General features: G+C 65.5%; 53 protein-coding genes, 1 tRNA gene and 1 other RNA gene (2 of these 55 cut by a window edge). 20 read left to right on the top strand and 35 right to left on the bottom strand.

All coding sequences use genetic code 11. From position 1 onward, the window contains the following. The 11 genes from AB0P23_RS15160 to prfB all read right to left on the bottom strand — a co-directional run. Window positions 1–1,120 carry the 5' portion of an FAD-dependent oxidoreductase gene (locus AB0P23_RS15160; protein ID WP_204857511.1) on the bottom strand. It extends 167 nt beyond the left edge of the window, so the window shows 1,120 of its 1,287 coding nt (coding positions 1–1,120); its start codon is at window positions 1,118–1,120; its stop codon lies beyond the left edge, outside the window. Continuing rightward, a complete protein-coding gene (locus AB0P23_RS15155) occupies window positions 1,099–1,791 on the bottom strand; it encodes an alpha/beta fold hydrolase (protein ID WP_206497949.1) in 693 nt (230 codons plus the stop codon). The genes AB0P23_RS15160 and AB0P23_RS15155 overlap by 22 nt, the downstream gene beginning before the upstream one ends. A 116-nt stretch (window positions 1,792–1,907) precedes the next feature. Beyond that, window positions 1,908–2,278, bottom strand: a transfer-messenger RNA (tmRNA) gene (ssrA, locus tag AB0P23_RS15150). Between the two features lie 65 nt (window positions 2,279–2,343). Next, window positions 2,344–3,804 carry an SDR family NAD(P)-dependent oxidoreductase gene (locus tag AB0P23_RS15145; RefSeq protein ID WP_241257830.1) on the bottom strand — a complete coding sequence of 487 codons (1,461 nt, stop codon included), beginning with the start codon at window positions 3,802–3,804 and terminating at the stop codon, window positions 2,344–2,346. Window positions 3,805–3,835: 31 nt separating this feature from the next. Continuing rightward, window positions 3,836–4,690, bottom strand: a complete 855-nt coding sequence (locus AB0P23_RS15140; RefSeq protein ID WP_072692108.1) for a DMT family transporter — start codon at window positions 4,688–4,690, stop codon at window positions 3,836–3,838. An 8-nt stretch (window positions 4,691–4,698) separates the two neighbouring features. Then, on the bottom strand, window positions 4,699–5,172 hold the full coding sequence (gene smpB / locus AB0P23_RS15135) for an SsrA-binding protein SmpB (protein WP_027496576.1): 474 nt from the start codon (window positions 5,170–5,172) through the stop codon (window positions 4,699–4,701). Between the two features lie 83 nt (window positions 5,173–5,255). Continuing rightward, window positions 5,256–6,161, bottom strand: coding sequence for a permease-like cell division protein FtsX (ftsX, locus tag AB0P23_RS15130; protein ID WP_032366335.1), 906 nt, complete (start codon window positions 6,159–6,161; stop codon window positions 5,256–5,258). Between the two features lie 66 nt (window positions 6,162–6,227). Then, complete coding sequence (ftsE, locus tag AB0P23_RS15125) at window positions 6,228–6,917, bottom strand: cell division ATP-binding protein FtsE (RefSeq protein WP_027496574.1); 690 nt, start codon at window positions 6,915–6,917, stop codon at window positions 6,228–6,230. An 86-nt stretch (window positions 6,918–7,003) separates the two neighbouring features. Continuing rightward, a complete protein-coding gene (locus AB0P23_RS15120) occupies window positions 7,004–7,453 on the bottom strand; it encodes a hypothetical protein (RefSeq protein ID WP_027496573.1) in 450 nt (149 codons plus the stop codon). Beyond that, a complete protein-coding gene (locus tag AB0P23_RS15115; RefSeq protein ID WP_363798028.1) occupies window positions 7,450–8,349 on the bottom strand; it encodes a mechanosensitive ion channel family protein in 900 nt (299 codons plus the stop codon). Before AB0P23_RS15115 ends, AB0P23_RS15120 begins: the two co-directional genes overlap by 4 nt. A 3-nt stretch (window positions 8,350–8,352) precedes the next feature. Continuing rightward, window positions 8,353–9,465: a peptide chain release factor 2 gene (gene prfB / locus AB0P23_RS15110; protein WP_027496571.1), complete on the bottom strand. Its 1,113-nt coding sequence runs from the start codon at window positions 9,463–9,465 to the stop codon at window positions 8,353–8,355. Window positions 9,466–9,667: 202 nt separating this feature from the next. Between prfB and AB0P23_RS15105 the strand changes: the two genes are divergently transcribed. Together AB0P23_RS15105 and hisN are read left to right on the top strand one after the other, a co-directional pair. After that, complete coding sequence (locus AB0P23_RS15105; protein WP_027496570.1) at window positions 9,668–10,159, top strand: carbonic anhydrase; 492 nt, start codon at window positions 9,668–9,670, stop codon at window positions 10,157–10,159. A gap of 59 nt (window positions 10,160–10,218) precedes the next feature. Further along, the gene (hisN, locus tag AB0P23_RS15100; protein WP_363798024.1) at window positions 10,219–11,010 is read left to right on the top strand and encodes a histidinol-phosphatase; all 792 of its coding nucleotides are present in this window, start codon (window positions 10,219–10,221) and stop codon (window positions 11,008–11,010) included. A gap of 45 nt (window positions 11,011–11,055) precedes the next feature. Here the strand turns inward: hisN and AB0P23_RS15095 are convergent, their stop codons facing one another. Further along, window positions 11,056–11,424, bottom strand: a complete 369-nt coding sequence (locus AB0P23_RS15095) for a DUF1304 domain-containing protein (RefSeq protein ID WP_094717645.1) — start codon at window positions 11,422–11,424, stop codon at window positions 11,056–11,058. A gap of 150 nt (window positions 11,425–11,574) precedes the next feature. Here AB0P23_RS15095 and AB0P23_RS15090 point away from each other — a divergent pair, with 150 nt between their 5' ends. The 4 genes from AB0P23_RS15090 to AB0P23_RS15075 all read left to right on the top strand — a co-directional run bounded on the left by AB0P23_RS15090 (window position 11,575) and on the right by AB0P23_RS15075 (window position 16,069). Beyond that, window positions 11,575–12,978 (top strand): acyl-CoA dehydrogenase family protein, encoded by a 1,404-nt coding sequence (locus AB0P23_RS15090; protein WP_363798021.1) that lies wholly within the window; start codon window positions 11,575–11,577, stop codon window positions 12,976–12,978. Window positions 12,979–13,022: 44 nt separating this feature from the next. After that, window positions 13,023–14,243, top strand: coding sequence for an acyl-CoA dehydrogenase family protein (locus AB0P23_RS15085; protein WP_032366333.1), 1,221 nt, complete (start codon window positions 13,023–13,025; stop codon window positions 14,241–14,243). A gap of 184 nt (window positions 14,244–14,427) precedes the next feature. Then, window positions 14,428–14,772, top strand: coding sequence for a YciI family protein (locus AB0P23_RS15080; protein WP_027496565.1), 345 nt, complete (start codon window positions 14,428–14,430; stop codon window positions 14,770–14,772). A 16-nt stretch (window positions 14,773–14,788) separates the two neighbouring features. Further along, window positions 14,789–16,069 carry an RNA polymerase sigma factor gene (locus AB0P23_RS15075; RefSeq protein WP_363798016.1) on the top strand — a complete coding sequence of 427 codons (1,281 nt, stop codon included), beginning with the start codon at window positions 14,789–14,791 and terminating at the stop codon, window positions 16,067–16,069. Here AB0P23_RS15075 and AB0P23_RS15070 read toward each other — a convergent pair. Then, window positions 16,042–16,581: a GNAT family N-acetyltransferase gene (locus AB0P23_RS15070; RefSeq protein WP_032372869.1), complete on the bottom strand. Its 540-nt coding sequence runs from the start codon at window positions 16,579–16,581 to the stop codon at window positions 16,042–16,044. The genes AB0P23_RS15075 and AB0P23_RS15070 overlap by 28 nt on opposite strands. Window positions 16,582–16,654: 73 nt before the next feature. Between AB0P23_RS15070 and AB0P23_RS15065 the strand changes: the two genes are divergently transcribed. Then, entirely contained in the window at window positions 16,655–16,843 is a 189-nt protein-coding gene (locus tag AB0P23_RS15065) for a hypothetical protein (protein WP_032366331.1), read from the top strand. Between the two features lie 97 nt (window positions 16,844–16,940). On the opposite strand, the gene AB0P23_RS15060 is transcribed toward AB0P23_RS15065, so the two are convergent. Both AB0P23_RS15060 and AB0P23_RS15055 read right to left on the bottom strand, forming a co-directional pair. Further along, the gene (locus AB0P23_RS15060) at window positions 16,941–17,480 is read right to left on the bottom strand and encodes a putative immunity protein (protein WP_363798013.1); all 540 of its coding nucleotides are present in this window, start codon (window positions 17,478–17,480) and stop codon (window positions 16,941–16,943) included. A 79-nt stretch (window positions 17,481–17,559) separates the two neighbouring features. Then, window positions 17,560–17,636: transfer RNA gene (locus AB0P23_RS15055), tRNA-Met, on the bottom strand. Window positions 17,637–18,138: 502 nt separating this feature from the next. Between AB0P23_RS15055 and AB0P23_RS15050 the strand changes: the two genes are divergently transcribed. Continuing rightward, entirely contained in the window at window positions 18,139–18,714 is a 576-nt protein-coding gene (locus tag AB0P23_RS15050; protein ID WP_032401398.1) for a transglycosylase family protein, read from the top strand. Between the two features lie 143 nt (window positions 18,715–18,857). Here the strand turns inward: AB0P23_RS15050 and AB0P23_RS15045 are convergent, their stop codons facing one another. Further along, window positions 18,858–21,818, bottom strand: a complete 2,961-nt coding sequence (locus tag AB0P23_RS15045) for a UPF0182 family protein (RefSeq protein WP_196250463.1) — start codon at window positions 21,816–21,818, stop codon at window positions 18,858–18,860. Window positions 21,819–22,094: 276 nt separating this feature from the next. Here AB0P23_RS15045 and AB0P23_RS15040 point away from each other — a divergent pair, with 276 nt between their 5' ends. Continuing rightward, on the top strand, window positions 22,095–22,673 hold the full coding sequence (locus AB0P23_RS15040; RefSeq protein WP_155288788.1) for a PPA1309 family protein: 579 nt from the start codon (window positions 22,095–22,097) through the stop codon (window positions 22,671–22,673). A gap of 15 nt (window positions 22,674–22,688) precedes the next feature. On the opposite strand, the gene AB0P23_RS15035 is transcribed toward AB0P23_RS15040, so the two are convergent. Beyond that, window positions 22,689–23,714: a PDZ domain-containing protein gene (locus tag AB0P23_RS15035; RefSeq protein WP_032366559.1), complete on the bottom strand. Its 1,026-nt coding sequence runs from the start codon at window positions 23,712–23,714 to the stop codon at window positions 22,689–22,691. Window positions 23,715–23,858: 144 nt separating this feature from the next. Here AB0P23_RS15035 and AB0P23_RS15030 point away from each other — a divergent pair, with 144 nt between their 5' ends. The 3 genes from AB0P23_RS15030 (at window position 23,859) to AB0P23_RS15020 (ending at window position 27,679) form a co-directional block, all read left to right on the top strand. Then, the gene (locus AB0P23_RS15030; RefSeq protein ID WP_032366328.1) at window positions 23,859–25,262 is read left to right on the top strand and encodes a zinc-dependent metalloprotease; all 1,404 of its coding nucleotides are present in this window, start codon (window positions 23,859–23,861) and stop codon (window positions 25,260–25,262) included. A 123-nt stretch (window positions 25,263–25,385) separates the two neighbouring features. Next, window positions 25,386–26,273 carry a hypothetical protein gene (locus AB0P23_RS15025; RefSeq protein ID WP_032372873.1) on the top strand — a complete coding sequence of 296 codons (888 nt, stop codon included), beginning with the start codon at window positions 25,386–25,388 and terminating at the stop codon, window positions 26,271–26,273. A 95-nt stretch (window positions 26,274–26,368) separates the two neighbouring features. Further along, on the top strand, window positions 26,369–27,679 hold the full coding sequence (locus tag AB0P23_RS15020; RefSeq protein ID WP_032366327.1) for an AarF/UbiB family protein: 1,311 nt from the start codon (window positions 26,369–26,371) through the stop codon (window positions 27,677–27,679). Between the two features lie 34 nt (window positions 27,680–27,713). On the opposite strand, the gene AB0P23_RS15015 is transcribed toward AB0P23_RS15020, so the two are convergent. The 3 genes from AB0P23_RS15015 to AB0P23_RS15005 all read right to left on the bottom strand — a co-directional run bounded on the left by AB0P23_RS15015 (window position 27,714) and on the right by AB0P23_RS15005 (window position 30,757). Then, the gene (locus AB0P23_RS15015; RefSeq protein ID WP_032401423.1) at window positions 27,714–28,034 is read right to left on the bottom strand and encodes a WhiB family transcriptional regulator; all 321 of its coding nucleotides are present in this window, start codon (window positions 28,032–28,034) and stop codon (window positions 27,714–27,716) included. A 153-nt stretch (window positions 28,035–28,187) separates the two neighbouring features. Then, window positions 28,188–28,499 carry a hypothetical protein gene (locus AB0P23_RS15010; RefSeq protein WP_032366326.1) on the bottom strand — a complete coding sequence of 104 codons (312 nt, stop codon included), beginning with the start codon at window positions 28,497–28,499 and terminating at the stop codon, window positions 28,188–28,190. Window positions 28,500–28,642: 143 nt separating this feature from the next. Beyond that, window positions 28,643–30,757 carry an ATP-dependent DNA helicase UvrD2 gene (locus AB0P23_RS15005; protein ID WP_032401402.1) on the bottom strand — a complete coding sequence of 705 codons (2,115 nt, stop codon included), beginning with the start codon at window positions 30,755–30,757 and terminating at the stop codon, window positions 28,643–28,645. 112 nt (window positions 30,758–30,869) lie between these two features. Here AB0P23_RS15005 and AB0P23_RS15000 point away from each other — a divergent pair, with 112 nt between their 5' ends. Beyond that, on the top strand, window positions 30,870–31,139 hold the full coding sequence (locus AB0P23_RS15000) for a mycoredoxin (RefSeq protein ID WP_283541549.1): 270 nt from the start codon (window positions 30,870–30,872) through the stop codon (window positions 31,137–31,139). A gap of 7 nt (window positions 31,140–31,146) precedes the next feature. Here AB0P23_RS15000 and nudC read toward each other — a convergent pair whose 3' ends face one another. Continuing rightward, window positions 31,147–32,049, bottom strand: coding sequence for an NAD(+) diphosphatase (gene nudC / locus AB0P23_RS14995; RefSeq protein WP_032370929.1), 903 nt, complete (start codon window positions 32,047–32,049; stop codon window positions 31,147–31,149). Window positions 32,050–32,072: 23 nt separating this feature from the next. Next, window positions 32,073–33,140 carry a potassium channel family protein gene (locus AB0P23_RS14990; protein WP_027496550.1) on the bottom strand — a complete coding sequence of 356 codons (1,068 nt, stop codon included), beginning with the start codon at window positions 33,138–33,140 and terminating at the stop codon, window positions 32,073–32,075. Between the two features lie 139 nt (window positions 33,141–33,279). On the opposite strand from AB0P23_RS14990, the gene AB0P23_RS14985 reads away from it, so the two are divergent. Further along, a complete protein-coding gene (locus AB0P23_RS14985) occupies window positions 33,280–33,666 on the top strand; it encodes a membrane protein (protein WP_032370928.1) in 387 nt (128 codons plus the stop codon). Here the strand turns inward: AB0P23_RS14985 and AB0P23_RS14980 are convergent. Together AB0P23_RS14980 and AB0P23_RS14975 are read right to left on the bottom strand one after the other, a co-directional pair. Then, a complete protein-coding gene (locus AB0P23_RS14980; protein WP_283550098.1) occupies window positions 33,629–37,042 on the bottom strand; it encodes an ATP-dependent DNA helicase in 3,414 nt (1,137 codons plus the stop codon). The genes AB0P23_RS14985 and AB0P23_RS14980 overlap by 38 nt on opposite strands. Next, entirely contained in the window at window positions 37,039–40,356 is a 3,318-nt protein-coding gene (locus tag AB0P23_RS14975) for an ATP-dependent DNA helicase (protein WP_283541551.1), read from the bottom strand. The genes AB0P23_RS14980 and AB0P23_RS14975 overlap by 4 nt, the downstream gene beginning before the upstream one ends. A 120-nt stretch (window positions 40,357–40,476) precedes the next feature. Here AB0P23_RS14975 and AB0P23_RS14970 point away from each other — a divergent pair, with 120 nt between their 5' ends. From AB0P23_RS14970 to AB0P23_RS14955, 4 genes are read left to right on the top strand one after another with little or no spacing between them, the layout of a single operon-like run. Further along, the gene (locus AB0P23_RS14970) at window positions 40,477–41,253 is read left to right on the top strand and encodes an alpha/beta fold hydrolase (RefSeq protein WP_032372875.1); all 777 of its coding nucleotides are present in this window, start codon (window positions 40,477–40,479) and stop codon (window positions 41,251–41,253) included. Continuing rightward, window positions 41,254–41,595: an MGMT family protein gene (locus AB0P23_RS14965; protein ID WP_027496546.1), complete on the top strand. Its 342-nt coding sequence runs from the start codon at window positions 41,254–41,256 to the stop codon at window positions 41,593–41,595. After that, the gene (locus AB0P23_RS14960; protein WP_228139195.1) at window positions 41,592–42,038 is read left to right on the top strand and encodes a PaaI family thioesterase; all 447 of its coding nucleotides are present in this window, start codon (window positions 41,592–41,594) and stop codon (window positions 42,036–42,038) included. Before AB0P23_RS14965 ends, AB0P23_RS14960 begins: the two co-directional genes overlap by 4 nt. 13 nt (window positions 42,039–42,051) lie before the next feature. Further along, the gene (locus AB0P23_RS14955; protein ID WP_268987790.1) at window positions 42,052–43,833 is read left to right on the top strand and encodes an NTP transferase domain-containing protein; all 1,782 of its coding nucleotides are present in this window, start codon (window positions 42,052–42,054) and stop codon (window positions 43,831–43,833) included. On the opposite strand, the gene AB0P23_RS14950 is transcribed toward AB0P23_RS14955, so the two are convergent. From AB0P23_RS14950 to AB0P23_RS14925, 6 genes are all read right to left on the bottom strand, one after another. Next, window positions 43,790–44,524, bottom strand: coding sequence for a sirohydrochlorin chelatase (locus tag AB0P23_RS14950; protein ID WP_080733166.1), 735 nt, complete (start codon window positions 44,522–44,524; stop codon window positions 43,790–43,792). The two genes, AB0P23_RS14955 and AB0P23_RS14950, sit on opposite strands and share 44 nt — an antisense overlap. Continuing rightward, window positions 44,521–45,702 (bottom strand): uroporphyrinogen-III synthase, encoded by a 1,182-nt coding sequence (locus AB0P23_RS14945; RefSeq protein WP_363798048.1) that lies wholly within the window; start codon window positions 45,700–45,702, stop codon window positions 44,521–44,523. The genes AB0P23_RS14950 and AB0P23_RS14945 overlap by 4 nt, the downstream gene beginning before the upstream one ends. Before the next feature lie 20 nt (window positions 45,703–45,722). Continuing rightward, window positions 45,723–46,100: a nitrite reductase small subunit NirD gene (gene nirD, locus AB0P23_RS14940; RefSeq protein ID WP_283541552.1), complete on the bottom strand. Its 378-nt coding sequence runs from the start codon at window positions 46,098–46,100 to the stop codon at window positions 45,723–45,725. Window positions 46,101–46,228: 128 nt separating this feature from the next. Further along, complete coding sequence (nirB, locus tag AB0P23_RS14935; RefSeq protein ID WP_032366317.1) at window positions 46,229–48,724, bottom strand: nitrite reductase large subunit NirB; 2,496 nt, start codon at window positions 48,722–48,724, stop codon at window positions 46,229–46,231. 59 nt (window positions 48,725–48,783) lie between these two features. Further along, a complete protein-coding gene (locus tag AB0P23_RS14930; protein WP_032372878.1) occupies window positions 48,784–50,187 on the bottom strand; it encodes a nitrate/nitrite transporter in 1,404 nt (467 codons plus the stop codon). A gap of 224 nt (window positions 50,188–50,411) precedes the next feature. Further along, window positions 50,412–51,653, bottom strand: a complete 1,242-nt coding sequence (locus AB0P23_RS14925) for an MFS transporter (RefSeq protein ID WP_283541553.1) — start codon at window positions 51,651–51,653, stop codon at window positions 50,412–50,414. A gap of 98 nt (window positions 51,654–51,751) precedes the next feature. Here AB0P23_RS14925 and AB0P23_RS14920 point away from each other — a divergent pair, with 98 nt between their 5' ends. Next, on the top strand, window positions 51,752–52,444 hold the full coding sequence (locus AB0P23_RS14920; protein WP_032372686.1) for an FCD domain-containing protein: 693 nt from the start codon (window positions 51,752–51,754) through the stop codon (window positions 52,442–52,444). Here the strand turns inward: AB0P23_RS14920 and AB0P23_RS14915 are convergent. From AB0P23_RS14915 to AB0P23_RS14905, 3 genes are all read right to left on the bottom strand, one after another. Beyond that, complete coding sequence (locus AB0P23_RS14915) at window positions 52,434–53,288, bottom strand: TIGR02569 family protein (protein WP_027496537.1); 855 nt, start codon at window positions 53,286–53,288, stop codon at window positions 52,434–52,436. The genes AB0P23_RS14920 and AB0P23_RS14915 overlap by 11 nt on opposite strands. 68 nt (window positions 53,289–53,356) lie before the next feature. Continuing rightward, the gene (moeZ, locus tag AB0P23_RS14910; RefSeq protein ID WP_080729269.1) at window positions 53,357–54,523 is read right to left on the bottom strand and encodes an adenylyltransferase/sulfurtransferase MoeZ; all 1,167 of its coding nucleotides are present in this window, start codon (window positions 54,521–54,523) and stop codon (window positions 53,357–53,359) included. Between the two features lie 76 nt (window positions 54,524–54,599). Continuing rightward, complete coding sequence (locus AB0P23_RS14905) at window positions 54,600–55,580, bottom strand: DUF3152 domain-containing protein (protein WP_094622501.1); 981 nt, start codon at window positions 55,578–55,580, stop codon at window positions 54,600–54,602. Window positions 55,581–55,964: 384 nt separating this feature from the next. Between AB0P23_RS14905 and AB0P23_RS14900 the strand changes: the two genes are divergently transcribed. After that, window positions 55,965–56,618: a TetR/AcrR family transcriptional regulator gene (locus AB0P23_RS14900; protein ID WP_027496534.1), complete on the top strand. Its 654-nt coding sequence runs from the start codon at window positions 55,965–55,967 to the stop codon at window positions 56,616–56,618. Between the two features lie 83 nt (window positions 56,619–56,701). Here AB0P23_RS14900 and AB0P23_RS14895 read toward each other — a convergent pair whose 3' ends face one another. Both AB0P23_RS14895 and AB0P23_RS14890 read right to left on the bottom strand, forming a co-directional pair. Further along, window positions 56,702–56,929: a DUF3107 domain-containing protein gene (locus AB0P23_RS14895; protein ID WP_027496533.1), complete on the bottom strand. Its 228-nt coding sequence runs from the start codon at window positions 56,927–56,929 to the stop codon at window positions 56,702–56,704. Window positions 56,930–57,067: 138 nt separating this feature from the next. After that, on the bottom strand, window positions 57,068–57,671 hold the 3' portion of the coding sequence (locus AB0P23_RS14890; RefSeq protein WP_241257832.1) for a ferritin-like fold-containing protein. It continues 131 nt past the right edge of the window; the window shows 604 of its 735 coding nt (coding positions 132–735); the start codon falls outside the window, past its right edge — the gene reads right to left on this strand; it ends in the stop codon at window positions 57,068–57,070.

The raw sequence follows: 57,671 nt of genomic DNA, 5'->3' as shown, positions 1-57,671 counted from the left end.
CGTAGGTCATCTCGTCGAGCACCGTGTTCGGGTCGATGCGATCTGCTCCCCCGAGGGTGACCAGCATCCTTCGATCGCTGTCACCCAATCGCTGCAACCTCGTCAGGTCGTAGCTGACCAGAACTCGATCGGGTTTGGCGCTACAGGACGGGAGGTGGTAGTTCCACGACGCTCTCGCTCTGATGTTTCGTGGCAGCACCGACGAGTCGGTGTGCAGTGCAGTGTGATTGACCGAATACGGCATAGCTCCGAGAACGCTGTGTTCGAGCGCAGTCGGCTCCGCGAGCATCTTCAGCGCGGCACCGGGATGGACTGCGATCACGGTGGCGTCGAACGTGCGCAGGTCGTCGTGGCCGTCCCGGATCTGCACCGAATCCCCGGACCGGTAGACAGCATGTACCGGATTGTCGAGCAACACCTCGTCGATGTGCTCCGCAACCCGACGAACGTATTCGATCGACCCGCCGGTGACGGTACGCCAGGTGGGAGATCCTGTGACGGTGAGCATTCCGTGGTGGCGGAGAAAAGTGAACAGGTAGCGAGCCGGGTAGGCGAGAGCAGTGTCCGGATCGCACGACCACACCGCGGACACCAACGGTGTCATGAAGTGGGATTCGAAGTATGCGGAGAACGAGTGCTGCTCCAAGAATTGAGCGAGCGTCGTCTCGGTGTCCGCGGCGTCCTCGCGCTCGAGTAGCTCGGTCGCCAGACGATGAAAACGCTTGACGTCGAGCAGCATCGAGACGAAGCGAGGCCGCAGGACCGCGGTCCGCTGCGCGAGAATGCCCCGCATTCCCTGTCCGCCCGAGTATTCGAGCCCGCAGCCGTCGCACCGAACGGACATGCTCATGTCCGAATCCTGCGTCGGCACGTCGAGCTCGTCGAACAGACGGAGCAGCGTCGGATACGTGCGGTCGTTGTGCACGATGAACCCGGTGTCGACGCCCACCGGACCACCGGGGCCGTCCACGAAGTGGGTGTCCGCATGGCCGCCGAGCCGAGAGTCGGCCTCGTACAACGTCACCGACGAGTTCTTGGACAGCGCGTATGCCGCCGTGAGGCCGGCCACCCCGCTGCCCACGACGGCAACACGGCGGGTCACGACGATTCTCCCCTGCAGCCCGTCGACGCACCGGATTCGCTCGAATCGGTTCGCACTCTTGACTCGTCGGCGATACGGAGAACGAAGTCACGAGTGACGCGCGACCACACGCGCGGATCACGCAGCATGAAATGGCCTCCAGGCACCGAGAGATATTCGGCGTCGGCACCGTTCGCCATTGCGCGTTCGGTCGCACGACGGGAGGTTCGCGGGTCGGTCCACCGGTCGGCAGTTCCGTGCACCACGAGCAGCGTGCGATTCTCGTCGAATCCGTCGGCCTCCGTACCCTGCGGCCACCACGGAGCAAGCGCAACGACACCCGCGATCGACGGGTCGTCGATCAGCGCAGCAGCTGTGCGCCCGCCCATCGAGTGCCCCACCACGACCACAGGAACTCCGGGATTGCGGTCACGAATGCGGCGCAGCGCCCACCGCGCGTCCTCTACCGGCGTCCGTTCGGGGGCGTTCCAGCCGCGGAATCGACATCGCAGTTGTTGGACCGAGATGTCGCGGCTACGTCCGGCCCGCCGAAGCGTCCAGGTGAAGGGCCACATTCTCAACCCCGCCAGGTGCCACGGCCTGCTGCGCGCGCGACTCACGTCCTTGCCACCGCTCAGAACCAATACCACCATCGACGGCGACGACAGCCGCTTCCCCGTGTAGAGAACTGGGGTCCGCTGGTTGCTCATGCTCTCTATTCGGCACCGAGCCCCCTGCGGGTGGGACCGGGTCGACAGCAGTGTTTGTGAGGTGTCCGACACAAAAAAAGACCGGGCCGAGAGAAAGTCTCTCGGCCCGGCCTTCACAGTGGAGCTGCCGGGAATCGAACCCGGGTCCTCTGCTGCATTGCCAGGGCTTCTCCGTGTGCAGTCCGCTATGCCTCTACTTGGATCTCCCGATCTCGCGAACAAGTCAGGATGACGATCCCAGCCACTGTTTGATGTTCCTCATCATCCCGCGGCCGGATGAATCGGTAAGCCCTCTAGCTGATGCCAGTACCCGGGCCGAGGGCAAGCCCGGACTGACAGACACGCAGTCGCTACTTAGGCAGCGAGTGCGTAGTCGCGCTGATTGGAATCGGCGCTTATAAGGTTGCGATGACGCTTACGGTGGTCTCTCGCCTGCACCGACACGCTTCCCCTGACTCAACATACAAAGTCGAAACCGTTCAGCCCCGTATGTTCCCGAACACCGTGTCCGGGCTGTTCAGTGTAACGCGTCGATCGGCCATATTCATCCCGTTAACGGCCGGCAGGTCCCTGCGCCGCGGCTGCACCGGCGTCGGACTCGACTCGATCCACTACTGTCCGCAGCATTCGACGAGCAACGGCCCTGCGTACGGGCAACGACGCGTACCACACGGCTCGCCCGGCCAATCCGCGAGGAAAGAACACGAGTCGCTGTTCGATCGTCGGCTGCTTGGCGGTGCCACCGACCGTGAGATCCAACCACGCCTCTCCTGGCAGCCGTCGCGACGACTTCAGCCGGGTGGTGTGTTCGGTTCCCGAGGCGGACGCATCCGGCCCCGTGGCGTCACGGTGCCAACCGGCGAGCACCTCGGCGTCGGCCAATCGTTCGAGCGCGGGCCGAATGGTGCTCGAACGCGCGCCGCTTCGGGCCACCCGGGTATCGGTGTAGACGACCTCTCCAGCCCAATCAGGGTCGGAGGGAAGCGGATCCGACGGGGCCGCAGTTCCGGTGGCGTCGGTCCACCGTGTCTCGACTTCGCCGTCGTCGATCTTGCGTAGAGCCAGACGCACCGAATCTCGGTAGCCCGTCAAGCCTTCGGCCGGACGTGGAACGACGGCGTCGATATCCATTTCGTGACCGACGGCGTCGTACTGCAACGATTCGATGAGCGGCATCGCCAATCCGCGCGGAATCGGCGTCACCAACCCGATCCAGTGACCGGCCAGGCGAGGCGTCAACACCGGCAGCACGATGATGCGACGCTGCCGCAGACCGGCGACGTCGGCGTAGATGTTCATCATCTCGCCGTACTGCATGACGTCCGGCCCGCCGATGTCGTACGTGCGGGACTCGGTGACCGGAGCGCTCGCGGCCCCGATGAGGTAGTGCAGCACGTCGCGTACGGCAATCGGCTGAATACGGTTGTGCACCCACCGTGGGGTGGTCATCACCGGCAACCGATTGGTCAGGTGGCGAATCATCTCGAACGAGGCCGAACCGGACCCGATGACGACGCCCGCCTGCAGCACGATCGTCGGGACACCCGACTCGATCAGAATACGCCCGACCTCGGCGCGTGACTTCAGGTGTGGCGACAGCTCTCCCGTCGGCGGATGCAGGCCACCGAGGTACACGATGCGACCGACGCCGCAATCCGCAGCGACGGTGGCTACGTTCTCGGCGCTGTCGCGTTCGGTGTCGGCAAAATCGGAATGGCCCGCGGTGCCCATCGAGTGCACCAGGTAGTACATGACGTCGACGTCGCTGAGCGCATCCTTCAGCGACTCCCGATCACTCAGGTCACCCTGGACGATCTCGACGTCCGCCGCCCACGGAACGTTGTCGAGCTTGCTCGGGGTCCGGGCCAATACGCGAACCCGGTAGCCCTCTTCCAGCAGACGCGGTGCCAGACGACCGCCCAGATATCCCGTGGCACCGGTGACCAGCACACGCGGCCGAGACGACGCGTTCTCGGACGTGGGGACATCGGAGGTAGAACCGGAAGCAGTCATAAACGGGTTCATTACCCGTGCGAGGGCAAGTTCAACCCGCGAGCGCGATCATCGCGATTGCCCCGAGCGCCAACGCCATTCCCACCTTCTGTAGTGCGCCGACCCGTTCGCCGAGCATCACCATCGCCAGCAACACCGTCGCAGCCGGATACAGCGAAGCGATGACGCTCACCAACGACAGCAGACCGCCCTCGTACGCGTAGATCATCGCGGCGTTGGCGACCACGTCGAGCACGCTGACGAACGCGGCAAGTTTGAGCACGCTGCCGTGGGGCGGTGCGAAATGCCCCGACGCCAACGCCACGGCCCAGACCACCGCGGTGGCCGATGCGCGGGACGCCGCGAGGGGCCACAGCCCACTGCCGTCACCGATCTGATGCAGGAAGATGAAGGCGAAGGCGAACGTCACACCCGACCCGACCGTAAGCCAGGCCACGGTGCGGGTGAACTTCATGTCGCGGCCGCCCGCGACCTCGCCGGTCACCTCGTCCGGTGACTCCTTGCTGACCAGCACGACCGCCACCAGGGCAACGGCGATGCCCACGAAGGCGATGACGCCGGGACGCTCACCCATCGACAACCCGACCAGAACGGGGATTCCGGCGACCAGCACTGCCGTCACCGGGGACACCACTGCCATCGGCCCAGCCGCGAGCGCGAGATAGAACCACCACACGGCGACGCCGCCCGCCACACCCGACGCCAGGCCCCACAGCATCGCGGGGAGTTCGATGGTGCCGCCGACGAACGGAGCGACGAGCAACACGATGACGAGTGACAGCGGATAGGACACGATGACCACCCGCAGGGCTGCGACTCGACGGGACGCGACACCGCCGACGAAATCGCTCACCCCGTAGCCCACAGCAGCTACCAGAGCGAGCAGGACAGCGGTCAGCGCATGCCCTTCACTCGACGCCCGAGCTCACGAGTGACCTCGCGTTCGGCGGTGCGCTTGGCCAACGACTGTCTCTTGTCGTAGTCCTGCTTGCCTTTGGCCAACGCCAGTTCGACCTTGACCTTGCCGTCCGAGAAGTACATCGACAGCGGCACCAACGTCAGGTTTCCCTCTTTGACCTTGCCGGCCAGGCGGTCGATCTCGCGACGATGGAGAAGAAGTTTGCGGTTTCGACGCGGCGCGTGGTTGGTCCAGCTTCCGAGTGTGTATTCCGCGATGTGCAGCCCGCGCAGCCAGATCTCGCCGTCGTCGACGGTCGCGAAGGCGTCGACGAGGGAGGCCTTGCCGTCGCGCAGGCTCTTGACCTCGGTGCCGACGAGCGCGACTCCGGCCTCGACGACGTCGAGTATGGAGTAGTTGTGCCGTGCCTTGCGATTGGTCGCAATGGCCTTGCGGCCCTTCTCTCTCACTGCAGGGCCCTTTCTCGAGCGTTCGATGCGTGACGCCGCCTCATCGGCAACCGCTCCAGCATAGAACCGATCGGCAACCGAATTTATTCGCGCACGTAGAGGCGCAATGTGATGTAGGCGGTGACCGCCGCCATTCCCACTCCGACGAGTGCCAGGAACGGCGAGACCAACAGCACGTCACTGTTCGATATCCGGGCCAGAATATTGGCTTGATAGACGTCGGAGAGGACGTCGTCGATGAACATGTTCTTCGCGGTGAACAGCCCGGCAATCGCCAGCGCCGAACCGACCAGAGCTGCGACCACGGCTTCGAGGAGGAACGGCAGCTGGGTGTACCACCGGGTGGCGCCGACCAGCCGCATGATTCCGACCTCGGTTCGTCTGGTGAACGCAGCGATCTGGACCATGTTGGCGATCAGGAGGATCGCAGCGATCGCCTGCACGGTGGCAATCGCGAACGCTGCGTTGCGTACTCCGTTCAGGACGCTGAACAATCGCTCCACCAGGTCTCGCTGGTTGAGCACGCTCTGCACACCCGGACGGTTCTCGAAGTTGTCGTTGATCACTCCGAATCGCTCCGGGTCGCTCAGACGCACCTTGAACGAGGCCGGGAAACTGTCGGCACTGACCAACTCGGCCAGTTCGGGTTGGTCCTTGAACACTCGCTCGGTCGCATCCTTCACCGCGTCCTCGCGGTTGAGGTACTGCACCGAGACCACGGAGGGTGTGTTCTCGAGATCCGAGCGCAACGTAGCGCACGTCTCCTGGGCACAGTCTGCGTCGGTGGCAGAGATGTCGTCGGTGAGGAAGATCTGCACCTCCACCCGGTCGAGGAAGATCTGCTGGGTCTTTCCTGCCATCTGCACCACGAGCAATCCGCCGCCGAACAGACCGAGGGAAATAGCGGTCGTCAAGATCATGGCGATCGTCATGGTGATGTTGCGGCGAAGCCCGGTGAAGACCTCACTGAAGATGAAACTTGCGCGCATCGCGGAATCCGAGCCCTTCGATTCGTTCGGTCGAGAAGTCTGAGCGGTCGAGTTCGGTGGTCGGCGTCAGCGGCCGACGCCGTAGACCCCTCGGGCCTCGTCACGAACGACTCGTCCGTTGTCCAGTTCCACGACGCGTCGACGCATGGAATCGACGATGTGGTTGTCGTGGGTCGCCATCAGCACGGTGGTTCCGGTGCGATTGATGCGCTCGAGCAGCAGCATGATGTCCTGACTGGTGTCCGGATCGAGGTTTCCGGTCGGCTCGTCGGCGAGCAGCACCAGCGGTCGATTGACGAACGCCCTGGCGATCGCCACACGCTGCTGCTCACCACCGGACAACTCGTTGGGCAGACGGTCGGACTTGCCGCCGAGTCCCACCAGATCCAGCACCTCGGGAACAGTGCGCTTGATCATCGATCGAGGCTTGCCGATCACCTCGAGCGCGAACGCGACGTTTTCCACCACGGTCTTCTGCTGCAGCAGTCGGAAGTCCTGGAACACGCACCCCATGCTCTGTCGTAGCCGCGGGACGCGACGAGCAGCGAGCCGGTTGACGTGAAAATCCGCTACGTGGATATCGCCGGACGTCGGCGTCTCTTCCTTGAGCAACAAGCGCATGAATGTCGACTTACCAGACCCCGAGGGCCCGATCAGAAACACGAACTCGCCTTTGTCGATGGAGACCGTCACCTTGTCCAGAGCGGGCCTGGTCGAGGTCTTGTAGGACTTGGACACATTCGAGGTGCTGATCACGGGTCGCCAGTGTAGCCCTTACCCGTCGGTAACCGCCGGAAGCGAGCGGGTGCCGCGGCGAGTCCCGAGAGCCGGTAAAGAGTGCCTCAGCGCGACGAGGTCGGTGCAGGCCGGGACGGGATGAGCGACTGAATCGCCGGCGGGATGGGCACGCCGAACGGGGCGGTCGTCGTGGTCGGCGGGGCGGTGGTCGTCGTCGACTGGGTACCGGTGTCGTCGGCGCTCGTCGACGACTCCGGGTCGGTGGTCGTGCTGGGTGTGGTGGTGGTCGACAGACGTGAGGGGGTCGGTACGTACGTCTGCGATTCGCTCGGTTGCGTGAGCTCGTCCGGGCTCACCGCAACCGGCCCCTGAACCGCTTCCCCGTTCCTCTCGGCGATATCTGCGCTGACCTGCCCGTACAGCAGAGCGGTGAGCACGAAGCAGATTCCGAACGCCACGGTGGAGGTTCGGACGCGGCCGTAGATCTTGGCCGGAATGCGCCACTGCCGCCAGTTTCGTTGCGAGCGTTCGGTTCCGGTATCGGGTGTACTCACTGGTCTTCCGTTCGATCTCGTCCCGATGATTCCGGTGCAACTCCGGCCGTGCTGACGTCGGGGGCAACGTTGATGCCCTCGGGCTGCAGCGCAGCGGCGACTCTCACACGCAGCTCTCGTCCCACCTGGAATTGCTTGCCCGGCAGCGTCCGCGCGACCAAGCGCACGTTGACCTGCCCCACCTCGATGCTCTCCACACCCATCACGGTCGGTTCGTCGAGTAGGAGCGGACGCAAGTGTGAATCTGCGAACGCATCGTGGCCGACCGCACGCAGAAGCGCATTCACCTGAGTCAGATCGGCGGTACTGGGGACCGGAACGTCGACGACGGCGCGAGCCCAATCCTTGGACAGGTTGATCGCCTTGACGATCTGCCCGTTCGGCACGGTGATGACCTCGCCGTCGACGCTACGGACCCGCGTCACTCGGAGCGTGACGTCCTCGACGGTGCCCTCGGCATCCTCGGCGGAGCCGTTGACGGCGATCTGCACCACGTCACCGAAGCCGTACTGGCGCTCGGTGATGATGAAGAAGCCGGCCAGGATGTCTTGCACCACGCGCTGAGCACCGAAGCCGAGGGCTGCACCGATGACAGTCGCGGGTGCCACGAGTCCACCGACCCCGAAGCCGAACCGGCGCAGCACCTCGATGGTGACCAGGATGTAGATGAGCGTGACCAGCACCCAGGTGATGACCTGAGCCAGAGCATGACGGTGTTTGGCGGCCTCCGACCGGACGAGCGCGTCGCTGTGCTGGTAGTTCTGGTCGATGCGGGCAGTGATTCGAGATCCGGTCCACGTGACGAACCGCGCGGCCAGTAGCCCACCGAGGATGTACAGCACGATTCCGAGGCCGTTGAGCTTGACCTCGGGCGTCACGTTGAGCCAGGCCGTCATCGGTTACTGCTCCCCTCGCATTCGCCAGCGAATTCCCGATTCCAGGAAGCCGTCGATGTCTCCATCGAGAACAGTAGACGGATTGTTGACCTCGTACTCGGTACGCAAATCTTTGACCATCTGGTACGGGTGCAGCACGTACGAGCGCATCTGATTACCCCAGGAGCTGCCGCCGTCACCCTTGAGCGCGTCCATCTCGGCCCGCTCTTCCTTGCGCTTGACCTCGAGCAGCTTGGCCTGCAGCACGCGCATGGCCGACACCTTGTTCTGCAGCTGCGACTTCTCGTTCTGGCAGGTCACGACGATTCCGGTTGGAATATGCGTCAACCGGACGGCGGAGTCGGTGGTGTTGACCGACTGCCCACCTGGCCCGGACGAGCGATAGACGTCGACCCGAATGTCGTTCTCGGGGATTTCGATGTGGTCGGTGGTCTCGACGACCGGAAGCACCTCGACCTCCGCGAACGACGTCTGGCGTCGACCCTGGTTGTCGAACGGGCTGATCCGGACGAGCCGGTGCGTGCCTTGCTCGACCGACAACGTTCCGTAGGTGTACGGGGCCTTGACGGCGAACGTCGCGCTCTTGATTCCGGCCTCTTCGGCGTAGGACGTGTCGTAGACCTCGACGCCGTACCCGTGCTTCTCCGCCCAGCGGATGTACATGCGCATGAGCATTTCCGCCCAGTCGGCGGCGTCGATTCCGCCGGCACCGGAGCGAATGTTCACAAGGGCGTCGCGGGCGTCGTACTCACCGGACAGCAGAGTTCGAACTTCCATGGCAGCGATGTCCTCTCGGAGCGAGGCGCGTTCGGCGTCGGCGTCAGCGGTGGCGGACGCGGCGGCCTCGCCCTCTTCGCCCTCGGCCAACTCGTACAGAACCGGCATGTCCTCGAGCCGCTGCCGGAGCTCCTCGACGCGGCGCAGTTCGGCCTGCGCATGGGAGAGCTGACTGGTCACCTGCTGAGCGTGTTCCTGGTCGTTCCACAGGTCGGGTGAGGCGGCCTGATGTTCCAGCTCGTCGATGCGTCGCCGCAGCTCCTCGACGTCGAGAACGGACTCGACTGTGGACAGAGTGGTATCGAGCTCGGCGAGGTCTGCAGAAACGTCGGGATGCACGAGAGTCAAGGTTACCGGCACACGAACCCGTCCCCGACCGCCCCCGAAGACGGGTGGTCATCCAGGGGTTCGAACCGTGCTGATTCGAACCCTGTTCGGGCACCTCGTCCGCTGTTAGCTTTCGACGAGTCGGCATATGCGCACGTCGACATCCCTGCCGCCGCACGGTGCCAGCGACATTCGATGGACAGAGGAGTCTCGTATGACCGTCACCGACCAGTACCTCGAGAACAACAAGGCATACGCCGCCCAGTTCGACGGCCCTCTACCGCTGCCGCCGTCGAAGCACGTCGCGGTGGTCGCGTGCATGGACGCCCGGCTCGACGTCTACCGGATTCTCGGCCTGGCCGACGGGGAAGCACACGTGATCCGCAATGCGGGTGGGGTGATCACCGACGACGAGATTCGTTCACTGGCCATCAGCCAGCGGCTGCTCGGCACCAAGGAGATCATCCTGATCCACCACACCGATTGCGGCATGCTCACGTTCACCGACGACGAGTTCAAGAACGACCTCCAGGAAGAAACGGGTCTGAAGCCCAACTGGGCTGCCGAATCGTTCCCCGATCTGAACCGCGACGTTCGGCAGTCCTTGGCGCGCATCGAGCTCAGCCCGTTCGTCACGAAACACGAGTCGCTTCGCGGGTTCGTCTTCGATGTTGCCACCGGAAAGTTGAACGAAGTCACCGGATAGGCCCGGCCACCCATATTGCCGCGTACGAGCAGGCCCGTGCGCGGCGATAGTCTTCTGCGGTGACCGACTACTCTGCCGATCTGCATCTCGCCCTCCGGCTCGCCGACGAAGCCGACATCATCACTCGTGGACGATTCCTCGCCATGGACCTGACGGTGGACTCGAAGCCGGATCTCACACCGGTCAGCGACGCAGACCTGGCCGTGGAAACGATGATTCGGGCGCAGCTCGGATCGGAGCGTCCCGACGATGCTCTGCTCGGCGAGGAGTTCGGTGGCACGGCTACGTTCAGCGGCCGCCAATGGGTCGTCGATCCGATCGACGGCACCAAGAATTTCGTGCGCGGCGTACCCGTGTGGGCCACGCTGATCGCGCTGCTCGAGGACGGCGTTCCCACCGTCGGAGTGGTCAGCGCCCCGGCGTTGCATCGCCGATGGTGGGCCGCCGACCAGCTGGGATCGTGGACGAGCGTCGGCGACGAAACCGCCCGTCGAATCCACGTGTCGAAAGTCGACTCACTTTCCGCGTCGAGTCTGAGCTTCTCCAGCCTGTCCGGCTGGGCCGACCTCGGAACGAGAGACCGCTTCGTCGGACTGACCGATGACGTGTGGCGAGTTCGCGCCTACGGCGACTTCTTCTCGTACTGCCTGCTCGCCGAAGGAGCCCTCGACATCGCCGCCGAGCCGGAGGTCTCCCTGTGGGATCTGGCGGCACTCGATGTTCTGGTGCGCGAGGCGGGCGGGACGTTCACCTCGCTCGACGGACGCGTCGGGCCGCACGGCGGGAGCGCGGTAGCCACGAACGGGCTGCTGCACCAGGACATCCTCGGCCGCCTCTCCCCCGCTGCGTGAATCGGTCGGCACTCACCGGAGACGGACGGTGAGAACAGCGAGGCGTCAGAGGACTGCGGCCAGGACCAGGGCCAGGAGCGGGGTGATTCCCTGCACGAACGCGGGCCGGAAGTACTTCGCTCCGCCGGTGGCGAGCACCAGAGCCGCGCCGACGATGCTGGCGCACGCGAAGTAGACGATCGCGTCGCCGGCCGAGCCGCCGACGATGAGGCCGACCACGATGCCGATGCCGAGAAACAGGTTGTAGAAGCCCTGATTGAAGGCCATCGGCTTGGTGATGTCGGCGTCGCTCTGACTGGCGACACCGAACTTCGCCCACACGGCCGGCTTGGACCAGAGCACGCTTTCCATGACGAAGATGACGACATGGAGTACCGCGGCGAGGGCGGCGAAGATCTGAGCTATCGGATGCACGGGAAACAGCTTGTCACATCGGTACGACGCAGGATACGAAAGACCCGCCACGGTGTCGTGCGCCACCAGTACTTACTCGACAGTAGACAGCTAACTTACTCGGGAGTAAGATCTGTGAAGTCCGTGCCCGACGCCGAGGAACTGGTAATCATGAGCAAGCAAGACAGTGTGGTCGACGCGAAGGCCCCTAAGGTGCCCCGCGATACTTCTGCGGTTGGCCTCAACCCGTTCAAGAGAGATGCGATCGGAACCGCCATGCGCGTTCTGACGGCCATCACCGGGTCCGAACTGGCGGAGAAGTACAACCTCCGACAGACGATCGACCGCGTCACGTACGAGAGCACCAAAACCGGTTTCAAGACTCTCGGTGCCGCCAACCGTACGTTCGCCAAGGTCACCGGAGGCGGCAAGCCCAAGCGTCTCGACGACGGTGCCGCGAAGAACCTGAGCTACTTCGACCTGACGCCCGACGACGAGCAGCGCATGATCGTCGAAACGGTCAAGGAGTTCGCCGAGGAAATTCTCCGGCCGGCCGCCTTCGAGGCAGATCACAACGCCTCCTCCCCCGAGGACCTGGTTCGTCGCTCGGCCGAACTCGGCATCACGCTCATCAACGTTCCCGAGGAACTCGACGGTGCCGCCAGCGAGCGCGGTGCGGTCACCAATTCCCTCGTCGCCGAGGCTCTCGCCCACGGCGATATGGGCCTGGCCCTGCCGATCCTCGCGCCCAGCGGTGTCGCTGTCGCCCTCACTCAGTGGGGAACGGACGCGCAGCAGAAGACGTACCTCCCGGCATTCGTCGGCGAGAAGGTGCCGAACGCAGCAGTGGTCGTCAACGAGCCCCGCGCACTGTTCGATCCGTACGCGTTGCAGACCAAGGCCGTTCGCTCCCCCAGCGGGTACAAGCTCAACGGAGTCAAGAGCCTCGTGCCTGCGGCCGGCAGCTCCGAGCTGTTCGTCATCGCCGCTGAACTCGAAGGTCGCCCGACTTTCTTCATCGTCGAGTCCGATTCCAGGGGCCTCGTCGTCGAAGCGGATCCGAGCATGGGTCTGCGCGCCGCGGGACTGGGTCGCCTGATCCTCACCGACGTGGCAGTGCCCGAGTCGGCTCTGCTCGGTGATGGTGACGCCGACCAGCGCGCCGCCGAGTACAGCGCCGCCATCGGTTTGGCCCGTCTGGGCTGGGCCTCCTTGGCCGTCGGTACGAGCCAGGCCGTACTCGACTACGTCGTTCCGTACGTCAACGAGCGCGTTGCGTTCGGCGAGCCGATCAGTAACCGCCAGGCCGTGGCCTTCATGGTCGCCAACATCGCCATCGAGCTCGACGGCATGCGGTTGGTCACGCTGCGTGGCGCGTCTCGCGCCGAGCAGGGACTGTCGTTCACTCGTGAATCGGCCCTCGCACGCCGCCTGGCGTCCGAGAAGGGCATGCAGATCGGCTCCGACGGTGTGCAGTTGCTCGGTGGACACGGCTTCACCAAGGAACATCCGGTCGAGCGCTGGTACCGCGATCTACGGTCCGTCGGCGTCGCCGAAGGCATCGTTCTCATCTAGCTCGCCGCCCCGAATTCCATGGCACTCACCCAAGGACACACACGATGATCAATCTTGAACTTCCCAAGAAGCTTCGGGCGCAGGCGAATCAGGCTCACCAGGTCGCTGCCGAGATCTTCCGCCCCATCTCCCGCAAGTACGACCTCGCCGAGCACGAGTACCCGGTGGAACTCGACACCATGGCGTCCATGGTCGAGGGCATGTCCGACGCCGGTGGCGAAATCGGCGGAGCGGCCGGTGGCCGTGAGAAGGACAGCGAGTCGGCCAAGCCCAGCAAGACCGCCAACTCCAACGGCGGCAACATGTCCGCTCTGGTGAACGTCATCGAGACCTGCTGGGGCGACGTCGGCCTCACACTGTCGATCCCGTACCAGGGACTCGGCAACTCCGCTATCGCCGCGGTCTCCACCGACGAGCAGCTCGAGCGCTTCGGCAAGGTGTGGGCCTCGATGGCCATCACCGAGCCCAGCTTCGGCTCGGACTCCGCGGCAGTCACCACCACCGCTGTCCTCGACGGCGACGAGTGGGTGCTCAACGGCGAGAAGATCTACGTCACCGCCGGTGAGCGTTCCACCCACATCGTGGTGTGGGCAACGGTCGACAAGTCTCTCGGCCGCGCGGCCATCAAGTCGTTCGTCGTCCCGCGTGACGCTCCGGGCCTGTCGGTTGCCCGCCTCGAGCACAAGCTGGGCATCAAGGCGTCCGACACCGCAGCCCTGCTGCTCGAGGATTGCCGCATCCCGAAGGACAACCTGCTCGGCACCGCCGAGGTCAACGTCGAAAAGGGCTTCGCGGGCGTCATGCAGACGTTCGACAACACTCGCCCTCTGGTTGCTGGAATGGCGATCGGCGTCGCCCGTGCCGCACTCGAGGAGTTGCGGTCCATCCTGGTCGATGCCGGAGTCGACATCTCGTACGAGACTCCCGCCTACAACCAGCACGCGGCGGCCGCAGAATTCCTGCGACTCGAAGCAGACTGGGAAGCCGCGCACCTGCTCGCACTGCGCGCGGCATGGATGGCAGACAACAAGGAGCCCAACTCGCTGCAGGCGTCGATGTCGAAGGCGAAGGCCGGACGCTCCGCAGTCGACATCACCCTCAAAGCAGTCGAGTTGGCCGGTACCTACGGCTACTCCGAGCGCCCGCTGCTCGAGAAGTGGAGCCGTGACTCCAAGATTCTCGACATCTTCGAGGGCACGCAGCAGATCCAGCAGCTGATCGTTGCCCGTCGCGTACTCGGAAAGTCCTCGGCCGAGCTGAAGTAAGCAGTGGCTCGTCATCGAGTCGGCACGTGATCGACAAGCGGCACCGGACTGTGCGTCCGGTGCCGCTTTCGTGCGCTTGGAAGAAATGTCGAGGGTCCGTGTCGATATCGTGATGTCTCGATCGTCGTCTTCGTGTACGGCGAATCGCGCCGCGACACCGAGGTACCGAACCAGGGAGCGCACCATGAAGTACATCCTGTTGATCAACGCCGACACCTCCCCCGGTGCTGCACCCGGCTGCAGCAGTGTGGAGGACTGGATGACGTACGAGAAGGAACTGAAGGAGGCCGGGGTCTACGTTGCCGGGCACGCGCTGGCCGACTTGACCACTGCTACCGCGGTACGCGTCGATCCGAGCACGGGCGAACGGACCGTTACGGACGGCCCGTATGCCGAGTCGCACGAGGTACTCGGGGGTTACGACGTCATCGACGTTCCCGACCTCGATGCTGCGCTCGAGTGGGCGGCCCGCTGCCCCGGCTCCAAGGACGGCGGCACCGTCGTCGTGCGCCCGCTCGCAGAATTCTGACGCGCGGGATCGTTGGGTGAGCGAGATCGAGGTCAGTCGAACGATCGGATCGGTCTTCCGTGCCGAGCGCTCGATGCTGCTTGCGTCGTTGGTGCAGCGCTACCGTGACCTCGACCTCGCGGAGGAGGTGACGTCGGATGCCATCGAGGCGGCTCTGACGCATTGGCCGATCGATGGCATACCGGCCAAGCCAGGGGCCTGGTTGCTCACCACAGCCCGGCGCAAGGCAGTCGACCGCCTCCGACGCGATGAGACACTGGCTGCGAAAGTGGCCTTGCTGCAGATCGACTCGGACCGCGGCAACCCGTCTGGCACGAATGCGCTCGACGACCGTGTGCCCGACGATCGCCTCCAGTTGTTCTTCACGTGCTCCCACCCGGCTCTTGCTGCCCAGGACCGACTCGCCTTGACGCTGAGGTGTCTCGCGGGTCTGTCCACGGCAGAGGTGGCGCGCGCGCTGCTCATCCCTCCCGCCACGGCTGCACAGCGAATAGTGCGGGCCAAGAACAAGATTCGCACTGGTCGCATTCCGTTTCGTGTTCCAGGACCGGACGAGCTGGCGGAAAGAGTGCCGATGGTGCTCGAGGTCGTCTACTCCATCTTCACCGAGGGGTACTCGGCGACATCCGGCGATGGAGTCGGACGCGTCGATCTCTCGGACGAAGCGATCGGTATGGGCAGAGTTCTGCACGCGGCTCTGCCGGGCACGTCCGAGGTGACCGGCTTGCTGGCGCTGATGTTGCTGACCGACGCCAGACGCCGCGCCCGGATCGACGAACACGGCGAGATCGTGCTGTTGGCCGATCAGGACCGGCGCGTATGGAATGCCGCGTTCGTCTCTGAGGGAACGGAACTCGTGAGCGAGGCCCTGACCCGCGGGCCGGCCGGCCCGTACTCCGTTCAGGCCGCCATCGCGGCATTACACGACGAGGCTGCTGACGCCGCGGGCACGGACTGGCCTCAGATCGTGGCCCTGTACGACGTGTTGATGGCACTCACACCATCACCGGTGGTCGCGCTCAACCGGGCCGTCGGCGTCGCAATGACCGAAGGGCCCGAGGCCGGGCTCGAGTTGTTGGACGCCATCGCCGCTGAGCCGGTCCTGCGCCGGTACCACCCGTTCGCGATGGCGAAGGCCGATCTGCTGCACCGACTGGGCCGGATGGACGAGGCCGCCGTGCACTACCGGAGAGCACTGGATTTCGCGCGAACGGCACCGGAGAAGCGTTTGCTGAGAAGACGACTGGCCGAGGTTGCCGACGCACGGGATCAGGCGGACAGCACAGCATCCACCTGATCGGCCGTCAGCGGTCGCTCTGCGTACACCAGTCGGATGGCCTCGGGATCGGGGTTGCCGATATCGGGTCCACGGGATACCAGCTTCAGGCCGGCGCGCTCTGCCACGCGAGCGGAGGAGAGGTTGTGTTCGAGAAGATATGCCACGACCGGCATTTCGGGCCGAGTTCGGTACGCGCACTCGACTGCGGTTCGACACATTTCTGCGGCGTACCCCTTGCCCTGCGCGTCGGGATGGAGACGGTAGCCGAGATTCCAGAAGGCATTCTGTCGGATGGAACACCCGCCGTAGCCGCTGATCATGTCGCTGCCGTGCTCACGAACGATCCATGTGCTCAATCCATCTCGACGCCACTGCGCAGTCCAGTTCTGCACCATACGTTGGGTCGTACCGATGTCGTTGTGCCGCAAGCTCGGAAAGTGTGTCCACGACTGCGGATCACTGCAGATCTCGTACAACGCGTCGAGATCCGCATCTGCAGGCTCGTCGAGAACCAGTCGTGGGGTCTTCATTCGCACACCGATGATCCTAGAGGGCTCGAGTCTGGTAGACCGGTGGTAGACGATCGAGCGAAGGGTGACAGTCATGGCCGAGTGGATCAAGAAGGTCGAAGAGAATGCAAAGGGCCTCATCGCAGAGGCAGAACAGGAACTGACGGCTCTCGAGGGCGCGGACACCGTCGACCTCACCGCAGACGAGCCGGAGGATGCTGCGACCACCGACGACGATGACATCGTCACCAGTGACGATGCACGGGAGCAGGTCTCGGACTGAAGCAAGCGCCGGCGTTCTCTGCGCCCAGTCGGCGCAACCGGTCGTCGACGGCGATCGAGATCGACACCCAGTCCTTCACGGTCACGGTTCTGTAGATCTACTCGAACACGTACCAGCAGATGCTGTTTCTCCTGTGCTGGTCCTCCAACACCAGAGCCCGCACGCTGTCCGGCAGCTGTTCCCTCTGCCAATCATTTTCCGCATACGCCGCGGCTGCTGCGCTCGACGACGGTGCCGCAGCTCGAACTGCCTTGATGGCGTACGCCGCTGCTCCGAGCTCGTGTTCGGCCACGTGCGCCACGCATGCGGCCTGGCCTGCGGCGTAGGCGGCGAATCGAGCCGCTCCGCGAAGGGGACGCGCTGCGCCCATCGCGTGTCCGCCGAGGGCGCGGGTCTCCATCATCGGCAGCTCACCGCGTACCCACGCGCCGATCCCGTCGATGGCTTCCCGCGGTCTGGCGTCCGACGGAACCGAGCTCTCGAACAGAGGCAGCACGTGTTCGGCACAGGCAGCAGCCCAGAGTGCCAGGGCCCGATGATCGTCATCGGACAGCAGTCCCCCGCGCCGGGCGGTGACGAGCCGGGGATCTCGAACAGCGGGCAGGATCGTCCTCGGTCGCCCTCTTCGCACGGGCATCGGGCAGTCCAACGTGATTGCACGGTGACTATCAGAGCACAAAAAAGCCCGAGACCGTGTGGTCTCGGGCTTCTTCGAGTGGTAGCGGGGACAGGATTTGAACCTGCGACCTCTGGGTTATGAGCCCAGCGAGCTACCGAGCTGCTCCACCCCGCGTTGCATCTACGAAGTTACCCCTGCGTGTACGACGAATGCAAATCACGTGACCACGGGGTGCTCGGTCCCAGCCGATCAGGCTCGACGCGCGGCCGAGCCGACCCGAACAGCACGTTCGCAGCCCCTCGAAATAGTGCTCCGGGTCTCTTTTCTTGCGTGTTTCGAGTCACATAACGGTCGGGTCACGAAGGTGAAACATTCCCGCCACAATGCGGCTCGAGCTGCACGAACAGGGGGCCCAATCCCACTATGTGGACGGTCGGCATCCCATATCCGCTCAGTGACGGTGAGTGAATCCTCGACTACCTTCACGGACGGCCCTAAACCGCTGGGCTTGCACCACCCCGCCGCTTCTTTCGCTCTGCCCCGCGGGTGTGGTCCCCAATACGTACGGGGGCAGAGCCGCGACGATACGAAGTGCCTGGTCGTCATCGCCATCACCACCGGCGTAACGATTCGCAGGCCAGTCGCGCCAGTCGAGCGCGGAGAGGATTCACCCCGCATGACCACTCAGAACAACTTCGGTAAGCGCGCACTCGGATTGGCCGCCATCGCCGGCGCAGCCGTCGCCATTCCGCTCGGCGTTTCTGCCGGAACCGCCAACGCAGCCCCCCACAACTGGGACGGCGTCGCACAGTGCGAGAGCGGTGGCAACTGGAGCATCAACACCGGAAACGGCTACTACGGCGGCCTGCAGTTCTCGCAGAGCACCTGGACGGCCAACGGCGGAACCGGATCCCCGGCCAACGCCTCCAAGGCCGAGCAGATCCGCGTCGCGGAGAACACCCTGCAGAGCCAGGGACCGGGCGCATGGCCCGTTTGTGGTCAGCAGCTGACCACCGGCACCTCGGCAGCCGAGCCCGAAGCGGCACCGGCACCGGCTCCTCAGGCAGCACCGGCACCGGCACCGGCCCCTGCGCCTGCGCCTGCCGTCGCACCCGAGGTCGCAGCAGCTACACAGGCCGCTCAGGGCGCATTCGATGCAGCATCCAAGCTCGCAGACCAGTACGGCCTGAGCACCCAGTTCCAGCACTTCGCTGCTGCGAACGCTCCAGTGCTCGCGCCCATCGGACGCTGATTCACCGGCAGTTCGCTAGAACTGCCTCGTTCCGCTCGCAGTGGATGCCCAGCGCATCCGATGTAGCGAACAACGACAGAGCCGCCTCACCGATTCGGTGAGGCGGCTCTGTCGTTGCAGTCAACCCGGTGGAACAGTGCCGATCAGCTACCGGCCCGGTTGTACGCGTCGACAGCTGTCTGCAGGTTCTCCAGCGCGGTGCCGAGCTGCGCCAGGTTGCCGCTCTGCTGTGCGGTGCGCACGGCGGAGAGTGCGTCGTTCAACCCGGTGACAGCGGCGTCCCTGGTGGTCGACCCACCGGTGGACGGAGCCGGATTCGCCGGCGTCGAACCGCCCTCGGACGGGGTCGTCTCGGGTACGGCACCCGGCTGGGTACTGCCGTCGGTCTCCCCCGGCGCCGTGACGGTCCGTCCGGCACCGGCCCCGAATACCTGCTCGATGGCCTCGGGCAGCGTGGCGGCGTAACCGACACGACCCTCGTACGAGACCAACACCCGGATCAACTGCGGGTACGCCGACGCCTCGTTGGTGCGCGAGGCGTAGACCGGCTCCACATAGATCAGACCGCCGTTGCCCACGGGCAGGGTCAGAAGATTGCCGAACTCGACAGTGTTCTCCCGGCGCACGATGCCGAGGCTTTCGGAGACGTCCGTCGTGGTCGTCATCTGGTTCTGTACCTGATTCGGGCCCTGAGTGGACGTATCGGTCGGCAGCCTCAGCACGGTGATCTTGCCGTAGTTCTCCGGATCCGAATCCGCGCTGACATACGCGCCCAGCACTTCTCGGCGATACCCCACCAGCGCACTGGTCAGCTGGAACGAGGCCTGGTTCTCCTCGTTGGAGATATCGGACGCGACGACGTAGTACGGAGGCTGCTTGGCGGCAGTGTTCTCCGCGGTCGGGTCGGTCGGAACCTCCCAGAACGCGTTATTGGTGAAGAACTCTCGCGGATCGTTGACGTGGTATTTCGTCAGCAGTTCACGCTGAACCTTGAACAGGTCCTCCGGGTACCGGAAGTGATCCCGCAATTCCGGAGACACCTCGCTCTTGGGGATGACCGTTCCGGGGAACACGCCTTCCCATGCCTTGAGCACCGGGTCGTTCTCGTCCTGCTCGTACAGCTTGACAGTGCCGTCGTAGGCGTCGACGGTGGCCTTGACCGAGTTCCGGATGTACGAGACTTCCCGGCTCGGCAGTGCGCGCGTCGTCGTCGACTCGATGCTGTCGGCAGTGGCATCCTCGAGCGACATCCGCTGGGCATACGGGAAGTTGTCCAGCGTTGTGTAGCCGTCGATGATCCAGACGAGCTTGCCGTCGACGATCGCTGGGTACGTCGAACCGTCGGTGGTGAGCCAGGGCGCGACCTTCTGCACGCGGTCTCGGGGATCACGGTTGAACAGAATCTTCGATTCGTCACCGATCACACTCGAGAACAGGATGTTGCGCTCGGCGTACTTGCTCGCGAACACGAGTCGGTTGAAGAAATTGCCGACGTCGACACCCGCTGCACCGGTGTAGGAGTAGCTCTTGCTGTCCGTGTCGTACTCACGGGGTTCGCCGGCCGAGCCGACGATGGAGTAGTCGGCGTCGGAATTCGCGATGACCGGGCCGAAGTAGATGCGCGGCTGATCGAGGTCACCTGGGCCGTCCTTACGCACGGTTCCCTCGGCGTTGTTCTCGATCCAGTTCACCTGGTAGTTGGGATAACCACCACGCCCGCCGCTGGACTCGTCGGCGACAGCCTCGTCGACGGAGTTGGCAGGAGCAGCAACGAAGCCGTTTCCGTGAGTGAACACGGTGTGGCGGTTGATCCAGTCACGCTGGTTCGCGTCGAGAGTCTGCGGTGAGATCTCACGCGCGGCGACGACGTAGTCGCGGAGGTTGCCGTCCGCGTCCGGGTAGCGGTCGACGGCCAGTGTGTCGGGGAATCCGTAGAAGTTACGGATCTGACGCTGCTGAGTGAACGTCGGCGCGAGGATGTTCGGATCGAGCAACCGGATGTTCGACATCGTGGCCGACTCCGATGCCACTTCGCTCGGGCTCAACGACGCTTCACCCGAATAGTCGCGGTACGAGACCACGTCATCGGTCAAGCCGTACGCAGACCTCGTTGCCGCGATGTTGCGCTCGATGTACGTGCTCTCCTTGTCGGCCGCGTTCGGACGAACCGAGAACTGTTCCATCACCAACGGCCAGACGGCACCGATGAGGATCGACGACAACACCAACAGGGCTGTGGCCAAGGCGGGGATTCTGAGGTCACGAAGGAAGATGGCCGCAAAGAAGGCAACAGCACAGATGACCGCGATGGCCAACAGAATCAGCTTCGCCGGCAGCACCGCATTGATGTCGGTGAAGCTGGCACCGGTGAACGTCGGCTCCTTACGACTGCTCGACAACAACGTGTATCGGTCGAACCAGTAGGCGATGGCCTTGAGCAGGACGAAGGTGCCGGCCAGCACAGCGAGCTGAATCCGCGCCGCGCGAGTGAGCGCTCCTTCTCGGCCGGCGAGACGAATGCCGCCGAAGACGTACTGCGTCACCAGATTTGCGAAGAATGCAACCAGGATGGCAACGAACAGCCAGTTCAGGATGAAGCGGTAGAACGGCAGATCGAACGAGTAGAACCCGACGTCCAGGCCGAACTGCGGGTCGGTCTGGCCGAAGTCGCCGCCATGCAGAAACAGCTGCACGGTGACCCAGTTCGTCTGCGCGATCATGCCGGACAGGAAACCGAACACGACCGGGATTCCGATGCCGAACAACCGCAATCGGCTCATCACCGTGGTGCGGTATCGAGCGATCGGATCGTTGGGTCCGGCCACCGGAACGAACACCGGGCGATTGCGGTACGCGACGACCAGCGCGCCGAAGACGATGAGCCCGACGACGACCGAGACGACGAGGAAGATCACCAACCGGGTCAACAGAGTGGTGGTGTAGACGCCGCGGAAGTCGACTTCTCCGAACCACAACCAGTTCGTGTAGATATCGATCAACCGCGGACCGATGAGCAGCAAAGCTGCTACTACCAAGGCCAATACGAGCAAGATCCGGCTTCGCCGCGACAACGACGGCATACCGGTGGGGGGCCTCATGCCCACGTGCCACACTCCAACTTCGGGCGACGCCGATGGCGCCGCAGATGACTGTCACGGCGCACCTCGCGTGCGCCGCATGTCCGTTTCGCCCTACTGTACGTACGTTGATCCTACGGCTGTGACGCCCGTACTGCGGCCCCGCCGGATCGCAGGTCAGGAGCATCGACATTCGTGGAACCATTCGGATGCGAGGATAGTGCGGTGAGCAACGACAGTGACGGACTGCCCGGCCAGGAACATTTCGGAGACGACTTCGACCCCGAGTCGGGCGGACCCGGCATCGCCGAGGCATTGGCGCGGTGCGCGCGTGAGGTGGCGGACTTCGTCGACGCGGGCGGGTGGGGCCAATCGCCCCAGATGTTCGCGCTGGTGCCCACCGCTGCCCTCGCCGCGGCAGAACCCGGCCTGCTCGACGATCTGGCCGACGGTGCTGCACTCACACCGATCCAGCAACATTCGTTGCCCGAGGACATCACCGGCGGCTCCCCCGCCCTCGACGAATTCCTCGCCACGTCGACGTGGCCCGAGGGCGTCGTGGGATGCGCACTCGTCCAGGAGATCGTCGTACTCCCCCCGGCGGCGGAGTCGGCACTCGACGATGCGCTGATGCCGCTTCTCGCAGATCCCGACGCGGCCGACAACGCGGCGCGATCGGCCGCCGAGAACCATCCCGAGAAGCGTGACGCGCGGCTGATCGTGGCAGTGCTCAAGGACGGGCCGTCGTTGACGTTGTTGCAACTGCATCCGGACGAGGACGCCGATCCGTTCGCTCCCATCGACCTTCGCATCGCCGAGGACCTGGCACCCAACGTCGTCCACGGTCTGTACGCGACGTTCGATGTGGTCGACGACGAATAAATACGACCGAGCGGGTCAGCTACAGGTCGGAGCGTCTTCGCCCGACCCGATCGCTCGGAGCGAGTCGATCGCGTTGTCCAGCGATTCGACTCGCACCAAGCGCAGACCGTCGGGCACGTTCTGTTGCGCCTCACCACAATTGGCGTCGGGCACCAGGAACGTGGTGGCCCCTGCCTCACGAGCTGCTATCAGCTTGTAGGGAATACCGCCGATGGGGCCGACCGTTCCCGCTGCGTCGATCGTGCCGGTTCCCGCCACGAATTCGCCGTTGCTCAGCTCGCCGGGACTCAGTTTGTCCACCACCGCGAGGCTGAACATCAAGCCGGCGGACGGACCACCGACGTCGGCGAGATTGAACTTCACGTCGAACGGAACGTCGGGCTGCTCCTCGGGCGTCACACCGAGATATCCCTTGGACGGGTCGTCCGGCCTGGCCCCGAGCACAACGGAACCCGTACGAGGGGCACCATCACGCACGTAGTCGATGTCGAGCGAATCGCCGGGTGCCTTGGCGCTGACGGCCTCGCGAACCGCGCCTGCCGTCGAGACGGGGGTGCCGCCCACCGCAACCAGAGTGTCTCCGATGTTCAGCACGCCTGCGGCGGGGCCGTCCTGGGCCACGCTCGTCACCGACAGTGACACAGGGAGGTCGAGGTGATGCAGAGCGGCGAGTTCGGCACTGGATTCCGATTGCTCGAAATCGGCCTGATTACCTTCCTGCACTTCCTCTTTCGACTTGTCCGGTGGGTATACCTCCTCACGAGGGACCAGTCCCTGACGCCCACTGGCCCAGAACCCGAGAGCCTCGAAAAGATTGAGCTGATCCCGCACGGCCACCGTCGTCATGTTCAGATGGCCTGCGGTGGGGTCGACGTCGGTGCCATCGATCTGGACTACGGGCACGCCGTCGACGTCACCGAGAGTGTTGTAGGTCGGCCCGGGGCCGAGTGCCGCGAACGGAACGGTGACGACCGAGCCGGTGACGCCCAGCACCACGACCGGTACCAGCGCTGCGACGAGTGTGGCGATCCTTCGGTTCACTCGGTAGACACTAGATCCGAACGTGCGGCGGCGTGGATACCGCCCCTGCCGGAGCCCGACGCACGATGCGACGAAGCCGTTCTGTTCGCCGTCAGCGTGACGATCTTTCGCGCTCCGAGTGCTCATGGCTTGTACCGTTGAGCCATGAGCAATTTTGGTTTCGGTGCTTCCGACGACGACCCGGACAAGAAGAAGGATCCGGACGGGTCGGGTAACCCCGCCGGTTTCGGGTTCGGGGCCGAGGGCTTCGACCCTGCACAACTGGGCCAGATGCTCACCCAGTTCGGCCAGATGCTCAGCGGCATGGGTGCCGCGGGGTCGGGCGGATCGTCGGCCGGACCGGTCAATTACGACCTCGCCAAGCAATTGGCCCGACAGCAGATGGGCGATTTCAGCCCGGTGTCGGCCGGGGAGCGTGAGGCCATCACCGAGGCCGCCCACCTCGCCGAGCTCTGGCTGGACGGTGCCACCACATTGCCTGCCGGTGCCACCAAGACTGCAGCGTGGACGCCGGTCGACTGGCTCGACAACACCATCGACACCTGGAAGCGGCTGTGCGATCCGGTCGCCGAGCAGATTTCGGGCATGTGGACCTCCGGGTTGCCGCCGGAGGCTCAGCAGATGGCCGGACCGATGATGGGCATGCTGACCCAGATGGGCGGAATGGCGTTCGGCTCGCAACTCGGTCAGGCACTGGGCCAACTGTCGAAAGAAGTCCTGACCTCCACCGACATCGGTCTCCCGCTCGGCCCGTCGGGCACGGCCGCGTTGCTACCGTCGGCGATCGCGTCGTTCAGCGAAGGTCTCGAACAGCCCGAGCGTGAGGTGCTGGTGTTCCTGGCCGCCCGCGAGGCTGCACACCAGCGGCTGTACAGCCACGTCCCGTGGCTGCGCCAGCGGGTTCTCGCCACTGTCGAGGAATATGCTCGCGGCATCCGCATGGATTTCTCGGCAATCGAGGAAGCCGCTGCCGGGCTCGACCCGTCGGCGCTGACGGATCCGTCGAAGATCGAAGCGCTGCTGCAGCAGGGTTCGTTCGAGCCGCAGACCACACCCGAGCAGAAGCACGCTCTCGAACGTCTCGAAACGTTGCTGGCACTGGTGGAGGGCTGGGTGGAGACCGTGGTCACGGCCGCACTCGGCGACCGTCTCCCCGGCGCGGTTGCCCTCGCCGAGACCATTCGCCGTCGCCGCGCCTCCGGCGGCCCGGCAGAGCAGACGTTCGCGACGTTGGTCGGTCTCGAGTTGCGTCCCCGCAAGGTGCGCGAGGCCGCCGATCTGTGGCGCCAACTACTGGCCGCCGCGGACGTGGAGGGCCGCGACGGGGTGTGGGCACACCCGGATCTCCTGCCCGACGCATCCGACCTGGACAATCCGGCGGCGTTCATCGATCGAGTCGTCGGCGGCGGCACCTCCAGCTTCGACGACCCCATCGCGCAACTCGAGGCGATGGAGGCAAAGGAGGCCGCCGAACGAGCGGAACACGGCACGGACGACGCCTCGGAGGACGGCGACGACCATCCGGACAAGGGCTCTTCCACACCCTGAACCCGGACGGCGCACACCAATGCCGTCAGTCCCGTCGAACGCCTGCTCGAAGCCTATTTTCCCCTGTGGATAACGTGCTCCGAGCGGGCGTTTGCCGTCGGACCGAGTGTCACAGTGTGGTTCATGATCACATCGACCGTTCGACTCGATCCCGCGGTGGCCATCCTGCCGCGACGGGACGGAACCGTTCAATTGGGGTGGAGCCCCGAGACCAGCGTCGTCGTCACTCCCCCTCCCGGTGCGGAACCGGGCTCGATACTCGAGATCCTGCGGCTTCTCGCGGCAGGACGTTCCCGGCCTCACATCGTCTGTCACGCAATGACGTTGGGTTTGTCCGCGAACCGAGTGTCGTCGATGCTGGCCGAATTGGACGATTCGGGCCTGCTCGTACACGGCACGAGTGGCCCGGCGTCGAGCAACGCGGACGCTCCGTCGAGTGAACTGCGCGACATTCGTTCCGTGCATCTCGTGGGCCGCGGGCCGCTCTCGGATGCGCTGACCGCCGGGTTGCGGCGCACCAGTGTCGCGGTGACCAGAACGAGCCTGACCCCGACACGCTATCCGCACCTCGCCGTGAACTCGTGGCAGTACGACGTGGTCGTGCTCACCGACGACCTCGTCGCCGAGCCTCGCCTGGTGACCGATCTGGTGCGGAAAAGGATCCCGCACCTGCAGGTGCGACTGCGGGACGGGAAAGGAATCGTCGGCCCGTTCGTGGTGCCCGGACAGACGAGTTGCCTGCGCTGCGCCGATCTCACCCGCTGTGATCTCGACCCGGAGTGGCCGCACCTGTCCGCACATCTGCTCGGCACGGTGGGCCAGGCGAGTACCGCCACGGTGTTGGCCACGGCGGCGTTCGCGTTCGCGCAACTCGAAACCCTCATCGATCGCACGGACGGAACGATGCCCGAAACCACCGACTGCACGATGGAGCTGAGTTTCGCGGCCACCGGTACGTCCGTGCACAAAAGACAGTGGACGCGACATCCGCATTGCGATTGCTGGTACTGACGACACGGTCACTCGACCACCCGCCCACCTCGGCCGTCGAGGCCAGGGTTTCACCGGTCCGAGCATTTGTCGGAAGGTTCAGCCATGATGGAGCTGTGTCAGACATACCGCGCCGTGGATCCACTCGTACCGCGAAACTAGCCAGCATTCCCCTGGGAATGGCCGGACGTGCCGCGATGGGCTTCGGAAAGAAGCTCGCCGGCGGAAACCGCGACGAGATCGACGCGGACATGGCCGCCAAAGCAGCCGAGCAACTCTTCTCCGTACTCGGAGAGCTCAAAGGCGGGGCCATGAAGCTCGGTCAGATGCTGTCAGTGATGGAAGCCGCCGTCCCCGAGGAGTATTCGGAGCCCTACCGTGAGGCACTGACGAAGCTGCAGGCTCAGGGCCCGCCCATGCCGGCCAAGACGGTGCATCGCGTACTCGATCAACAACTGGGTACGGCGTGGCGATCACGGTTCGAGAGTTTCGACGACACCGCTATCGCCTCGGCCAGCATCGGCCAGGTCCACCGAGCTACGTGGGCGGACGGGCGCGACGTCGCGGTCAAGATCCAGTATCCGGGTGCGGACGACGCCTTGCGGTCGGACCTCAAGACTCTGTCTCGTTTCGCGAATCTGTTCAGTACGGTGCTCGCCGGTACGGACGTCAAGCCCGTGCTCGAAGAGCTGACGGCGCGCACCGAGGACGAGCTCGACTACCGCATCGAGGCAGCCAATCAGCGCGCCTTCAGCAAGGAATTCGCGGGCGATCCTCGGTTCGCGGTACCCAAGATCGTCGCCAGCGCCCCGAAAGTGGTTGTGAGCGAATGGATGACGGGCAGACCCCTGGCCGATGTGATCGCGCACGGAACTGCGGACGAGCGTAATCGAGCCGGCGAACTACTCGCGCGGTTCGCGTTCGAGTCTCCCGCACGCGCGAAGTTGTTGCACGCGGACCCACATCCGGGAAACTTCATGATGCTCGACGACGGCCGAATGGGCGTCATCGATTTCGGGGCATGTGCTCCGATGCCCGACGGCCTGCCTCCGGTCCTCGGCCGGATGGTCGCACTCGCTCGTGACGACAAGTTCGACGAACTGGTCGAACTGTGCACCGAAAGTGGCTTCGTGGTGCCGGGTCGCACGGTGACGGAGAAGGAAATTGCCGATTACCTTCGCCCGTTCACAGACCCGATTCACACCGAGTCGTTTCACTTCACTCGGGCGTGGCTGCAGAAAGCGGCAGGCACCGCAGCCGATTTCAACAGCGCACAGTTCCGCACCGTTCGCTCGCTGAACATGCCGCCGGAGTACGTGATGATCTTCCGGGTACTGGGTGGCCTGGTGGGAATCTGCGCGCAGCTCGACGCCTATGCGCCGTACATGGCAATTCTGACGGAATGGTTGCCCGGCTTCACCGAGTGAATCACTCGGTGAAGCCGGACCTCCGGATCGAGCTTCATGCCGCGTTCTTACGTGGCCGTCCGCGAGGACGCTTGCGTGCGATGACAACACCCTGTTCCAGGATCTCGCCACCCCATACGCCCCATGGCTCGGCGCGATCCAATGCGGCGCTGAGACAGGTTCGGCGGATGGGGCATTCGGCGCACAGCGCCTTGGCCTGCTCCAATTCGGCAGGGGTGTCGGCGAACCACATGTCGGGGTTCGCCGCTCGGCAAGGCACCGACAGCTCGAGCTCCGCCGATTCGGCGAAACTTGTTGCTGCGTAGGCGGTTTCGGACTCTGGTCGGCATGTCGTCCGGATCGTGGCGGTTGACACGTCGGTCTCCTCTACTTTTCGTGCGGCGTCGTTATCGGTTCGAGGGGTGATGCGAACCATGTCGGCCTCACGCTCGGGTAGAGGATCTACCTGAACGACAAAGGCCACGGTCCGCGAGTGCGGGTCCGTGGCCTGGTGGGCAAATCGAAGCGTCTACCTACAGTGAAGTCGGTATCTGCTGTCGAACACGGACGCGCGTGGTGCGCGGTGACGTCGATGGGTGTACACAGCGGGTGCTGCCAACGCCAGGACGCCGGGGGCGGAATTCGACCCGAGGGCTTCCGATGCGGACTGGTGCATCGGGCCGAAAGCGGTGGGACGAATCCACGTCTGCGCAACCGAGCCGGCGGCTACGGCCGCAGCAGCGGGCGTACCGACCAGCGCATCGCCGAAGGGCGTTGCACCGCAGACAGGGCTGAGCACGACGGTTGCTCTTGCACCGGCGATGTCGAATGTGTCGATCATGTTCTTCAGCTCCTGTTCTGGTCTCGTGGGCGGACTGGGCAGTGTGCGGTCTCCCGCGACACGAGAAACAGACTAAGCCCCCCGCCGAGATCTGCACAAGTTATTTTTGACCAGCAGTTTTACGGCGTCTGTTCGGTAGACGGTTACCGGTCGGAGGACCGCACCACCGTGAGCACGTCCTCGCCGAAGCGCTCGAGCTTCTTGGCCCCGATTCCCGGTATCGCAACGAGTCCACGCTCGTCCTGCGGTTGCTGTTCCGCGATAGCAGTCAACGTGTTGTCACTGAACACGACGTATGCGGGCACCTTGAGTTCACGAGACTTGTCCAGGCGCCACGACTTCAACGCGTCGAGCAGGGCGATGTCCACGTTGGACGGGCAGCTATCGCATCGTCCGAGCATCGTGGCCGACGTCCCGATCAGCGGCTTACCGCAGATTCTGCACTTGGGCCCCGACCTCTTGGCCGCGGGTGCCGCGATGCGCGACGCGGGCGAATCCTCGGGCACCAATCCGACGAGGAATCGGGAGCGGCGACGCGACTTGCGCCCACCCTCGTTACGGGCCAGGGCCCACGACAGGTGCAGGTGGACCCGCGCCCGGGTGACACCCACGTAGAGAAGGCGACGCTCTTCCTCGACGGCGGCCTCGTTGTTCGCACTGGGATCGTTGCCGATCGCGTGAGATATCGGCAGCGTTCCGTCGGCAAGCCCGACGATGAACACTGCATCCCACTCGAGCCCCTTCGCCGCATGCAGCGAGGCCAGCGTCACGCCCTGCACCGTCGGTGGATGTCGCGCCTCGGCGCGAGCCGCGAGTTCACCGAGAAGTGAGTCGAGGGTCAGTTCGGGGTCGTGCACCAACAATTCCTCGGTGAGTTGCACGAGACCTCCCAGGGAGGCCCACTTCTCCCGCGCCTGCGCACCGGTCGGCTCGGTAGCGGTCAACCCCAGTGGAGCCAGCACGGCCCGAACCAGACCGGTCAGGCCGTCCCCGGAACGAGACCCGTCGGGTAGATCGTCTCGGCCAGCAGCCTGGCGCAGTGCATTGACTCCCTGCCGCACTTCGGGTCGAGTGAAGAAACCCTCGCCGCCGCGAACCTGATAGGGAATCTTCAGCTCGGTCAGGGCCTGCTCGTGCGCCTCGGACTGCGCATTGATGCGGTACAGAATTGCGATCTCGGCAGGCTCGACGCCTTTCGAGATCAACCTCTTCACCGCGCGTGCCACTCCGTCCGCTTCGGCGGGCTCGTCGTCGTATTCGAAGAACTCCGGCTCCGGACCGGAATCACGCTGACCGATCAGCTGCAGCCGAGTGCCCGCAATGCGACCCCGCGCGGCACCGATCACGCGATTGGCCAACGACACGACCTCCGGTGTCGATCGGTAGTCACGTTCGAGACGGACAACGGTGGCCTCGGGATACTTGCGAGAGAAGTCGAGCAGGTAGCGAGGGGACGCTCCGGTGAACGAGTAGATCGTCTGATTCGCATCACCGACGACGGTGAGGTCGTCACGATCGCCCACCCAGGCGTCGAGAACCCGCTGTTGGAGCGGCGTCACGTCCTGATACTCGTCGACGACGAAGCAGCGATAGCGTTCGCGGAATTCGTCGGCCACCGAGGAGTGCTCTTCGAGCGCCGCGGCGGTGTGCAGCAGCAGATCGTCGAAGTCGAGCAACATGCCGTCGCCGCCGCGAGATTTGAGTTCTTCGTATCCCGCGTACACCGCAGCGACCTTGGCTGAGTCCATGGGCACGTCGCGTCGGTTGCTCGCCGCTATGCGCGGGTAGTCCTCGGGAGCGATCAACGAGCCTTTCGCCCACTCGATCTCGCCCGCGAGGTCGCGGATGGCGTCGGTGGAGGTGGACACGCCGGCCCGGTTCGCCGCCTGCGAGACGACGGTGAACTTACGGTCGAGCAACTGCCACCCGGTGTCACCGACGACCTGTGGCCAGAAATATTTGAGCTGGCGCATCGCGGCAGCGTGGAAGGTACGAGCCTGCACCGGAGGTCCCTCTCCCCCGACTCCGAGTTCTCGAAGACGGCCGCGCATCTCACCGGCCGCGCGCGCGGTGAAGGTGACCGCCAACACCTGGCCGGAGGACACGTGCCCCGCGGATACGAGATGCGCGATGCGTCGAGTGATCGTGCGAGTCTTGCCCGTTCCGGCCCCGGCGAGCACACAGACCGGACCGCGAGGGGCCAGCACTGCCGCGGATTGCTCCGGATCGAGACCGGCAGTCATCGCGTCGTCAGCCATGGGTCCATTGTGTCAGTGCCTACCGACAGCGATGTCCGGGCCCGACGCCGCCGAGACTCGCCGAGGCCGCCGTCACGGAACAATCACCTGCGCCCTGCTGTTGACTGTCTGCGTGACCACTACCGAGAACACCCCACAGATCCCGGCCGCGCTGACCGTCTACTCCACCACCTGGTGCGGGTACTGCCGCCGGCTCAAGACTCAGCTCGACGAGGCCGGAATCGCCTACTCCGAGATCGACATCGAGCAGAACCCCGAGTCCGCCGAGTTCGTCGGCAGCGTCAACAACGGAAACCACATCGTGCCCACCGTGCAGTTCGCGGACGGATCGACGGCAACCAACCCCAGTCTCGCCGAGGTCAAGCGCGCTCTGTCGCTCTGATCGGGCGTCAGGTCGTCGCTGCCCACGCCTCCAGCATCCCGCGAGCGATCGAGATGGATCCGGGAAGCAGCAATCGAGACGTCGACTCCGATCCCCAGTCGCCCAGTTCGAGGGCGGCGACGACCTCGGTCCGCTCGAACCAGTGCGCCTCGGCGATCTCGCCGTCCTGGAACGCGAGCGGCTGATCCGGGTCGGCGACGGCCGAGAAGCCGATCATCACCGAACGCGGAAACGGCCACGGCTGACTGCCCAGGTATTCGATGCCGGAGACGTCCAGCCCCACTTCTTCCTTGATCTCTCGCGCGACGCAGGTCTCCAGCGATTCGCCGGCCTCGACGAATCCCGCCAGCACCGAGAATCGACGTTCGGGCCACATCGGCGCGCGCGCCAACAGCACTCGATTCGCGCCGTCGTGAACCAGGCAGATCACCGCAGGATCGGTGCGCGGAAACTCTTCGTGACCCGAGGACGTGCTGGTCCGCGACCAGCCTGCAGCCGACGGAACGGACGGAGCGCCGTCGAGCGAGCTGAACCGCGCACTGGCGTGCCAATTGAGGATGGCCAGAGCCCCGGTGACCATCGACAGCGACACACTGTCGAGGCGCTCGCCGTCGGTTCGCAGGTCTCCCAGCGTGCCCTGAAGTAGTTCGACGCGTCGGGTCCACAGGTGCCGGTCGCCATGAATTCCGAGGAAGACCGCGTCCTCGGTCGGTTCCGTGGCCACGTCTGCGGCGTCGACGAAGACCAGACCGCCGTCGTCCACTGCGAATCTGCCGCGACCGTCCACGTCGAGTATGCGAGCCGTGGACCAACCGGCGGCCAGTGCCGCTGTGTCGCGGCGCAATTCCTCGGCCCGGTCGAGCGGTGATCGAGACAGTCGAGGTGGATGGACGAGCTGAAAATTCGGCACGCTCACGACCCTACTGGGCCTGCTCAGTCGGCCACGCGACGGATGTACAGCAGTCGGTCGGTTGCCTCGATCGCGTCGACCTCGGGTGATCCGACCCGGAACAGCTTGCCGCCCCGAACCACTCCCAACACGATGTCGGCCAGGTGACGCGGTGAACCGCCCACCTCGTCCCGCTCCACCTCTCGCTCTGCGACGGCGAAGCCTGCCTCCGGGGTGAGAAGATCCTCGATCATCTCCACGACGGACGGTGTGGACGTGGCAATTCCGAGCAGCCGACCCGCAGTTTCGGACGAGACGACCACCGAGTCCGCGCCGGATTGGCGCACCAGGTGCGTGTTCTCGGCCTCTCGGATCGCCGCGACGATCTTGGCCTTCGGAGCGATTTCTCTGGCCGTCAGCGTCACCAGGACCGCCGTGTCGTCGCGATTGGTCGCCACGATGATGGCCGCGGCATGTTGAGCGCCCGTGAGCCGAAGCACATCGGACTTGGTGGCCGAGCCGTGGACGGTGACCAGACCCATCGCCGAGGCCGCGTCGAGCACGGTCTGGTCGGTGTCGACCACGACGATGTCCGAGGCCGACACTCCGTCACCGAGCATCGCGTCGACTGCGGTTCGGCCCTTGGTACCGAAACCGATGACCACGGTGTGATTGCGCACGCTGCGTCTCCATCGCTGAATTTTGAATGCCTGTCGAGACCGCTCGGTGAGAACCGACAGCGTGGTGCCGACCAACAGAATGAGGAACAGGACTCGTAAGGGGGTGATGACCAGAATGTTGACCAGCCGCGCAGACGGACTCATCGGCGCGATGTCACCGTATCCGGTGGTCGACAACGACACCGTCGCGTAATAGAACGCGTCGAGGAACGACAGCTCGCCGTTCTGATTGTCGCTGTAGCCGTCGCGATCGAGGTAGACGACGAACGCCGCGAGAAAGAGAATTCCCAGCGCCATCAGAACCCGCTTGTAGATCGCGCTCCACGGGCTGGATTCGATTTCCGGAACCCTCAGCACACCTACCAGCGCGAAATCGGGCTTGTCGGTCAACGCGCCGCTGTCCCCCAGGCGCGTGCGCAACCTACCTCCCACGTCGCCCACCGAGGTGCTCACCGAAGTCGAGATCATTCACGGCACGCAGCGTAACCCCATGCCGCGCTTCTGCGTCGACAACCGACCGCTTCGAGCGGACCGGATGGGCGGATGCAGCACCGTGTGGCACGGTGTGTGCATGACACAGAGACCGAGTCAGGCCGCAGCGCTGCGTCTCGCGGGATTGCTCGCCGGCGCCGGAGTACTCCATTTCGTCACTCCCCAATTCTTCGATGCGCAGGTACCGACCGCCCTACCAGGTTCGGCGCGGACGTACACCCAGGTATCGGGAGTAGCCGAGCTCGCTGTGGCTGCCACGTTGGCCGCACCCCGCACCCGTCGAGTGGGCGGTGCGTTGGCAGCGGGCCTGTTCGTCGCGGTCTTCCCCGCCAACATCAACCTCGCATGGAAGTACGTACGCAGCTCCAAGACGTCACCGGCCTTGAAGGCCGCCATGATCGCTCGTCTCCCCCTGCAGATCCCACTGGTCACCGAGGCTCTGAAAGCTCGTCGACTGGCACCGTAGTGTCGATGTCGTCCACGACGGATCGGCCTTCGAGCAGCGCCGCCAAAGCTGTTGCGTCAGGCAGCTTTTCGGGCGAGATGGTACGACCGCTGCGGACGTAGTGGAACGCCGCACGGACGCGATCGAGCGGTACCGGCTCCGCACGACCGACGGACATCAACTCCGCCCACGCCAGCCGGTACGCCGCCAGCTGCATCGCCACCGCCTGCTGCTCGGACGCAGACGGTTCGGCTCCGGTCTTCCAGTCGACGACGGTCCAGCCGCCGTCCGGGTCGGCGAACACCGCGTCGATCCGACCGCGCAGCACTGTTCCTGCCACCGACGTCTCGAACGGCACCTCTACCTCCACCGGACTGCGCAGAGCCCAATCGGAGGCCTCGAACGCCCGCTGAAGAGTGTCCAGGTCCACATCGGCAGAAGCACCGGTATCGGCGGAGCCCGGTAGTTCGTCGAGATCGAGCAGGCGGGTCGCGCCGAACCGTCGCTCGATCCACGCGTGAAACGCTGTTCCACGGCGCGCCAACGGATTCGGGGGAAACGGAAGTGGCCGGCGCAGTCGCGAGGCGAGCGCATCCGGATCTGCCGCCAAGTCGACCAGCTGAGTCACCGACAGGTTTTCGGGTAGTGCGACATCGACCCCGGCAACGGCCCGCGCCGAGCGCTCGGCCAGCAAGGTCCGGACGTCGAAGCCCCACTTCTCCGGGTCGTCCTCGTCCTCGTCCTCGTCTTCGTCCGAATCATGGTGGGAGTCGGCCTTGTCGGCCAGGGCCCGCAGAACGTCGGCCGCACCACTCTCGATCGCGCCTCGCCTCGGCCCGAGCGGATCTCGCGGCCAGGATGCCGTATGCGGCTCTGCCCCCAACGGGTTGACGGCTCCGGCTTCGGGGGCCGGTGCCCACTGCTCGACCACCGCGACGGCGTCCTCGGCCGTCGAGGTGTACCGGTGGAGCTCGTCGAGAAACTCGGACGGGCCACGAGGCTTCGTGGACGTCTCGTCCCACTGATGCGCCGAGACCAGCAGCACCCGTTCGGTTCTGGTGAGTGCAACGTAGAACAGTCGACGATCCTCCGCGAGCCGACGCCGAGCGAGTGCATCCTTGTGCCGCTTGACGGCGTCCTCGAGGTCCTTTCGGTTGTAGAGGTCCTCGAGCTCGAGTACCGGTACCCCCTCGGAACCCTCACCGTCGAGAGCGCGGTCGCCGCGCAGGGACGGCGGCAGTTCGGCCATCGCCCCGAGCCAGGTCGACGAGGCGTTCGAGGACGGGAACACTCCGGTCGCCACGTGCGGTACGGCCACGACCTCCCATTCGAGGCCCTTCGCCGAATGCACCGTCAGCACCTGTACTCGATGCGGGGCTACCTCGACCTCGCCCGGAGCCAACCCGTCCTCGACAGTCTCTGCCGCCGCGAGGAACGACAGGAATCCGGTGACCGTGGCCGTTGGATTGTCGGCGTAATCGGCCACCACATGGGCGAATTCGTCGAGATGCTCGCGCCCGACTGCACCATCGACACCGAACGGTGTCCGCGCCTGCGCTTCGACCCCGATGCCCATGATGCGTTCGATGTCGGCGACCAGTTCCGTCAGCGGCTGCCCGATACGGTCGCGCAACAGATGTAGTTCTCCGGCGAGCGCAGTGATGCGTCGGTGCCCGGCCTCCGAATATCGTTCGGCCGAACCTGGATCGGCGATGGCGTCGGCCAGACCGGCCTGCTCCGACTGTTCCCCCGGCAGGGCACTTCCGAGCGCGGCGTCGAGCGCCTGTGGGTCGTCGACACGGCCCGCGGTGCCGTAGCCGCCCCGAATCTCGAGCTCCCTGGCGCGCTGAGCGAGCGCCCGCAGATCGGCGGCCCCGATCTGCCATCGGGAGCCCGTGAGGATGCGCATGGCCGAGCTGCCCGCAGTCGGATCGGCCACCAGACGCAGCATCGCGATGATGTCGGCGACCTCCGGCACATGCAGCAATCCGCCGAGCCCGACCACCTCGACGGGTAGGCCACGGCTACGCAGCACCTCGGCGATCGGCTCGGCATCGGCGTTGCGCCGCACGAGTACCGCGGCACTGGGCGGAGGCCGGTCCAGTTCGAGGGCGTCGCGGTAGCGCTCGGCTATTCGGTCGGCGATCCATTCCCGTTCGTCGAGGACGGTGTCGGTGACGGCCAGCCGTACATCGCCGGGCACCGCGCCCGGCCGGGCCCGCAGGGTCGGCACCGGTACACCGACACGGCGCAGGGGGTCGGTGATCAGATTGGCGAGAGCGAGTGCCTCGGGCGGGTTGCGCCAGCTGGTGAGGAGTTCGAGCCGCGGTGCGGGACTGCCGTCCGCCTGCGGGAAATCGGTGGCGAACCGCGGCAGGTTCGCCGCTGACGCCCCTCGCCACCCGTAGATCGACTGCATCGGATCGCCCACGGCTGTCAGCGCCAGGGTGGCATCGCTACCGGATCCGAACAGTGAGGACAGCAGCACCCGCTGGGCATGACCGGTGTCCTGGTATTCGTCGAGCAGAACGAGCCGAAAGCGTTGCCGCTCTGCGATTCCCACTTCGCGATGTTCGGCCGCGACCCGCGCCGCCATCGACATCTGCGAACCGAAATCCAGTGCCCCTTCGTGCCGAAGCGTCTGCGCGAGTCGTTCCACCAAGGGCAACAACGTGATTCGTTGATGTTGGGCATCGAGGATGTTGAGCAGCTCCTTGGTCGGCCCGCCACGTTGACGTGGACCGGGGCCGAGTGTGTGCACCAGTTTCTCGAGTTCCACGTGCGCCTCGCGCAGCTGGTCGGGGTCCACCAGATGTTCGGCCAGCTGACCGGAGAGGGCGAGTACCGCCTCCGTCACCGACGTGGGATTTCGGTCGGTGTCGAGATCGCCGTCCCACGTGCTGACCACACGATGCGCGAGCTGCCACAGTTCGGTCTCCGACAGCAGCGTCGCGGAGGGCTCGATGGGCAGCAACAGGCCGTGCTCGGTGAGCAGTCGCCCGGCATACGAGTGGTAGGTGCTCACCTCCGGCTCCGCGGCGAGAATCCGTTCGCGCAGTGCCAGACTCGGATCCAGCGCGCGCACCAGATCCGACCCGGCGAGCCGCGCCAGCCGAGCGCGGATTCGGGACGTCAGTTGCTGCGCGGCCTTTCGGGTGAACGTCAGTCCGAGTACCTGATCCGGATCGACGAACCCGTTGGCCACCATCCACACCACTCGCGCGGCCATCGTCTCGGTCTTCCCAGCCCCTGCGCCTGCCACGACGAGCGTCGGACCGGGTGGGGCGGCGATCACCGCCGCCTGCTCGTCGGTGGGTGGGTGCTTCTGCCCGAGGGCGCGGGACAGTTCGACGGGTGAGACCCGCACGGTTGCGCTGCGCGTCGCCGAGGCGGTCACTGCTCGGTCACCTGCCGTCCTGTCTCGTGGGCCGGGCAACTGGATTTGACGGGGCAATGTCTGCACCCGTCGTTGACTCTGGCTTCGAAGACGGGACCCTGCGTCGCCGAGGCCGCCCGGTGGACGGTGTCTCGCCATTCCTCGAGTTTCTCCGGTGTCGGCACCTCCTGGATCCGCTGCGTCGCGCCGTCCTTGTTGTGCGGTTTGGCCACGAACACCAACCGAGCACCCCCGGGTTCGCCCGCGGGCTCACCTTCGATCGCACCCGCGGCAGCGGCGACCTGATACGTGGCCAATTGATGGTGGTTGCGCGCGTCTTCCTTGGACATCACCGTTTTGGCCGTCTTGACGTCGATGACGACCGGGCGGCCGTCCGGATCGTGTTCGAGCCGATCGATCCGGCCGCGCAGGGCGACCGCAGGCTCGTCCTCGGATCGGGCGGCCAGAATGCCGTCGACCTGTACCTCGACGCCCGCCTCGGTGAGCTCGCCTCGGGTGCCCTGCAGCCAATTCTCGAACGTGTCGAGCATCGCCCCGGTTCGATCGAGCTCGTGACGCGAGAACCACTGTGATCCGAGATCGACTGCATCCCACGCCGTCTCGAGTGCCCGCCTGAGCTGGTCCGGTGGGATCCGGCCTGCCACCGCCTGCACCAGAGTGTGCACGAGGGTTCCGGTGACGGCGTGAGTGTTGGTGCCGTCGTTTCCTCCGTGACGTTCGAGCATCCAGCGCAGCGGGCAGGTGGTGAGCTGTTCCACCGTCGATGGCGAGAGCGGGACCGGCCCGTCGCCGAGGTGCCACAGGGGCTCGCTGGTGCTGAGCCCCGCAATCCCGAACCACTCGTCGGGATGTGCGCCTCGGACGCCGGCCTCGGCGAGTGTGGCCAGGTGCCGCGCGGCGCGTGCTCGCTTGTCCGGATCATGTTCGGCAACAACGGGATCGCAGACGACCCCGCGAAGCTCGGCGACCAACATCGGTAATGCCAACACCCGGTGCGGGGTCGGCGGCTCGGAAACTTCGGGCAGCGGGACGGGATCTGCGTCGCCGTCGACTCCTCGGAGTTCGTCGACGAATCGGGAGCGAACCAGATCGGTATCGCCGGTGCTCGAGTCCACGGCAGTGACGAGCAGAGTGGAGCGCGCGCGACTGCACGCCACGAGGAAGAGCTTGCGTTCCTCGGCGAGTAGCGGTGCAGCTTTCGACAGTCGTCCGTCGAGGGCCGCAGCCGCGTCGACCTTGCCGGACACCAGATCGACGAGGGTGTCGGTTCCGAGGAGGCTGCCGCGCGCTCGCAGACCCGGCCACAGCCCCTCCTGAACCCCGGCGACCGCCACCAGTTCCCATTCGCGACCGGCTGCCGAGTGCGCGCTGAGCAGCGTCACCGCATCGGCCGGCGCGGTCGAACGATTCGAGCTCGAGGTAGGAATCTGTTGCTGCGCAATGTAATCGAGAAATCCGCCCAACTGGGCGCGCGGCAACCTGTCGACGTAGGCCGCCGCGGCGTCGAAGAGTGCGACCACCGCGTCGAGGTCTCGATCGGCTTGAGCACCCGCGGATCCACCCCACGCGGATGCGGCGGACCAACGCCGCTCGAGTCCTGACGCCTGCCACGCAGCCCACAGCACATCCTCGACTCCGCGGCCTTCCCGAGCCACCGCTCGCGCCTTACGAACGACGCTCAGTGCTCGTCGCAGCGGTGCCGCTTCCACGTCCGACAGACCAGTGATCCACCCGAACTTCTCTCGCGTCTCGCCGGTGAGAACGACTCTGAGCAGTTCGGCCGAATCGCGCTCGCCACCCGAGGCCAGTTCGAGTCTGCGGACACCTCGGCGCAGCCGCCGCAGACCTACCGGATCGGCACCCCCGATGGGGCCGGAAAGTAGAGCCAGCGCATCTTCTCCGTCGAACGACGGGTCGGAGATCGCCCGCAGCACCAGCAGCAAGCCCACCGCTCCGTGCTGGCGATGCAACGGCAACTCCGAAGCCGGGGTGATCATGGGGACACCGGCCGCGTGCAGAGCGCGACGCAGCGGCGCGACGGTGCGCGGGACCGACCGCACGACGATCGCCATCTCGGACCAGGGCATTCCGTCGATCAGGTGCGCGCGTCGCATGGCGTCGGAGATGATCGCGGCTTCCTTGGCAGGCGACGACACGACGTGCACCCGGGCCTCCGGCTCGCCGAACCGAGCCGTGGCCACCGGCTCGGGACTGCGGTGCCGACCGAGCCCGGGCAGTCGCCCCGCCACGATGTCGGTCAGTTCCGCCACTGCAGGCACCGATCGAAAGTTCCGCGTCAGGACCACCCGTCGAGGCGAGTCCGCATCGAGCAGATCGGCCACGAACGTGGGATCCGCTCCACGGAACGTGAAGACGGATTGATCGGGGTCCCCGGCGATCACGGTCGATTCGGTATCGGTGCCGATCAGCCGAATCAGCTGCGCAGCTTGCGGATCGAGGTGCTGTGCATCGTCGACGACGAGGTGCCGGATGCGGGCGCGCTCACTGCGCAGCAGATCCGGGTCGGTGGCGAACGCCATCAGTGCGCTGCCGATGAGCTCGGCCGCGTCGAGGCCCGGTGCCGTGGCCCCTGCGGCTTCGACGCCGACTGCGCCGCGCAGCAACATGGCTTGTTCGTATCGAGCCGCGAACTTGCCGACGGCGATCCATTCGGGTCTGCCGTGCGTGCGGCCGAGCTTGACCAGATCCTCGGGTCCGATTCCGCGCTCGGCGGATCGGAGCATCATGTCTCGCACCGCGGTGACGAATCCTGCGGTACCGAGAGCCGGGCGCAATCGATCCGGCCAGTCGGTCGCTCCGTCCTCGATGTCGCCCCGCAGCATCTCGCGGACCACCGCGTCCTGCTCGGCACCGGTCAGCAGTCGAGGAGGCGGATTGCCGTAGAGGGAGGCCTGCAACCTGAGTACCGCGAACGCATACGAGTGCACCGTGCGTACCAGCGGTTCGCGCGTGGCGCGCAGCGCGTGATCGCCGCTGAACAGACCGGCGGTGATCTGCTCGCGGAGCGTGATGGACGCGCGCTTCGACTGAGTGAGCACCAGGACCGATTCCGGATCGCCGGACACGATTCGGGAGACTGCGTAGTCGGCCACGAGCGCTGTCTTTCCCGAGCCGGGCCCGCCGAGCACCTGCCAGGGGTTCCATCGAGGAGCGCCCTGAGCCGCCTCCGCCGCCGAATCGGGGGTCCACGCCAGCAACCGGGCAGCGGAATCGGTCCACCGGCGGGCCGGCTGCGCCACCCTGGGTGCACGGACGAGGGTGACCGTCGCGCCGTGTCTGCCGTCCGTGCTCATGCGGGACATGCAATCACGACCCACCGACACGAAGGGCCGTGCCCCGATCCGGCGGCCCGGGGGCGGCAGCCGACCCGTCCCTTTCGAAACCGGGGCCTTCGATGCGGCATAGTGGTTCACGTGCCCGAGTTGAATCTGCATACGTTCGGACCCGCAGACGGTCCCGAAATCCTCGCCGTTCACGGTGTGACCGGCCACGGTGCCCGTTGGTGGGACCTCGCCGAGAATCACCTGCCCGAGGCCCGCGTTCTGGCTCCCGATCTGATCGGCCACGGCCGTTCTCCGTCCGTTCCACCGTGGGACATCGACGCTCAGGTCACCGCACTGAAGGCCGTGCTCGACGCCCATGCGCGCGGTCCGGTCGTGGTGCTCGGACATTCGTACGGCGGCGCGTTGGCCGTGCATCTCGCACAGCGGTTCCCGGAGGTGGTGCGCGCGCTGGTGCTGCTCGATCCTGCGATTGCCTTGCCGCCGGAGGAGCTGCTCGAGGTCGCCGAGGCCACTGCGAAGTCCCCCGATTACACCGACGCCGACGAGGCGCGTTCGGAGAAGATCCACGGGGCTTGGGCGGACGTGCCCACCGAGTTGCTCGACCGCGAGGTCGCCGATCACCTGGTCCCTGCCGACGGCGGGAAGGTCGCGTGGCGAATGTCGATTCCGGCCATCGTTGCGACGTGGGGCGAGCTCGCTCGTCCGATCGTGGTGCCCGCCGAGAGCGTCCCGACCATCGTGGTGCGGGCCATGCGCGTCGAACCTCCTTATGTGACCGAAGAATTCGTGTCCGCGCTAAGAGACAAGCTCGGCGAGAACCTGCGCACCGTCGAACTCGACTGCGATCACATGGTCGGCCAGGCCAAGCCGGCCGACGTGGCCGAGCTGGTGCGATCCCTGCTGTAGATGGCTCCGATCACCGAGGCGCAGGTGGAACGGGTGCGCGCGTTGGTCGCGTCAATTCCCGTCGGTTCCGTTGCCACCTACGGGGACATCGCAGCGGCGGCCGACCTGTCCAGCCCCCGCATCGTCGGGTGGATCATGCGGACCGACTCCGCCGATCTGCCGTGGCATCGTGTCCTGGGTGCTAGCGGAAAGCCTGCGGCGCATCTGGCGACGAGACAACTCGAGACGCTGCGCGGTGAAGGTGTCGAGATCCGCGACGGGCGAGTGTCGCTGAAGTCCGTTCGCTTCGACTTCGGGGCGCTCCCCCAGCCTCCGACGTCGACCACTAATCTCGAAGGATGAACATCGGAGATCGGCTCGGGCAGTTCGATCCACGCCCTACGGCGAAGTTCGCCCTGTCCAAGGCGAGCACTTTCGTCGCCGCGGCCGGCCTGGTGATCGACGAGGTCTCGGGCACGCGGGTAGCGGGGCACATCGAGTTGACCGAGGAACATTTCACGCCCTGGGGCGTCGTGCACGGTGGGGTCTATACCAGCGCTGTGGAAAGCGCCGCGAGCATCGGTGCGAGTGAGGCGGTCAAGGATCGCGGCGAGTTCGCGGTCGGAGTGCACAACGGAACCGATTTCCTGCGCGCCAGCAAAGGCGGACGGGTGGATGTTCTCGCGGAACCGTTGCAGCAGGGCCGCGTTCAGCAACTCTGGCTGGTCACGATCACCGCGACCGACAGCGGTAAGACCATCGCGCGCGGCCAGGTTCGACTGCAGAACGTGCCGCTGCCGACGTGATGGGATCGCACCGGTGAGCGGCTCGTCGACCGAGCCGATCTGCGACGCCATCGTGCTCGCGGGTGGTCGCGGATCGCGAATGGCAGGCCTTGCCGGCTCGCCATCTGCAGAAGTCGACAAGCCCGCGCTCACCGTCGGCGGACGACGACTGGTCGACATTGCAGTGTCGGCCGTCTCGGACTGTCGCCGAACGGTACTGGTGGGCCCCACACGCGACGCAGTACCGGGTTCGGTCGTGCAGACCCGAGAGTCCCCCGCCGGCGGCGGCCCGGTGGCAGCTCTGGCCGCCGGGCTCGAAACACTGGACGGCACAGCCGATCTGGTGGCAGTCGTCGCGTCGGACATACCGCTGCTGAATGCTTCTGCGGTGCAGTCTCTGATCGATCACTTCGACCGAGTCGAGACCGATGCAGTGTTCGCGGCCGACGCCACCGGTCGCATCCAGTTCCTGCTCGGAGTCTGGCGCTACAGCGCGCTGCGCTCGGCGGTGGCGGCGCTCGATACCGTCGAGGGCGCCCCGATGCGCGCACTCGTACCGAACGAGCACCGCGTCGTCACGGTTGCCGATATCGAGGACTGCGATACCCCTGCCGATCTGGTAGCCGCGCGCGCCGCAGCCGCGTCGAGATCGGAGGACGTACTCGACATCGACGCCGCGCACGAACGAATTCGACAGCGAGTAGCCGCCCTCCCTGTTCATCGAATTCCGTTGCAGGACACGGCGGGGACCGTGCTCGCGCAACCGTTGGTGGCGGCAACGGCACTGCCTGCGGTCGATATCTCCGCGATGGACGGATTTGCCGTGAGCGGACCCCCTCCGTGGACGCTGCGGCCCGATATCGCCTACGCCGGGACGTCCGGCATCGCGCGACTCGCCGACGGCAGCGCGGTACGCATCGCGACCGGCGCAGCGCTTCCTCCCGGTGCCACTGCGGTCGTTCGCGACGAACACGCGGTCACGACACCGGCCGGCGTCGTAGAACGCGCACCGACGGCGACGTCGGGAGACGACACGCGTCGCCGCGGCGAGGACTGGCTTCCCGGAACGGAGTTGGTTGCCTCGGGTACCGCGATCGACACTGCTGTTCGGTCACTCGCCGCGAGCGCGGAGGTGACCGAACTCGACGTGCGGGGGCCGGTTCGCGCACGAATTGTGATCAGCGGAAACGAGATTCGGGTATCGGGTCCACTGGCACCCGGGGAGACCAGGGATGTACTCGGATCGGCGCTGCCGGAGTATCTGGCGCACTGTGGAATCGCCGTCGTGGACGCACTGCTGCTCGACGACACGGCGACCGCGTTCGCCGACCTCTTGGGAAGTACCGAGAACATCGACCTCGTGGTCGTGGTCGGAGCCACCGGAGGAGGTGCCGCCGATCAGCTACGCTCCACGCTCGCCGCCCTCGGTGCCGAAACCGTCGTCGGGCGAGTGCGCGTGCGACCCGGCGGATCCCAGATCACCGCGACCCTGCCCGACGGTACGGTTGTCCTCGGCCTCCCCGGAAATCCGCTCGCGGCAGTGAGCACGGCGCTGCTGACCGCACCGGCGATCGTCGACGCGCTCACCGCTCGCATTCCGCGTTCACCGCGAACGGGGTTGTTGTCCAATGCATCCGAGGTTCGAGCCCCGATCCCTCGAATCGTTCCCGTGGTGGCCGACGGTACCCGCTGGCGAGCCGACGTCAAGGTCCGGACAGCTCATCTGGCGCACCTCGTCGGCCGTGATGCTCTCGCCGTGATACCCGCCGACGTCAGCGACGACGAGCCGGTGACAATTCTTCCGTTACCGTACTGAATTCCGAACCGGCCAGCAGCCGAACACCCTCGTGGTACCGCTCGACGACGAGATCGACGATGGCCGGATGCACCCCGAGCGGCGCACCGACGCCGTCGGCTCCCACGTCGGCCAGCCGATTGTGGAAGAGCCCACGAGCCAGCAGATAGCTCGCCACGAACACTCGATCGTGCGCGGCTTCCCGCAGTCCGGACACCGCCTGCGCGACGGTCGGCGTACTGGTGGCCACGTATCCGATCTTCACCGGTGCCCGAGCGGCGTCCGCGAGCATGGCCGCCGCGATCCGATGTTCCTGCAACGCACGAGGATCGGACGATCCTGCGGCCGCGAGCACGATGCTCTGGCCGGCTCGCCAGCCGGCGTCCCGGAGCCGATCGACCATCACTCGCGCGAGCACCGGGTCCGGCCCGAGGGCACGGGTGACGGCGACCGACGAGTGCGCACTGTCCGTGATCTCGCGCGGCACGTCGGTGTGGACGTGATAACCCGATGCCAGAAATGCCGGAACGACGACCGCCGATTCCGGAGTGTCGCGCAGCACCTCGGACGGGGACGGTCCCAGCACGTCGACGAAGGCGACACGCGTAGTACCGATCTGCTTCGAGACGGCGTCGGCAAGCGCGGCGACCATCTCCACACCGCGCGGGTTTCGAGTGCCGTGTGCGACCAACACCAAGGTGGGTTCCATCAGTACTTACTCCCCTCGCTCACGGCAACAGCCCCCGCGGATTCGTGTGCATCACAGTCGGATTCGGTCTCGATATAGTCCAACGCGATACGGTAGCCGCGTTTGACCACGGTCTGGATCGCCTTGGGTGCCCCCAGTGAGGAACGGAGTCGGGTCATGGCGGTCTCCACCGCGTGGGTATCGCCACCCCCTCCGGGCAACGAGGCCAACAGGTCTTCACGGGAGACCACGCGCCCCGGATTACGACTCAGCGTCTTCATCAGCGCCATCCCGGCCGGGGACACGGGCCGCACCTCCCCGTCGACCACCACACACCGTCCCCGAACACTGACCACATGCCCGCCTGCGTGCAGGCGACCGGTTCTCCTGGGCAGCTCCTCGGCGATGTGACGGGCGAGCGCGCCGAGCCGCGCACGCGCAGGCGCAGTGGTGGCAACCGACAGCTGTTCGAGCGGGGCTGCGGTGACCGGCCCCACGCACACCGGAAGCACTCGCGTACGCATCGACTGCAGCAGAGGCTCGAGTACGCCGTTCTCGTCGGCACGCATCAGCATCGACGCGACCGCCGGTGCCGAGGTGAAGCTGATGGCGTCGAGATCACCGACGACGACCGATTCGATCATGCGATCCATCGGACTCTGATCGTCGGGTGCCGTCCAACGGTAGACGGGCACCGGCACCACTTCGGCTCCGGCGCAACGCAGTACCTCGCAGAAATCCGGAACCGGCTCCCACTCGGTGGTCGCGCCGTGAAGTTGTACCGCTATGCGTTTGCCCTCGACGCCCTCGGCGAGCAGATGTTCGAGCACTTCGGCGGACGACTCGGAGGCAGGCGACCATTCTTCACGTAGATCCGCCGCGCGAATGGCACCGGTAGCCTTCGGACCGCGCGCCAACAGTCGCGACGCACCCAGAGCACGACCGAGTTCTTCGGCTCGCCCCCAACCGTCGGCGGCCTCGATCCAGCCACGAAAACCGATTCCCGTGGTGGCGACGGTGATCTCGGGTGGTGCAGCGATGATCGCCGCGGTGACGCGTTCCAACTCTGCGTCGTCGGCGAGCGGGATGATCCTGATCGCAGGCGCGTGCATCACGCTGGCCCCACGCCGCTCGAGCAAAGTCGCGAACTCCTCGGCGCGACGCGACGCCGTCACCCCGACGGTGAACCCGGCCAGAGGCATGTCCGCCCCGGCATTTTCGGTCACGTAGATCCGCCGCGCACGAGCACGACACCCTCGACCGTGGCGACCTCGAACGAGCCGAGCGAGACCTCCGCATCGTCGAGGCAACGTCCGTCGACGAGAGAGAAGACCTGCTTGAGCAGCGGAGACGCGACGGTGGGCTCGCCGCCGCGGTCGCCGACCAGACCACGCGACATCACTGCAGCGCGGCCGTAGGGATCGATGTTGCCGACCGCGAACAGTCGTCCGTCGTCGAGCAAGAACAGTGCCGCCTGGGTGCCGCCGCGCAGCAGCACCGCTACCCCGCGACCCGGGATGAGAGCGTCGAGGGTGCAGGCCGGGGTCCAGTCTCGCGAAAAATCGTTCGGTACCGAAGTATGTGAATCGATGACAGTCATGGCGTACCTCCTGGTCAGCTATTTGACGCTGCCCGTGTTTCTTGGCCGTTAAGCGGCGATTACCCACCTGTGCACATGCGCTCAGGTTCGTGACCTGTCGGTTGTCAGGAATCCGTCACTCGAGCACGTCACGCTCCGATGCGCGGCATCCCCATCAGCACGGGCACCTTGCGTGCGCCGGACTCGTCGAACGCGATGGTCGGATCGGCCTCGGCCGGAGCGTTGACGAAGGACACGAACCGGCCGAGCTTCTCCTCGTCCTCGAGCACCCCTGCCCATTCGTCCTTGTAGCCGGCGACATGGCGTGCCATGTCTGCCTCGAGTTCTGCGCCGATGCCCAGGCTGTCCTCGCAGACGACGGCTTTGAGGTGGTCCAATCCCCCATCGAGCGATTCCAGCCACGGTGCGGTGCGTTGCAGGCGGTCCGCGGTGCGGACGTAGAACATCAGATAGCGGTCGATGTAGCTGACGAGTGTGGCGTCGTCGAGGTTGGACGCGAGCAACTGGGCGTGCTTGGGCGACTGGCCACCGTTGCCGCCGACGTAGAGATTCCAGCCGCCTTCGGTGGCAATGATGCCGACGTCCTTGCCGCGGGCTTCGGCGCACTCACGTGCGCAACCCGACACTCCGAACTTGATCTTGTGCGGCGAACGCAGTCCGCGGTACCGGTTCTCGAGGTCGACGGCCATTCCCACCGAGTCCTGAACACCGTAGCGGCACCAGCTGGACCCGACGCAGCTCTTGACCGTACGCAGCGACTTTCCGTACGCCTGACCCGATTCCATGCCTGCGTCGACGAGCCGCTTCCAGATTTCGGGAAGCTGTTCGACGCGGGCACCGAACATGTCGATGCGTTGCCCGCCGGTCACCTTGGTGTACAGCCCGAAGTCGCGGGCGACCTCACCGATGACGATCAACTGCTCGGGCGTGCACTCCCCTCCCGGCATCCGAGGCACCACCGAATAGGTGCCGTTCTTCTGGATGTTGGCCAGGAAGTGGTCGTTGGTGTCCTGCAACGACGCCAGTTCACCGTCGAGAATGTGATCCGACGAGGTGGACGCGAGAATCGAGGCCACGACGGGCTTGCAGATGTCGCAGCCGGCACCCGATCCGTACTTGGCGATCAACGACGAGAAAGTTCGGGTGTTCGTCGCCCGCACGATCTCGAACAACTCGGCCCTCGACTGAGAGAAGTGCTCGCACAACGACTTCGACAGCACCACTCCCGATGCCGCCAGCAGCGATTTGATCGACGGCAAGCATCCTCCACAGGTGGTGCCTGCCGTGGTGCAGCTCTTCACCGCGGCCAGATCGCACGCACCGTCGGAGATAGCCGAGCAGATCGCACCCTTCGTCACACCGTTGCACGAGCAGATCTCGGCGTCGTCGGGAAGCGCTCCGATGCCGACCTGCTCGGCCGCCGGAGAGATCAGCGAACCCGGATCGCCCGGCAATTCGCGTCCGACGAGCGGCCGGAGCAACGAGTACGCCGATGCGTCGCCGACGAGGATGCCGCCGAGCAACGTCTTGGCGTCGTCGGTGACGACGAGCTTGGCGTAGGTGCCCTTGGGTGCGTCGCTGAAGACCACCTCGAGCGCACCCGGAGTTGCGGCCATCGCGTCACCGAAGCTCGCCACATCGACGCCCATGAGCTTGAGCTTGGTCGACATGTCCGCTCCGGGGAATTCCGCTGCGCCGCCGAGCAATCGGTCGGCCACCACCTCGGCCGTCGAATATCCGGGCGCGACGAGTCCGTAGCATCGGCCTTCGACCGCAGCACATTCGCCGATGGCGTAGACGTCGGGATCGGATGTGGTGCAGCCGATGTCGACCAGAATACCGCCGCGCTCGCCGACGTCGAGGCCGCTTTCGCGAGCCAGCCGGTCCTGCGGTCGTACCCCCGCGGAGAACACCAGCAGCGCCGCGTCGATCGTATCGCCGTTGCTCAGCTCGACCGTCAATCCGGCGCTGTCGTTCTCGGTGATCGACGACGTGCCCACTCCCACATGCACGTTCAACCCCAGATCGGTGACGAGGCGGGCCAGTAGCGCACCGCCGCCTTCGTCCACCTGAAGCGGCATCAATCGCGGCGCGAACTCGATGACGTGCGGCGTCATGCCCATCTTCTTCAACGCGTTCGCCGCTTCGAGGCCGAGCAGGCCGCCACCGACGACCACGCCCACGGCTCCCGGTCCAGCGGCGTCGGCGCGTGCACGGATCCTGTCCAGGTCGTCGAGGGTGCGGTAGACGAAGCACGCGGGCAGGTCGTGTCCGGCGATCGGCGGGACGAACGGGTAGGAGCCGGTGGCGAGGACCAGCGCGTCGTATTCCACGGTGTCGCCGGCCGAGGTGACGACGGTTCGGTGGTCACGGTCGACGCGTTCGGCCCGCACCCCGGTACGCATCTCGACGAGGGAGTCGCCCGGATAGTCGTTGCCCGCCAACGCAAGTTCCTTGTGGTCCCAGGCACCGACGTAGGACGACAGACCCACCCGGTCGTACGCAGGCAGAGCTTCCTCGCACAGGATCGTGATCTTCCACTCGGCACCCTCGTCGCGCGCCCGCAGCGCCTCGACGAACCTGTGCCCTACCATTCCGTGCCCTACCACTACCGCGTTCTTCATTGCGGGTCCTTCCGATTTCGTTGCCGTGCAGAGTGTTTTGAGTGCGCCTACACCGAGCGTCAGACGGCTACCGGTGCGTCGGCGTCGGCGGAATTTGTCCTGCGCAGGTAGATCGCCCACGTGACGATCGCGCAGACCACGTAGAAGCCGAGAAACACCCAGAACGCTGTGGTTGCCGACTTCGCACTACCGGAGTACGACGCCCGCAGCACCAAGTTGATGGCGACACCGCCGAGTGCGCCGATGGCACCGGCGATCCCGATCAGTGCGCCGGACATCTTGCGGGACCAGTGCTGCTGTTCCTCGACCGTCATGCCCTGCAGTGCAACAGATTTCGCAGCGAAGATCGCGGGAATCATCTTGTACACCGACCCGTTGCCGAGGCCCGAGAGCAAGAAGAGTGCGATGAATCCGATGACGAAGAGGACCATCACAGTGCCGCTGGCCGCCCCGGGCGTCGAGTCGTCCCAGGTGCTGGCCGCTACCAGAATTCCGGTGGAGAACGTCATGGCCACGAACGTGTACAGGGTGATCTTTCCGCCGCCGATCTTGTCGGCGAGCTTGCCGCCGAACGGACGCGACAGCGACCCCAGCAGTGGCCCGAGGAACGCGATCTGTGCAGCGTGCAGCGAGGCCTGGGCCTGCTGAGCCGCCGTGGCGGGTGCCCCGTCGGTCAATCCGGCCAGGAAGTTGATCTGGAGTACCTGCCCGAATGCGAAGCTGAAGCCGATGAACGATCCGAACGTACCGATGTAGAGGAAGGCGATCCACCATGCGTCGGAGAACTTCAACACGTCGATCATGGAGCGGCCGTTGGTCTTCTGGTTGTCGAGGTTGTCCATGTACAGCGCGGCACCGACGGCGGCGATCGCGATGAACACCAGGTACACGGCGCAGACGATCTCGGGTGCGGTGTTGCCGATGGTAGCGATGACCAGCAGACCGATGAGCTGGATGACCGGTACGCCGATGTTGCCTCCGCCGGCGTTCAGTCCGAGGGCCCATCCCTTTTCGCGCTGCGGATAGAAGGCGTTGATGTTCGTCATCGACGAGGCGAAGTTACCGCCGCCGACTCCGGCGAACGCCGCCACGATGATGTACGTGGTGTACGAGGCCGGGTTCAACATGAAGTACATCGTCAACAGCGTGGGAATCAACAACACCAGAGCGCTGAAGATGGTCCAGTTGCGCCCGCCGAATTTCGCCGTGGCGAACGTGTACGGAATACGCAGGACAGCACCGACGAGAGTGGGGACTGCCACCAGGAAGAATTTGCCCGCGGCATCGATGCCGTAAACCGACAACGGCATGAACAGCACCATCACCGACCAGATCGACCAGATCGAGAAGCCGACGTGTTCGGCGACGACCGACCAGATCAGGTTTCGTTTGGCGATCTGCTTACCGCCGCCTTCCCACGCCTGCACGTCCTCGGAATTCCAATGCGCGATCCGGTGATTCACCGAGACGGGAACGGTCCCGGGCGGAACGGGTGCGGTGGCAGCAGAGCCGGTTTCGGCTGAAGCGCTGCGAGAAAGGCTGGTCACGTATGGCCTCCTGGTTCGGTGAGTGACACCAAGATAGGAAAGCCATGTTGCAGCGGCGCTGCGTGCGGTGACCCGCTGATTAACTCGTTCTCACCCGCTCGTCGGCGCGTACGTGAGATCGAACGCGTCGACGAGCCGGGTCACCAGGAGTCTTCGAGCATCCGAGGTCGACAGCACAGATAGCCGCCGACCAGCAGAATCACAACGCATCCGGTGAGCAGCGTCAGCGGCAATCCCCAACCGCCGGACACGGTGTGCAGGAAGCCGAACAGTATCGGTCCGGTGGCCGACACCACGTAGCCCAGCCCCTGGGTGAAGCCCGAGAGCGAGGATGAGCCCACCGCGGTGCGGGTCCTGAGATTGATCAGCGTCAGCGACATCGGAAAGGTCATCGTGCCGAGGCCGATCAGGCACACCCAGATCACCGTTCCGGCGGCAGGCGAGAAGTGCAAGCCGGAGAACCCACAGAGGTAGCACACCGCGGCGACCAGGACGAGGCCGAACGGATTTCGCAGTTTTGCGCAGAGGGTCGGCGTGGCCAGCGACGTGACCAGGCCCATCGCTCCGAACGCGGCGACCGAGGCTCCGGCCAACCCCTCGCCGATACCCGAGTCGATCAACAGCGTCGGCAGCCACGTCAACATCGAATACGTGATCAGCGACGTCATCGCGAACATCATCACCATTCCCCACGCGAGCGAGGATCGATGGATGCGGCCGCCGGATCGGGTGTGCACGGCCGCCGAACCGGCCTCGGCAGAGACGTCCTTCTCGTCGCGACCACGTCGGGCGATCACGACACCGAGCCACGGCAATGCTGCGGCAACACCGACGATCGCCCAGACCCCGATGGAGAGCCGCCACCCGTGGGCATCGGCGACCGGAACCGCGAGCAGCGGCGGAATCATGGTGCTGATCTGGAGTGCACAGATGTAGATGGTGCTGACCACTGCGAGTCGATCCGAGAAGTACCGCTTGACCAGAGGTGGGATGACGACGTTTCCGATACCCATGCCGGCGAGGGCGATCGCGGACAGCGCCAGCAACGACGCCGTGTTCTGCGCGAATGCCCGGGTGGCCATCCCGATCGTGGTCAACGCCATGGCGAGCAGGGCGGCGCGCTCGAGACCGGTGCGCTTGGCGAGAAGCGGTGTCGCCAACCCGAACACGGCGAACATCGCCGGTGGCAGCATCCCGACGACGCCGATGACGGCATCCCCGAACTGCAGATCCGTTGCGATCCTGCCGAACAGAGGGCTGATGGACGTCACGGCGGCGCGCAGCGTCAGCGCAGAAAGAACGATGGCAGCGAACACCAGCAGTCGGCCGCGAACGAGTGATGTACCGGTCTGGGTGGTCTCGGAAACGGTAGGCGCACTCACCGCGTAATCATAGGATGACCGGATCATCGGGTGCAACGCAGTATCATCGTCGGCGCAGCACCCCGAGCACTGCACCGCCCCCAGAACGAGGAGCCTCCGTGCGCCAGGTCCACCGATCGAGCCTGATCACCCAGGTCACTGCAGCCCTGCGCGACGAGATCACGTCGAAACGATGGCCGGTCGGCAGCAGAATTCCCACCGAACCGGAGCTGTGCGAGATGACCGGCACCGGGCGAAACACGGTTCGTGAGGCCGTTCAGGCACTCGTCCACGCCGGCATGGTCGAGCGACGGCAGGGGTCGGGAACGTTCGTCATGACCTGCTCGGACCTCGGCGGCACCCTGGGCAAGTACTTCTCGGACGCCCGTTATCGCGACGTCACCGAGCTCCGGGAAACTCTCGAGGTGACCGCAGCAGCATTGGCTGCGGATCGACGCGACGAGCACGACATCCGAGAGATGAACGACGCCCTCGAGAACCGCAATGTCGCCTGGTCGAGCGGCGACGTGCCGTTGGCCGACGCCGTACGAATCGACGCGCGCCTGCATCGGAGCATCGTCGCCGCCAGCCACAACGCGATCTACCTGGAGTTCTACGACTCGTTGCTACCGGTGATCCACGAGACGATCAGAGAACACGCCACCGCTCACGACGACGACTACGTCGCCGAGCACACAGCCCTCGTCGACGCGATCGTGGACGGTGATTCGGCCCGGGCAATCGCCTCCGCCCGGTCGCTGTTCCGCGAACTCTCCGCCGCTCCGGGCCACGCGCCCGAACCTACAGAATGAGACGCACCAGATCTGCCGTGCGCGCGAGGCCGGGAAATGCCTCCGACGTCGACCGCGGATGAAGTGCGTGCACAGCCAGACGAAACATCAACGCGCGCAACAGCATCTGCGGCCATTCCGGTAGATCGTCCCACCGGCCCACCAGACCGTCGTCGGCGTCTCCCCACGAGAGCGCGTCCACCACGGCGACGCCGGCAGCCCACGACGCCGGACGCCAGTACGGGGTGATATCGCTGATCCCCGGAGCATCGCTGCCGGAGAACAACACCGTCCCGAACAGGTCGCCGTGTACCAATTGGTCCGGCGATTCGACGGGCTTACGCAGTGTCGCAAGCTGTTTGACCAATTCGAGGCTGCTCTTGCCGTCACTCGACGACGGCTCCGGCGCACCCGCACCGCGAGCGGTCCGTAGCGGAACGGCCTCCCAGGCGGCCCGGTCGGCCGCGACGAACACGTCGACGTCGGCCCACGGGGCGACGGGTGGCTGCACCAAGAAGCGGGGACGTTCCAACTGCGCGGTCGCTGCGTGCAACCGCATGGACAACGAGACCACTTCGTCGTGGCGAGGCTCGGGTTCGCCTGCGACGAACGTATCTGCACGCCAACCGGACACGACGTATCGACCATCGGTCGAGCGCACCGGTCGAGCGAGGCGCACACCGTCCACAGTCAGTGTTTCTCGCACCTTCGCAGACCAGGCTGCGCGAGCGTGATCGGCGACGGGCGAGAGCACGACGTCACCCAGACGCCACCCTCCGTCCCAGTCCGCACCCAGTGGCGCAGGTTCGACATCGCGCAGCCCGAACGTAGAGATCACGTGCTGAGGAGGTTCGACAGAGCTCACGAACGCCACGGTACCGCCGATCGGGCAGAGCTCTGCGGACGACGCGCGCATGCGGCCCAGCCGCCACGTCAGTAGATGGGCAGGCCGGGCTCGATCTGCTTGGCCCACTCCACGATTCCGCCGTCGAGATGGGTTGCGTCGGTGAAACCGGCACCGACGAGAGCGTCGAGAACCTCCGCGGACCTGATGCCGGTTTTGCAGTACAGAACGATCGGTACCTGCTGTGGCAGTTCGGCCAACGCCGCCCCGGACAGAATTCGCCCGCGCGGTATCAGCCGAGCGCCCTCGATCCGCACGATGTCCCACTCCACCGGCTCACGCACGTCGATCAAGGCGACCTCGCGTCCGGAATCCAACATCGCCCGTAGCTGCTCGGGGCTGATCGAGGCGTCGTCGGATTCGACGGCCGGCACCACCCCGCAGAAGGCGTCGTAATCGATCAGTTCCGTGATCGGGGTTCGGTGCGGATCACGGGCCAGTCCGACGGTTCGGTAGCTCATGGCCAACGCGTCGTAGATCATCAGCCGTCCCAGCAGCGTCTCGCCTATTCCGGTGATCAACTTGATGGCTTCGGTCACCATGACCGACCCGATCGAGGCGCAGAGCACGCCCAGGACGCCACCCTCGGCGCAGGAGGGCACCATTCCCGGCGGCGGAGCCTCGGGGTACAGATCTCGATAGTTGATCCCGACGCCGCCCGGAGCTGCATCCCAGAACACCGAGACCTGCCCCTCGAACCGGTAGATCGAACCCCACACGTACGGGATACCGACCAGTGCGGCCGCGTCGTTGACGAGGTATCGGGTGGCGAAGTTGTCGGTGCCGTCGAGAACGAGATCGTAATTGCCGAAGATGTCGATCGCGTTGGACGAGTCGAGGCGGACCCTGTGCAGCACCACCGAGACGCCGTCGTTGAGTTCGAGGATCGAGTCCCGTGCGCTGTCGGCCTTCGGTCGTCCGACGTCGGACCGCCCATGGATGACTTGTCGCTGGAGGTTGGACAGCTCGACGTCGTCGAATTCCACGATGCCCAGAGTTCCGATGCCGGCGGCCGCGAGGTACAGCAGCGCAGGCGAACCCAGTCCGCCGGCTCCGACCACGAGCACGCGGGCGTTCCGCAACCGCTTCTGGCCGTCCGTTCCGACGTCCGGAATGATCAGGTGACGGCTGTACCTGGCAACCTCCTCGGAGGTCAGTTCACCGGTGGCTTCGACCAGTGGCGGTAGGTGGACCACGCTCAGCGACACTCCTCGACTCGACGGGGCGACCACATAACTGCGTTCGCCGCCTTCGAATCTAATCCGCGATCGCTCACCCGCGCGGATAGGGCCACGGGTTGAACCGGCAGGTCTTGCCGTCCATGGGCACGACGCCCTCGGGGTCGAGCCGCGCGATGTCGTCGTTGGCCGTTCCGAACGTCTGCTGCATCATCACCGGTGCCAGCCCGCCGTCGGTTTCGCACGGCTGATGCTGCTGGTAGCCGATGGCGTGCCCGACCTCGTGGTTGATCTGATACTGACGGTACGAACCGATGTCTCCCTGGAAGGAGATCGCTCCGCGTACCCATCTGGGTTCGTTGAGCACGACCCGTTCGATGCCGGGGTTGTAGCAGGACACCTCGAGTTGGATGTCGTATCCACACGCCTGCCGAATGGACATCTGCGACGTCAGGGAGATCCGGAAATCCGGGTCACCCTGATCGATACGGCGGAACGCGAAACGTGGGTCGTTGGTCCAGCTCTTGGGGTTGGCCAACGTCTGATCCACCAGACGGCCGAACGACTCGTCGCCGCCGAAACCGACGGTGTCCACACCGTCCTCGACCTCGACGGTATAGGTGAACACCCGCTCGGTTCCCTGGCCGACCTGCTCGGTGCTGCCGGCGACGGTGTGCCAGGTGCCTGCCCCCTGCACCGCGAACGGTCCACCGTCGGGCAGCTCACCGGACGAGATCGTTTCCGCGAAGTTGCCGTCGGCCTGCGGCGGGACCCCGATGATTCCGGTTCCGGACGTATCGGAGCTCAGCGTGCCGAACCCTGGGTCCTGGGAGGTGCCCTGAGAGGCGGTGCCGACGACCGGGTCACCGGCCCTAACGGCATCGACGACCACGAGCGCGGTGACGGCGATCAGGATCGGTACCGCGTACGCCCGCCAGCCGTAGGTGGCGGCGAACTTTCCCAACTTGGTTTGTTTACGCACGTCACGCTCGGGGCGGCGACTGCGGTCCTTGACCTCGCGCTGCGTCGGGTCCCACTGCGCGCGCAAGGGCTGATGCGACCCACGACCACCCACGCCTCGTGGAAGATCGTCCGACCGCTCGTCGAACCCGCCGGACTGCACACCGCCGCGAATTCGCGGCTCGCCTCGGTCAGTCACTCGCTCACGATCTCACAATCCTGCTCGCTCGCCGCTCGGCACGCCGATACCGGGGACGGATCTATCGGGCTCTCGGTACGACAAACATCGTACAAACAAACCATGCGATGTGATTCGAGATCGCCCGTTTCCGACAAGGATCCCCCAGGATCCCAGCGGTGCCGACGGCCACGAGTATCGTTGCCCGTGATCTGCGCTACGAGCGGTCCGAACCGAAGGCCACCCGCCGGAAGTTCACGCCGGACCGCACGTTGTCGAACCAAGACGAGCGCAGCTGTCGACGCGATGGGAACATATTTGATGACAGATCTCGACGACCGGAGGTCCTCCGACCGTCCGGCCACCACCGGCAACCGCCGCAGCGCCAGGCTGCCGCGTGATGCCCGTCGGGCGCAACTGCTGGCTGCTGCGAGCGAAATCTTCGTGACCCGCGGCTATCACGCGTCGGGAATGGACGAGATCGCCGAATGCGCCGGAGTCAGCAAACCGGTTCTCTACCAGCACTTCCCCGGCAAACTCGAGCTGTACCTGGCGGTACTGCAGAGCTACGTCGACACCCTCATCGCCGGGGTTCGTCAGGCTCTGCGTTCGACGACCGACAACAAGCAACGCGTCCGCGCTGCGGTTCTGGCGTTCTACGATTTCGTCGACACCGACACCCAGGGTTTCCGCCTGGTCTTCGAGTCGGATCTGATGGGTGACCCTCAGGTCAACGCCCGCGTGGAGCAGGCGACCGAAGCATGCGTCGACGCCGTCTTCGACCTGGTCGCCCACGATTCCGGACTCGATCCGTACCGAGCACGAGTGCTGGCCGTCGGCCTCGTCGGTGCCAGCCAGTTCACCGCACGCTACTGGCTCGAAGCAGATCGGCCGATCTCCAAGGAAGACGCCGTCGACACCACGGTTTCACTGGCCTGGGGCGGCCTGTCGCACGTTCCGCTGCAGTCTCCGTAACCAGCCGGTCGGGCATCCCGCCCACATACGCCACACGCCCCTCGTTCGAGAAGAACGAGGGGCGTGTGGTGTTACCGGCCGTCTCAGGTGGTTGCGAACCCGACCTTGCGAGGATCGGACGGGCCGATCTCGACGTACGACACCTTGGCGGTCTGGATCAAGAACTTGCGTCCCTTCTCGTCCTCCAACGACAGCACTCCGTCCTTACCTGCGAAGGCGGTCGATACGAGCGCTTCGACCTCGGCCGGGGACTGCGCACTGTTCACGACGAGCTCACGGGAACTCTCCGACACACCGATCTTGACCTCCACGGTCAACCTCCGAACTCTCGACAACTGACGCTGTTCTCGCCAGGCTAGTGCAGCCCGCGTGCCGCAGCCGCTTCCAGGCCTGTGCTGTCAGCGAACACCGGGCGGGGACCCGCCCCGCCCGGTGCCCGATCGAGCCGATCAGTCCAACCCGAGCGAGGACATCCGTTCGGCATGCTGCTCCTGCATGCGATCGAACAGAGCGACGACCCCGTTGAGGTCGCCCGACGCGGTGATGACGAGATCGGTCAGCGACTCGCGCTGCGCGAGCACGAACTGGGCCTGCGTGATCGCCTCGCCGAGCAGTCGACGCCCCCACAACATCAGGCGTGCCTTGTCCTGGGAGCTCGCCCGGACCCGTTCGGACACCTCGTGGACGACGAACTCCGAATGCCCGGTCTCGGCCAACACGTCGCGGACGATCTCCGCGACGTCGGGGGCGAGGCTGTGCGCGATCTGCCGGTAGAAATCAGCGGCGATTCCGTCACCCACGTATGCCTTGACCAACGACTCCAACCAGGTCGACGGCGTGGTGGAGGCGTGGTACTCGTCCAGAGCCCGCACGAACGGATCCATCGACGAATACACGTCGAGGCCACGGTTGGACAAAGCCTGTTCCAACGTCTCGAAATGACTCATCTCGGCGGCGGCCATACTCGCCAGCGCCACCCGGCCTTCCATGGACGGAGCCATTCGAGCGTCCTCCGCCAACCGGTAGAACGCAGAGATCTCGCCGTAGGCGAGC

Source organism: Rhodococcus sp. NPDC077669, assembly GCF_040686915.1.
Taxonomy (GTDB): Bacteria; Actinomycetota; Actinomycetes; order Mycobacteriales; family Mycobacteriaceae; genus Rhodococcoides; species Rhodococcoides fascians.
Note: the sequence above shows the minus strand (reverse complement) of the source record. Positions and strands in the feature narration are given on the sequence as shown.

Bases quoted from the DNA above. Each gene is read 5' to 3' on its own strand.
- AB0P23_RS15060 (WP_363798013.1), bottom strand. From the start codon at position 17,480: ATGCCCGTGCGAAGAGGGCGACCGAGGACGATCCTGCCCGCTGTTCGA.
- AB0P23_RS15090 (WP_363798021.1), top strand. From the start codon at position 11,575: ATGAGCAAGCAAGACAGTGTGGTCGACGCGAAGGCCCCTAAGGTGCCC.
- AB0P23_RS15145 (WP_241257830.1), bottom strand. From the start codon at position 3,804: ATGACTGCTTCCGGTTCTACCTCCGATGTCCCCACGTCCGAGAACGCG.
- AB0P23_RS14965 (WP_027496546.1), top strand. From the start codon at position 41,254: ATGGCTCCGATCACCGAGGCGCAGGTGGAACGGGTGCGCGCGTTGGTC.
- AB0P23_RS15065 (WP_032366331.1), top strand. From the start codon at position 16,655: ATGGCCGAGTGGATCAAGAAGGTCGAAGAGAATGCAAAGGGCCTCATC.
- nirB (WP_032366317.1), bottom strand. From the start codon at position 48,724: ATGAAGAACGCGGTAGTGGTAGGGCACGGAATGGTAGGGCACAGGTTC.
- AB0P23_RS15085 (WP_032366333.1), top strand. From the start codon at position 13,023: ATGATCAATCTTGAACTTCCCAAGAAGCTTCGGGCGCAGGCGAATCAG.
- AB0P23_RS15025 (WP_032372873.1), top strand. From the start codon at position 25,386: ATGATCACATCGACCGTTCGACTCGATCCCGCGGTGGCCATCCTGCCG.
- AB0P23_RS15010 (WP_032366326.1), bottom strand. From the start codon at position 28,499: ATGATCGACACATTCGACATCGCCGGTGCAAGAGCAACCGTCGTGCTC.
- AB0P23_RS15115 (WP_363798028.1), bottom strand. From the start codon at position 8,349: ATGACGGCCTGGCTCAACGTGACGCCCGAGGTCAAGCTCAACGGCCTC.
- AB0P23_RS14975 (WP_283541551.1), bottom strand. From the start codon at position 40,356: ATGAGCACGGACGGCAGACACGGCGCGACGGTCACCCTCGTCCGTGCA.
- AB0P23_RS15030 (WP_032366328.1), top strand. From the start codon at position 23,859: ATGAGCAATTTTGGTTTCGGTGCTTCCGACGACGACCCGGACAAGAAG.
- AB0P23_RS15155 (WP_206497949.1), bottom strand. From the start codon at position 1,791: ATGAGCAACCAGCGGACCCCAGTTCTCTACACGGGGAAGCGGCTGTCG.
- AB0P23_RS15070 (WP_032372869.1), bottom strand. From the start codon at position 16,581: ATGAAGACCCCACGACTGGTTCTCGACGAGCCTGCAGATGCGGATCTC.
- nirD (WP_283541552.1), bottom strand. From the start codon at position 46,100: ATGACTGTCATCGATTCACATACTTCGGTACCGAACGATTTTTCGCGA.
- AB0P23_RS15005 (WP_032401402.1), bottom strand. From the start codon at position 30,757: ATGGCTGACGACGCGATGACTGCCGGTCTCGATCCGGAGCAATCCGCG.
- AB0P23_RS15080 (WP_027496565.1), top strand. From the start codon at position 14,428: ATGAAGTACATCCTGTTGATCAACGCCGACACCTCCCCCGGTGCTGCA.
- AB0P23_RS15105 (WP_027496570.1), top strand. From the start codon at position 9,668: ATGACCGTCACCGACCAGTACCTCGAGAACAACAAGGCATACGCCGCC.
- AB0P23_RS14960 (WP_228139195.1), top strand. From the start codon at position 41,592: ATGAACATCGGAGATCGGCTCGGGCAGTTCGATCCACGCCCTACGGCG.
- ftsX (WP_032366335.1), bottom strand. From the start codon at position 6,161: ATGCGCGCAAGTTTCATCTTCAGTGAGGTCTTCACCGGGCTTCGCCGC.
- AB0P23_RS15050 (WP_032401398.1), top strand. From the start codon at position 18,139: ATGACCACTCAGAACAACTTCGGTAAGCGCGCACTCGGATTGGCCGCC.
- AB0P23_RS14945 (WP_363798048.1), bottom strand. From the start codon at position 45,702: ATGCCTCTGGCCGGGTTCACCGTCGGGGTGACGGCGTCGCGTCGCGCC.
- AB0P23_RS14985 (WP_032370928.1), top strand. From the start codon at position 33,280: ATGACACAGAGACCGAGTCAGGCCGCAGCGCTGCGTCTCGCGGGATTG.
- AB0P23_RS14900 (WP_027496534.1), top strand. From the start codon at position 55,965: ATGACAGATCTCGACGACCGGAGGTCCTCCGACCGTCCGGCCACCACC.